The organism is Streptococcus gallinaceus, assembly GCF_040545695.1.
Classification (GTDB): Bacteria; Bacillota; Bacilli; order Lactobacillales; family Streptococcaceae; genus Streptococcus; species Streptococcus gallinaceus.
Genome location: NZ_JBEPMK010000003.1, coordinates 1 through 57,671, shown reverse-complemented (window position 1 = coordinate 57,671; position 57,671 = coordinate 1). Strand labels below are relative to the sequence as shown.

Annotated in this window: 56 protein-coding genes, 8 pseudogenes, 1 riboswitch and 1 other annotated feature (1 of these 66 running past the window's edge); of the genes and pseudogenes, 5 read left to right on the top strand and 59 right to left on the bottom strand. The window is 40.8% G+C overall.

The genetic code is table 11. The annotated features are described in order from the left end of the window. The 3 genes and pseudogenes from ABID27_RS04505 to ABID27_RS04495 all read right to left on the bottom strand — a co-directional run. On the bottom strand, positions 1–678 hold the 5' portion of the coding sequence (locus tag ABID27_RS04505; protein ID WP_354280550.1) for an aldose 1-epimerase family protein. 222 nt of this gene lie to the left of the window's left edge; the window shows 678 of its 900 coding nt (coding positions 1–678); its start codon is at positions 676–678; its stop codon lies off the left edge, out of view. Positions 679–742: 64 nt separating this feature from the next. Further along, positions 743–2,143, bottom strand: a pseudogene (gene lacG, locus ABID27_RS04500) (6-phospho-beta-galactosidase); the annotation flags it as partial. Between the two features lie 73 nt (positions 2,144–2,216). Next, positions 2,217–2,621: pseudogene (locus tag ABID27_RS04495) on the bottom strand (lactose/cellobiose PTS transporter subunit IIB); the annotation flags it as partial. A gap of 313 nt (positions 2,622–2,934) precedes the next feature. On the opposite strand from ABID27_RS04495, the gene ABID27_RS04490 reads away from it, so the two are divergent. After that, positions 2,935–3,525 carry a type IV toxin-antitoxin system AbiEi family antitoxin domain-containing protein gene (locus ABID27_RS04490; protein WP_354280548.1) on the top strand — a complete coding sequence of 197 codons (591 nt, stop codon included), beginning with the start codon at positions 2,935–2,937 and terminating at the stop codon, positions 3,523–3,525. After that, entirely contained in the window at positions 3,522–4,367 is an 846-nt protein-coding gene (locus tag ABID27_RS04485; protein ID WP_354280546.1) for a nucleotidyl transferase AbiEii/AbiGii toxin family protein, read from the top strand. The genes ABID27_RS04490 and ABID27_RS04485 overlap by 4 nt, the downstream gene beginning before the upstream one ends. A gap of 59 nt (positions 4,368–4,426) precedes the next feature. Here ABID27_RS04485 and ABID27_RS04480 read toward each other — a convergent pair whose 3' ends face one another. From ABID27_RS04480 to hisC, 8 genes and pseudogenes are all read right to left on the bottom strand, one after another. Continuing rightward, positions 4,427–7,228, bottom strand: a complete 2,802-nt coding sequence (locus ABID27_RS04480; protein ID WP_354280544.1) for a phage tail tip lysozyme — start codon at positions 7,226–7,228, stop codon at positions 4,427–4,429. Further along, a pseudogene (locus ABID27_RS04475) lies at positions 7,225–8,115 on the bottom strand (VirB4-like conjugal transfer ATPase, CD1110 family); the annotation flags it as partial. The pseudogene ABID27_RS04475 and the gene ABID27_RS04480, both read right to left, overlap by 4 nt. Positions 8,116–8,197: 82 nt before the next feature. Next, the gene (gene ltrA, locus ABID27_RS04470; protein WP_354280542.1) at positions 8,198–9,871 is read right to left on the bottom strand and encodes a group II intron reverse transcriptase/maturase; all 1,674 of its coding nucleotides are present in this window, start codon (positions 9,869–9,871) and stop codon (positions 8,198–8,200) included. A 556-nt stretch (positions 9,872–10,427) separates the two neighbouring features. After that, a pseudogene (locus ABID27_RS04465) lies at positions 10,428–10,838 on the bottom strand (VirB4-like conjugal transfer ATPase, CD1110 family); the annotation flags it as partial. Next, positions 10,815–11,150: pseudogene (locus tag ABID27_RS04460) on the bottom strand (histidinol dehydrogenase); the annotation flags it as partial. The pseudogenes ABID27_RS04465 and ABID27_RS04460, both read right to left, overlap by 24 nt. Beyond that, positions 11,147–11,656: pseudogene (hisG, locus tag ABID27_RS04455) on the bottom strand (ATP phosphoribosyltransferase). The pseudogenes ABID27_RS04460 and hisG, both read right to left, overlap by 4 nt. Positions 11,657–11,695: 39 nt before the next feature. Beyond that, positions 11,696–12,325, bottom strand: a pseudogene (locus ABID27_RS04450) (ATP phosphoribosyltransferase regulatory subunit); the annotation flags it as partial. Between the two features lie 23 nt (positions 12,326–12,348). After that, positions 12,349–13,398, bottom strand: coding sequence for a histidinol-phosphate transaminase (hisC, locus tag ABID27_RS04445; RefSeq protein ID WP_354280540.1), 1,050 nt, complete (start codon positions 13,396–13,398; stop codon positions 12,349–12,351). Positions 13,399–13,884: 486 nt separating this feature from the next. Here hisC and ABID27_RS04440 point away from each other — a divergent pair, with 486 nt between their 5' ends. After that, positions 13,885–14,613: a DUF554 domain-containing protein gene (locus tag ABID27_RS04440; protein ID WP_354280538.1), complete on the top strand. Its 729-nt coding sequence runs from the start codon at positions 13,885–13,887 to the stop codon at positions 14,611–14,613. A gap of 40 nt (positions 14,614–14,653) precedes the next feature. Here the strand turns inward: ABID27_RS04440 and ABID27_RS04435 are convergent, their stop codons facing one another. The 30 genes from ABID27_RS04435 to ABID27_RS04290 form a co-directional block, all read right to left on the bottom strand. After that, complete coding sequence (locus tag ABID27_RS04435) at positions 14,654–15,349, bottom strand: LrgB family protein (protein ID WP_253366145.1); 696 nt, start codon at positions 15,347–15,349, stop codon at positions 14,654–14,656. Next, positions 15,350–15,718: a CidA/LrgA family protein gene (locus ABID27_RS04430; protein WP_253366147.1), complete on the bottom strand. Its 369-nt coding sequence runs from the start codon at positions 15,716–15,718 to the stop codon at positions 15,350–15,352. It lies immediately after the preceding gene. A gap of 120 nt (positions 15,719–15,838) precedes the next feature. Next, positions 15,839–16,501, bottom strand: a complete 663-nt coding sequence (gene phoU / locus ABID27_RS04425; protein ID WP_354280535.1) for a phosphate signaling complex protein PhoU — start codon at positions 16,499–16,501, stop codon at positions 15,839–15,841. Positions 16,502–16,530: 29 nt separating this feature from the next. Continuing rightward, positions 16,531–17,289: a phosphate ABC transporter ATP-binding protein PstB gene (pstB, locus tag ABID27_RS04420; RefSeq protein WP_253366151.1), complete on the bottom strand. Its 759-nt coding sequence runs from the start codon at positions 17,287–17,289 to the stop codon at positions 16,531–16,533. An 11-nt stretch (positions 17,290–17,300) separates the two neighbouring features. Then, a complete protein-coding gene (pstB, locus tag ABID27_RS04415; protein WP_354280533.1) occupies positions 17,301–18,104 on the bottom strand; it encodes a phosphate ABC transporter ATP-binding protein PstB in 804 nt (267 codons plus the stop codon). A gap of 11 nt (positions 18,105–18,115) precedes the next feature. Further along, the gene (gene pstA / locus ABID27_RS04410; protein WP_354280531.1) at positions 18,116–19,003 is read right to left on the bottom strand and encodes a phosphate ABC transporter permease PstA; all 888 of its coding nucleotides are present in this window, start codon (positions 19,001–19,003) and stop codon (positions 18,116–18,118) included. Then, positions 18,993–19,910: a phosphate ABC transporter permease subunit PstC gene (pstC, locus tag ABID27_RS04405; protein WP_354280529.1), complete on the bottom strand. Its 918-nt coding sequence runs from the start codon at positions 19,908–19,910 to the stop codon at positions 18,993–18,995. Before pstC ends, pstA begins: the two co-directional genes overlap by 11 nt. A 2-nt stretch (positions 19,911–19,912) precedes the next feature. Next, positions 19,913–20,785: a phosphate ABC transporter substrate-binding protein PstS family protein gene (locus ABID27_RS04400; RefSeq protein WP_253366173.1), complete on the bottom strand. Its 873-nt coding sequence runs from the start codon at positions 20,783–20,785 to the stop codon at positions 19,913–19,915. A 136-nt stretch (positions 20,786–20,921) separates the two neighbouring features. Continuing rightward, positions 20,922–22,226 carry an RsmF rRNA methyltransferase first C-terminal domain-containing protein gene (locus ABID27_RS04395; RefSeq protein ID WP_354280526.1) on the bottom strand — a complete coding sequence of 435 codons (1,305 nt, stop codon included), beginning with the start codon at positions 22,224–22,226 and terminating at the stop codon, positions 20,922–20,924. Continuing rightward, positions 22,226–22,993: an inositol monophosphatase family protein gene (locus tag ABID27_RS04390; protein ID WP_253366179.1), complete on the bottom strand. Its 768-nt coding sequence runs from the start codon at positions 22,991–22,993 to the stop codon at positions 22,226–22,228. Before ABID27_RS04390 ends, ABID27_RS04395 begins: the two co-directional genes overlap by 1 nt. Next, positions 22,974–23,261 (bottom strand): UPF0223 family protein, encoded by a 288-nt coding sequence (locus ABID27_RS04385; RefSeq protein WP_354280524.1) that lies wholly within the window; start codon positions 23,259–23,261, stop codon positions 22,974–22,976. Before ABID27_RS04385 ends, ABID27_RS04390 begins: the two co-directional genes overlap by 20 nt. A 2-nt stretch (positions 23,262–23,263) precedes the next feature. Next, on the bottom strand, positions 23,264–23,665 hold the full coding sequence (locus ABID27_RS04380; protein WP_354280522.1) for a Spx/MgsR family RNA polymerase-binding regulatory protein: 402 nt from the start codon (positions 23,663–23,665) through the stop codon (positions 23,264–23,266). Between the two features lie 55 nt (positions 23,666–23,720). Beyond that, entirely contained in the window at positions 23,721–24,650 is a 930-nt protein-coding gene (locus ABID27_RS04375; protein ID WP_354280520.1) for a bifunctional riboflavin kinase/FAD synthetase, read from the bottom strand. A 26-nt stretch (positions 24,651–24,676) separates the two neighbouring features. Then, the gene (gene truB / locus ABID27_RS04370) at positions 24,677–25,567 is read right to left on the bottom strand and encodes a tRNA pseudouridine(55) synthase TruB (RefSeq protein ID WP_354280518.1); all 891 of its coding nucleotides are present in this window, start codon (positions 25,565–25,567) and stop codon (positions 24,677–24,679) included. Positions 25,568–25,632: 65 nt separating this feature from the next. Next, on the bottom strand, positions 25,633–26,016 hold the full coding sequence (locus tag ABID27_RS04365) for a PaaI family thioesterase (RefSeq protein ID WP_253366188.1): 384 nt from the start codon (positions 26,014–26,016) through the stop codon (positions 25,633–25,635). Positions 26,017–26,174: 158 nt separating this feature from the next. After that, positions 26,175–26,540, bottom strand: a complete 366-nt coding sequence (rplL, locus tag ABID27_RS04360) for a 50S ribosomal protein L7/L12 (RefSeq protein WP_354280516.1) — start codon at positions 26,538–26,540, stop codon at positions 26,175–26,177. Between the two features lie 65 nt (positions 26,541–26,605). Continuing rightward, positions 26,606–27,100: a 50S ribosomal protein L10 gene (gene rplJ / locus ABID27_RS04355; RefSeq protein ID WP_253363249.1), complete on the bottom strand. Its 495-nt coding sequence runs from the start codon at positions 27,098–27,100 to the stop codon at positions 26,606–26,608. A gap of 27 nt (positions 27,101–27,127) precedes the next feature. Then, positions 27,128–27,265, bottom strand: a sequence feature (ribosomal protein L10 leader region). A gap of 76 nt (positions 27,266–27,341) precedes the next feature. Then, complete coding sequence (locus tag ABID27_RS04350) at positions 27,342–28,139, bottom strand: formate/nitrite transporter family protein (RefSeq protein WP_354280908.1); 798 nt, start codon at positions 28,137–28,139, stop codon at positions 27,342–27,344. A 99-nt stretch (positions 28,140–28,238) separates the two neighbouring features. Then, positions 28,239–29,510 carry a nucleobase:cation symporter-2 family protein gene (locus ABID27_RS04345; protein ID WP_253363247.1) on the bottom strand — a complete coding sequence of 424 codons (1,272 nt, stop codon included), beginning with the start codon at positions 29,508–29,510 and terminating at the stop codon, positions 28,239–28,241. 1 nt (position 29,511) lies between these two features. Further along, on the bottom strand, positions 29,512–30,093 hold the full coding sequence (locus ABID27_RS04340; protein WP_354280513.1) for a xanthine phosphoribosyltransferase: 582 nt from the start codon (positions 30,091–30,093) through the stop codon (positions 29,512–29,514). A gap of 92 nt (positions 30,094–30,185) precedes the next feature. Next, positions 30,186–30,281, bottom strand: a riboswitch (purine riboswitch). A gap of 206 nt (positions 30,282–30,487) precedes the next feature. Next, positions 30,488–31,075: a ribosome biogenesis GTP-binding protein YihA/YsxC gene (yihA, locus tag ABID27_RS04335; RefSeq protein WP_253363243.1), complete on the bottom strand. Its 588-nt coding sequence runs from the start codon at positions 31,073–31,075 to the stop codon at positions 30,488–30,490. An 8-nt stretch (positions 31,076–31,083) separates the two neighbouring features. Further along, positions 31,084–32,310 carry an ATP-dependent Clp protease ATP-binding subunit ClpX gene (gene clpX, locus ABID27_RS04330; RefSeq protein ID WP_253363239.1) on the bottom strand — a complete coding sequence of 409 codons (1,227 nt, stop codon included), beginning with the start codon at positions 32,308–32,310 and terminating at the stop codon, positions 31,084–31,086. A 19-nt stretch (positions 32,311–32,329) separates the two neighbouring features. Then, on the bottom strand, positions 32,330–32,500 hold the full coding sequence (locus tag ABID27_RS04325; protein WP_253363236.1) for a hypothetical protein: 171 nt from the start codon (positions 32,498–32,500) through the stop codon (positions 32,330–32,332). Between the two features lie 2 nt (positions 32,501–32,502). Then, entirely contained in the window at positions 32,503–33,015 is a 513-nt protein-coding gene (locus ABID27_RS04320) for a dihydrofolate reductase (RefSeq protein ID WP_253363233.1), read from the bottom strand. A gap of 79 nt (positions 33,016–33,094) precedes the next feature. Continuing rightward, complete coding sequence (locus ABID27_RS04315; RefSeq protein ID WP_354280510.1) at positions 33,095–33,934, bottom strand: thymidylate synthase; 840 nt, start codon at positions 33,932–33,934, stop codon at positions 33,095–33,097. A 102-nt stretch (positions 33,935–34,036) separates the two neighbouring features. Further along, complete coding sequence (locus ABID27_RS04310) at positions 34,037–34,348, bottom strand: PTS sugar transporter subunit IIA (RefSeq protein ID WP_354280508.1); 312 nt, start codon at positions 34,346–34,348, stop codon at positions 34,037–34,039. 9 nt (positions 34,349–34,357) lie between these two features. Beyond that, entirely contained in the window at positions 34,358–34,675 is a 318-nt protein-coding gene (locus ABID27_RS04305; RefSeq protein WP_253363227.1) for a PTS sugar transporter subunit IIB, read from the bottom strand. Positions 34,676–34,685: 10 nt separating this feature from the next. Continuing rightward, a complete protein-coding gene (locus ABID27_RS04300) occupies positions 34,686–36,380 on the bottom strand; it encodes a family 16 glycosylhydrolase (RefSeq protein WP_354280505.1) in 1,695 nt (564 codons plus the stop codon). Between the two features lie 10 nt (positions 36,381–36,390). Beyond that, positions 36,391–37,287: a uroporphyrinogen-III synthase gene (locus ABID27_RS04295; protein ID WP_253363301.1), complete on the bottom strand. Its 897-nt coding sequence runs from the start codon at positions 37,285–37,287 to the stop codon at positions 36,391–36,393. 14 nt (positions 37,288–37,301) lie between these two features. Beyond that, the gene (locus tag ABID27_RS04290; RefSeq protein ID WP_354280503.1) at positions 37,302–38,567 is read right to left on the bottom strand and encodes a PTS sugar transporter subunit IIC; all 1,266 of its coding nucleotides are present in this window, start codon (positions 38,565–38,567) and stop codon (positions 37,302–37,304) included. Between the two features lie 186 nt (positions 38,568–38,753). On the opposite strand from ABID27_RS04290, the gene ABID27_RS04285 reads away from it, so the two are divergent. Next, positions 38,754–39,941: an ROK family transcriptional regulator gene (locus tag ABID27_RS04285; protein ID WP_253363221.1), complete on the top strand. Its 1,188-nt coding sequence runs from the start codon at positions 38,754–38,756 to the stop codon at positions 39,939–39,941. Positions 39,942–39,982: 41 nt separating this feature from the next. Here the strand turns inward: ABID27_RS04285 and ABID27_RS04280 are convergent, their stop codons facing one another. From ABID27_RS04280 to ABID27_RS04250, 7 genes are all read right to left on the bottom strand, one after another. Then, positions 39,983–40,942: an ROK family glucokinase gene (locus ABID27_RS04280; protein ID WP_253363219.1), complete on the bottom strand. Its 960-nt coding sequence runs from the start codon at positions 40,940–40,942 to the stop codon at positions 39,983–39,985. A 96-nt stretch (positions 40,943–41,038) separates the two neighbouring features. Then, entirely contained in the window at positions 41,039–41,380 is a 342-nt protein-coding gene (locus tag ABID27_RS04275) for a hypothetical protein (protein WP_354280500.1), read from the bottom strand. A 3-nt stretch (positions 41,381–41,383) separates the two neighbouring features. Further along, positions 41,384–43,249 (bottom strand): ABC-F family ATP-binding cassette domain-containing protein, encoded by a 1,866-nt coding sequence (locus ABID27_RS04270; protein ID WP_354280498.1) that lies wholly within the window; start codon positions 43,247–43,249, stop codon positions 41,384–41,386. Next, positions 43,246–44,454 (bottom strand): CCA tRNA nucleotidyltransferase, encoded by a 1,209-nt coding sequence (locus ABID27_RS04265; protein ID WP_354280496.1) that lies wholly within the window; start codon positions 44,452–44,454, stop codon positions 43,246–43,248. Before ABID27_RS04265 ends, ABID27_RS04270 begins: the two co-directional genes overlap by 4 nt. Further along, on the bottom strand, positions 44,451–45,215 hold the full coding sequence (dapB, locus tag ABID27_RS04260; RefSeq protein ID WP_253363211.1) for a 4-hydroxy-tetrahydrodipicolinate reductase: 765 nt from the start codon (positions 45,213–45,215) through the stop codon (positions 44,451–44,453). Before dapB ends, ABID27_RS04265 begins: the two co-directional genes overlap by 4 nt. Positions 45,216–45,224: 9 nt before the next feature. Then, complete coding sequence (locus ABID27_RS04255) at positions 45,225–46,076, bottom strand: DegV family protein (RefSeq protein WP_354280493.1); 852 nt, start codon at positions 46,074–46,076, stop codon at positions 45,225–45,227. A gap of 4 nt (positions 46,077–46,080) precedes the next feature. Next, positions 46,081–46,455, bottom strand: coding sequence for a DUF1149 family protein (locus ABID27_RS04250; protein WP_253363207.1), 375 nt, complete (start codon positions 46,453–46,455; stop codon positions 46,081–46,083). 246 nt (positions 46,456–46,701) lie between these two features. Here ABID27_RS04250 and ABID27_RS04245 point away from each other — a divergent pair. Next, positions 46,702–47,832: pseudogene (locus tag ABID27_RS04245) on the top strand (cation:proton antiporter). A gap of 153 nt (positions 47,833–47,985) precedes the next feature. Here ABID27_RS04245 and ABID27_RS04240 read toward each other — a convergent pair. The 11 genes from ABID27_RS04240 to ABID27_RS04190 form a co-directional block, all read right to left on the bottom strand. Next, positions 47,986–48,996 carry a hypothetical protein gene (locus tag ABID27_RS04240; protein WP_354280491.1) on the bottom strand — a complete coding sequence of 337 codons (1,011 nt, stop codon included), beginning with the start codon at positions 48,994–48,996 and terminating at the stop codon, positions 47,986–47,988. 312 nt (positions 48,997–49,308) lie between these two features. Next, positions 49,309–51,249, bottom strand: a complete 1,941-nt coding sequence (locus ABID27_RS04235) for a PTS fructose transporter subunit IIABC (protein ID WP_253363203.1) — start codon at positions 51,247–51,249, stop codon at positions 49,309–49,311. Continuing rightward, positions 51,246–52,157: a 1-phosphofructokinase gene (gene pfkB / locus ABID27_RS04230; RefSeq protein WP_253363201.1), complete on the bottom strand. Its 912-nt coding sequence runs from the start codon at positions 52,155–52,157 to the stop codon at positions 51,246–51,248. The genes ABID27_RS04235 and pfkB overlap by 4 nt, the downstream gene beginning before the upstream one ends. Continuing rightward, a complete protein-coding gene (locus ABID27_RS04225; RefSeq protein WP_253363199.1) occupies positions 52,154–52,948 on the bottom strand; it encodes a DeoR/GlpR family DNA-binding transcription regulator in 795 nt (264 codons plus the stop codon). Before ABID27_RS04225 ends, pfkB begins: the two co-directional genes overlap by 4 nt. A gap of 105 nt (positions 52,949–53,053) precedes the next feature. After that, positions 53,054–54,115 (bottom strand): pyridoxal phosphate-dependent aminotransferase, encoded by a 1,062-nt coding sequence (locus ABID27_RS04220; RefSeq protein WP_253363197.1) that lies wholly within the window; start codon positions 54,113–54,115, stop codon positions 53,054–53,056. Positions 54,116–54,182: 67 nt separating this feature from the next. Continuing rightward, complete coding sequence (gene trmD, locus ABID27_RS04215; protein WP_354280487.1) at positions 54,183–54,905, bottom strand: tRNA (guanosine(37)-N1)-methyltransferase TrmD; 723 nt, start codon at positions 54,903–54,905, stop codon at positions 54,183–54,185. Further along, a complete protein-coding gene (rimM, locus tag ABID27_RS04210; RefSeq protein ID WP_253363193.1) occupies positions 54,895–55,413 on the bottom strand; it encodes a ribosome maturation factor RimM in 519 nt (172 codons plus the stop codon). The genes trmD and rimM overlap by 11 nt, the downstream gene beginning before the upstream one ends. Before the next feature lie 90 nt (positions 55,414–55,503). After that, positions 55,504–55,746 (bottom strand): KH domain-containing protein, encoded by a 243-nt coding sequence (locus ABID27_RS04205; RefSeq protein ID WP_253363191.1) that lies wholly within the window; start codon positions 55,744–55,746, stop codon positions 55,504–55,506. Between the two features lie 24 nt (positions 55,747–55,770). Continuing rightward, positions 55,771–56,043 (bottom strand): 30S ribosomal protein S16, encoded by a 273-nt coding sequence (gene rpsP, locus ABID27_RS04200; RefSeq protein WP_253363189.1) that lies wholly within the window; start codon positions 56,041–56,043, stop codon positions 55,771–55,773. A gap of 218 nt (positions 56,044–56,261) precedes the next feature. After that, positions 56,262–57,026 carry a class I SAM-dependent methyltransferase gene (locus ABID27_RS04195; protein WP_354280484.1) on the bottom strand — a complete coding sequence of 255 codons (765 nt, stop codon included), beginning with the start codon at positions 57,024–57,026 and terminating at the stop codon, positions 56,262–56,264. Positions 57,027–57,103: 77 nt separating this feature from the next. After that, a partial coding sequence (locus ABID27_RS04190; protein WP_354280482.1) for an LPXTG cell wall anchor domain-containing protein occupies positions 57,104–57,671 on the bottom strand: 568 nt, incomplete at its 5' end.

The window sequence follows — 57,671 nt, the reverse complement described above, 5'->3', positions numbered from 1 at the left end:
GGATTTCAAGGTTACCTTTCGAGATGCTAATTGATCCAATGTTATGGCATCATGCTCAAAGAGTTGATAGGACAAGTTCAAGGTCTTTTGATTTTCCAAGAATGGCCGGCGATCTCGCAGATCAAGTAAGCCAGTTTCTGGAAAACTTCTAGGTACTGTACAAGATTCTACTTTTTCAAATTCTAAATAATAGTCTTCATAACTCTCACCATCCAACAAGGGACAATTAAAACCTGGATGACCCCCAATAAAGTAAGGTAGCTTTCTATGTCCATCAAGATTTTTCACACGATATTCAGTCCGAATTGTATTGCCATGTAGTGAGTAGTTAATGGAAAGTTCAAATTCAAATGGGTAATTTTTTACGGTTTCCTCATTTGATGAAATAGAAAATTCCAAAGAATTTTCAGTTCTTCTTACATTTTTGAACATCATTTTTCGTACAAGTCCATGCCTTGGAATTGTGCCTGTAAATGTCGGTCTTTCTGTAGGTTCAAAGATAGCCCAATCATTTCGTAAACTTCCACAAATCGGAAATAGAACTGGTGCTTGACCGCTCCAATAGGTCGGATCTCCTTGCCAAAGATACTCGATACCATCATTATCTTTTATCGAAGTAATTTGCCCACCTAATTCAGAAAATTGTACTGTAAAGTTCTCATTTTTTAATTCGAGCATAAAAACTGCCTCCCTTATATGAAAACAAGGATGCTGACTTGAGCTAGGCATCCTTGTATTATTTTTATTCAATAACCTGTGTTTCTGCTACTTTTTTATACCAATAAGCACTTTTCTTTGGATAGCGTTCTTGGGTCTCAAAGTCAACATAGAACAATCCATATCGTTTCTCGTATCCATTTGACCAAGAAAATACATCCATCAAGGACCAGATGAAATAACCTTTAACATTGGCACCATCTGATATAGCATCCGAAATCACTTCTAAATGCTTTTTCACATAATCAATTCGACTATCGTCACAAACTGTGCCATCTACAAATTCATCTTTATAGCCTAGACCATTTTCAGTGATGTAGATTTTCTTATAGTTTGGATAGTCATTTTTCACACGCATAATTTGGTCATAAAGACCTTGTGGATAGATAATCCAATCCCAGTCCGTTTTTGGAATATCAACTGGGGACTCTCTACGACTAACTCCTTTGATTTGATACTTAGAACTTCCCTTTTCACCTTTACCATTATGGATAATTTCAGTTTCTCCATCATGAGCTCTCATCCAATCACTCATATAGTAATTGATGCCCAAGAAGTCGTTCAAATCTTTTGCAGCATCTAAGGCAGCAAAGTCTTCATCACGAAGGTCTAATTCCCCACCATTTACTTTCAGAATATGGCGAACACCTTCAAGTGTTTTTTCAGAATAATAACCCAAGTATGTAGCATCTAGGATAAATTTATTGTGAATAATATCTTCGAGTTCCGCTGCACGGACATCGTCAGGATTGGTTGGATCATAAGGATATTTCGTCGGCAGTGCATGTACAACCCCAATTTCTCCGCTATAACCAGCATCCTTGTAGAGCTTAACTGCCTTAGCATGTGAAACCATCATATTGTGATGAGATTGGAATACTTTAGAAAGATCATATTGAATCCCTGGTGGGAACTTCCCAACAAGATACTGATCGTCACCAATTGGACCGATTTCATTAAAGGTTGTCCAGTAATTAACTTCAGGGAATTCTTTGAAGCAAAATGCTGCGTAATTGACAAAGTGTTCAATGTTATCTCGATTTAGAAAATCACCATTAGAATGGAGTGTTTCTGGAGTATCAAAATGGTGAAGCGTTACAAATGGTTCTACGTGACGTTTATGACATTCCGCAAATAATTTATGGTAAAACTCTACTCCCTTTGGATTCACTTCTCCAAAGCCTGTTGGGAAGATACGAGACCACGCAATTGACATACGAATGCCGTTTACCCCAAATTGTTCACTTAGTTCTAAATCAACTGGGTAACGATTATAAAAATCAGAAGCTGGTTCCGCAGTGTACCAGTAATTATCTTCCAGATACTTATCCCATGCAACACGACCTTTTCCATCTGACTTTGTGGCACCCTCTGCTTGATATGCAGCAGTTGCTCCACCAAATATAAAATCTTTCGGTAATGTTTTATATGCCTACCTTCTTCTATCAAAAATAAATAAAGGGGTAGGAGTTGGAGATTATAACTCCCTCCCCCTTTGATTAAAACTGTTGTTTGACAAAGTCAAGTGCACCTTGGCCATCACGTGTGAGCTTAATGTATTGAGCCCCTTCAGTTTTGGCAAGTTTAATGCCCAATGCATCAGTTTCTTGTTTAATGTCATCGTAGTTCGATGCTACTTGAGGTGCAAGGATGACTAATTGATACTCAGGCAAAATTTCACGGTGAGCACCATAGCTTCCTGCTGTCGCTGTGACTGGAACACCGTATTCTTTTGCAGCTTTAGTTAAAGCGTTGGCAAGCAATCCACTTGTACCGCCTCCTGCACAAAGTACCAGAACGTTGGTTTGTTCAGAAATTTCGGTATCAACTGCAGCTTTTTCAAGAATAGCATCTGCTTTGGCAGTATTGAAGTTAGCTGCCACTTTCTCTTTCAAGCTATTTTCTACTTTACCTGATTGACAAGAAAGTGATGATTACATGTTTTGGTCATAAAGTGTCCTTCTTTTCTTTTATTCTCTAGCAACATACTGTCACTCTTTATTAGATACGAGGGCATTAAGCGAGCACGACAAAAATAGGAGTTTTGACGAAGAACTTTCCGTTCTAGGAGAAACTCTCTTTTTTGTACATTCAATACCATCATAAAAAGAAGGTTTGATTTTGTTATCACATTAAGTTCAGGGAAAAGAAAATGTTGCTTTTACACTACAAATGTTGTAAAATTGTAGTGTAAAAGCAACATAGAAAGGAGTAAGCATGTCAAAAAAAGAGATTCTACTTGAATTTATAGAAAACCACAATGGCATTATCACCTATAAAGATTGTAAAGCTCTAAATATTCCAACAATATATTTGACAAGACTAGAAAAAGAAGGAATCCTATACCGCATCGAAAAAGGAATTTTTCTAACCCAGAATGGAGACTACGACGAATACTTCTTCTTTCAGTACCGATATCCCAAGGCTGTTTTCTCTTATATCTCAGCGCTTTACCTGCAACAATTTACAGATGAAATTCCTCAATATTTTGACGTAACCATTCCTAGAGGCTACCGTTTTAATACTCCTCCAGCTAATCTGAACATTCATTCTGTTTCTAAGGAATATAGCGAACTAGGAACTACTCTTGTAAAAACCCCTATGGGAAACGAGGTAAGAGTCTATGATTTCGAACGTATTATCTGTGATTTTGTGATTCATCGAGAAAAAATAGATACTGAGCTTTTTGTCAAAACACTTCAACATTATGGAAACTATCCTAAAAAAAATCTTACAAAACTCTATGAATATGCGACAAAAATGAACACCTTGGACAAGGTCAAACAAACTCTGGAGGTCCTAGTATGAATAAAGCTAAGCTAACAGCACTCTGTCATAAAATATCAAAGAATACTGGATTAACCTTTAATTCCGTGATGACCTATTACTTTCTAGAAGTGATTTTGAAAAAATTAAGTCAGAGTAGCTATTCAAATCACTATATCTTCAAAGGAGGATTCCTACTGTCAAATGTTATTGGAGTTGAATCTCGTAGCACAGTTGATATTGATTTTTTGTTCCATCACATGACACTTTCAGAAGATACTGTGAAGCAACAACTCAAAGAAATTTTAGCAGATTCAGAAGAAGGTATATCTTTTGTGATTCAATCCATCACAGCTATTAAAGAAAGTGATGACTATGGTGGCTATCGAGCAACAATTTTGTGCCAACTTGAGAATATTAAACAAGTTATCCATTTGGATATTGCGACAGGCGATGTTGTAACTCCTCAGCCGATTACATACGACTATAAAGCAATTTTTGATGAAGATAATTTTCCAATCATTGCTTATACAATTGAAACAATTCTAGCTGAAAAACTTCAAACCATCTATTCACGTAACTTCTTGAACAGCAGAAGCAAAGATTTTTACGATGTTTATATTCTTTCAAAACTGAAGAAAGAAGACATTGACTTCATTCAGTTGAAAAATGCCTGTCAGAGAACATTTTCATATCGCGAAACAGAACTCGATTTTACAAAGATTATTGAACTACTCGAGAGGTTCAAATCTGACCCTATTCAGAATAAACAATGGCAAAATTATTCGAAAAAATATAGTTATACAAAGGGGATTTCACTTGCAGATGTTCTTGATGAGATGATTCATCTCATAACAGTTCTCTTTTCTATAAACTCTGATTAATCGTGACAAAAAATAAAAAGATATGCTAACATTTATTCATTTTGTTAGCATATACTTTTTTATTTCGTCGTATAAGCAAAACTCAAACTACTATCCACTCCAGATAATTTTCGGAAGGTGTAGTTTGGATTGCCATTATAGTTGGTTTCGGAGATAAGGAATGAGCCATCTGGGTAGACTTTTTCGACAAAAGCCACGTGTCCGTATTCTGCTGGTGTGCCATGTCCTCCTCCCGCAAATGAGAGTATGGCTCCTGCTTGTGGACTTGTTCCAGTTTCACCACCAAGACTTGCGGCTGTATGCACCCAATCTTGGCCATTGCCCATGGTACTGATAATTGAAATCTTCTCACCATTTTTACCTTTGAGTTTTAGACCCAGTTGGTTGATACGGGCTGCGACTCCCCAAGTACATTGGCCGTAAGCATAGCTCATACCGTCACCACCTTCTGGAACAGAGTTTTCAAAAAGGTCTCCTCGTACAGCTTCAAGTGCTTTGGGATCACTTTGTGCTGTCCCACCGTTGGGTTGACTAAAGCCTTTTTCAATTTGGTAATACCACTCACTTGCTCGTGTCTGTCGTTCAAGCAGCTTATCACCACTATTTCCTTCCCAGTAAATGAGAAAGAGTTGGGCAAGACTAGCTGGACTTCCTGAATTTTTGAAGAAGTTCTTTAACCAGTTGGTGTAATAAGGACTATCCCCATGCAACATGAAATCCAGTTGTAAGCCTAAGTCATACCACTTTTGATGTTTTCCTTTGGCATATTCGAGCAATAAGGTATGCCTGCGTGACCCATCCGCAGTATCTGTCCATTGGCCTAAGCCTAAACCACGTTTGAGAATATTTGGGTAACGTCCATTGTATATAGTTGGACCATTGAGTGAGAGCCAGCCCTCATCATCCCACGAACTGTCTGTCGCACCAACAGGTGGAGATAAATAGTCGCCTTCAGCACGTTTGGGATTAATGGAAGATTCTACCGACCAATTTCCTAAAATGGCTGCGATAGCTTGATTGGTCACACCTTTACTTTTGAGATAGTCATAAATAGCCTTTGCTCTCTCGAACTCATCGCCACCAAACTGACCAATAGTTGGAAGAATGGTGGTCTGAACCTGGATCACTTTTGGAAAGTAGAAAGCTGGATTGACATAGACCAACTTATCCGTGTCATCATCAACCTTTTGACAGGTGACTTTTAGACCCGTTCCGTCTTTGGTCTGACCAATAATGTCTCCTGCAAAGACTTGTTGATGTTCACTCACTCGACCTGAATGAATGCCAAACAAGGTTAGTTTAGTCTTATTCACTCCCTTACCAGATGTCAAAACAATGTTCTCCCCATCAAGAGATACCTTGCCATCCATCGGAGCCACAATGACTTGGCCTTCTTTTGCTTCTAAGATGATATGGTGATGAAGCGTTGGTTTCTCATCAATGACTTCATAACCATATCGGTATAACATACTTAAACTATCTTCATCCGTCTGTCCCTGAAAGGGATTGTCCAATTCTTGAAGGGCTAGATAGTTGCCTTCTTCGGTCAACTCCTTTAGCTCTTCTTGGTCCTCATCTGACAGCTTGTAAGGAGGTATATGGTATAAGTCAGACATGAATCTAATAGAATCACCACCATTTAAATTCGTCCAGACTTGACTGAGAAATGCTTTGTAAGTCGCACCACCTGTTTCCATGAAATCGTCAAGCTTGTAGTCTTGGTATTGATGATTCATGTAAACCATGACCTCATCAATCTTGGCGTAATAGGTAATCCCTTTATCGTTGGTTCTTGTATGTTCCGCATCTTCCCACGTCATATGAGTATAGGCCTTGGTCAATTCAATCTCATCTTGTTGAATGACACTGCTACCTGAGACACTCATGAAAAAGCTCATCATCAAAAGGAGTATCAAGAGAAGACCTGAGACAATCCAAGTCAAAGGATTTCCCGCAATTGCAGAAAAGAAGGTCAGGCTTCCCTTAATGGCTTGGACAAACCCCTTTACTCCTGCTAGACTGTGCTTTCTGGCATGCTTTAAAAAGGTTTGGTAGCGTCTTTGTGGTTTAAGAGGTTTCTGGCGTATGAAACCTTTTCCTTTTTTGAAGTTCTGGAATCGTTCCTTTCCATGAGCCACTTTCGTTTTTGTAAAACGCACACCAGTCTGACCACTTTTGACAAGGAGTTTTCCTGACTGATAAGTAAATCTCCCATAGCGTCTTCCTTTAATCACAGACTCTTTTAGGGTTCTGATTCCCTCTAAGTCATCATCTTGAGCGACTACATCCAGTGATTCTGAAGCGACATAGCGTAACCCTCGTTTGACCATAGTCGAGGGGTTCTTAAACTGATGTGCTTTTTTCAGTTGTTTCACATCACGCTTAGCTGATTTCACCTCTTTTTCTGCCTGAAGGCGTTCAAGAGTTTTTTTTTGAAACTGAAACCGTGACGTTTTTGATTCTGTTGGCTTTTTCTGATCGGTAACCTTAGAGGTAACAGCCTCCTCTTTTTCTGCCATCTTGACCTCTGCCAAGTGTTTTCTCGCTACTGCTAGGCGCTGTCTGGCTTGAGGAAGCCGATACTTCTTAATTTCCTTACTTTTTAGCCATCTGGGAGACACATAGGCAATCGCTTCCTTAAAGGTATCTGTCGCTAGGTCTTTTTCCTCCTGATAGGTTTGCTTCAGAGCCTGACGTTGTTCCCTTGTTTCAGCTTTCTCAGCTCGGCGCATGATAAAGCGACGTTTAGGAAGTGAGCGTTTTAACCCCTTCTTCTCCCTGCGATAATGGATACGACTAGCCTTTAAACTACTCTGAAAGGTTTTACGGGCAACCTTGACCTTCTGTTGCTCTCTTGTCATGATTCACCCCTCATCTTTTCTGGATCGGTACTCATGATGTCAAAGAGTTGGGTTTGAAGTGGGATTTTATTTCTAAAGGGAACAACCGTTGAGCCTGCCTTAATCAATCCCGCTCCCTTTTCTGGATTAACCAAGTATTTCTCAAGTTCTTTAGATAAGCCCAAAAGATGGACCAATTCTTCGCGATCGCTCTTAGCTTGTTTTAAAAGAAGCATGAACTCGCTATTAGCAATAATACGTCTACCATTCGCATCCAAAAGAAGTGTCTCCACATTTTGAGTAATGCCTGTCGGTATCGCCCCATACTTACGGACACGACTTCAGAGTTTAAAGAAGAAATCAGAGGCATACTTGTCCAATAAAAGAAGCTGCATTTCATCAAAGTAAATCCAGGTCTTCTTGCCAAGTTTTTGGTTTTTAACCACACGATTCCAAATCTGGTCAAAGATGACCATGAGGGCAATCTGCTTCAATTCATCCCCTAACTTTTTGACATTGTAAATGAGGAAATGGCTGTCAGTTTTGATGTTGGTGCGGTGTGAGAAAATATCAAGTGAGCCTTCCACATAGAGTTCCATATCGAGTGCCAAGTCCTTAGCTTCCTGTTCAGGTTGTTGGGATAAGATAAAGACCCATTCGATCAGGGACGGTGTGTCAAAATGCCTATAGGTGAGTCGTGTCACACGGTCAATCAAGGACTTCTCACGACCATCCATTTTGCGGTCTAAGAGCTTTCCAATCCAGGACAAGAGAAATTCTGACTTGACCTTGACCGGATCCTCATCCATATTCTCATCTGATAAATCTAAGACATTTAAGAAGGTAGTGGAATCTGGGGCAATATCAATACTCTCCCCACAAAAGGCTTGACCGATAATACTGTAGTCGAGTAGGTCAGTGGTATTACTACCACCTTCCTCTCTAAAAACCGTACGTGAGAGTTTCCCCTCATACGGCTCAAGCATTTCATCACTCTTTCGAGCGGCTCTCAATAAATAGTCGCTGACAATAACGATGCACATAAGCCATATTGTCAACGTCTTCCACACCTCCCTTGGATTTTGGAATTTTGAAGAATATTTCTCTATCTTCTCCAAGCTCCATCGGGAGTCCACAGTGATGACAGCGTCCGTCTTGTTGCTTCCAAACAAGTTTAAACCGACCTGTCAATCGTTTCATACCATGATTAAAGGCTCGTTGAGCAAAGTATTCTGTATCCAAGTAAGGATTAGCGTGTTCTCTAACCTTTGTATGTCTGACAATAGCAGTGTGGTCAACTCGAATGAGTTCTTTATCGCCTGAAGCAAATACCCAACTGCGATTGCCTCTTCTATGCCAATACTTGGTCGAAATCCACCATTGACCTTTCTTCGGATGGCGACGTTTTGCCCACCGCCACAATAATTCATATAAATGGTAATCCAGATAGGAGAAGGCTTCACTAGCACAAACGGATTGGTGGTAGTTGGTCCATCCTCGTATCTGTTGATTTAGTTTCATGATTAAGACTTCTTGTTCCCATGCTTTTCCTCGCTTGAGGATGGTTTCTGAGAATTTACCAATGACGGTTTGAATAGAATTCTTAGAAGGTTTGACAATCAATTTACCTTTGTACTTCCGAAAGTTCCAACCAAGTAGGTCGAAACCATCGTTGATATGAGTCACCAGTGTCTTTTCTTCTGATAGCTCTAAGCCTCGCCCAAGCAGAAATTCCTTAATCACTTCTTTAGCTTCCAAAGCAATTTCTTGTGTCGCAGCTGTGACGATAAAATCATCCGCATAACGGACAAGATTGACCTTATGGCTATTCTTGAATCGAAGGTCGATTTTTCCTAAACGATTGGTATGGAATCTATCCGATAAGACTTGTTGTAACCCATCGAGTGCCATACTGGCAAGAATAGGTGAGATGATACCACCTTGTGGTGTGCCATCTTCCGTTGGGAATAACTCGCCCTTGAATACAAAACCTGATTTAAGAAATTGCTTCAAGATGGATTTATCCATCGGAATATTCTCCAATAGCCAATCATGATTGATATTGTCAAAACAACCTTTAATATCCCCTTCTAAAATCCATTGAGGAGAAGCTTTTCGTGATAGTGCTGTGAAGATATATTCACAAGCGTCTTGGCAACTTCTTCCTTTGCGGAAACCGAATGATTTGGTATCTGCGGTTGTCTCTGCGACGGGTTCTAGTGCTAAAGCATAGAGTGCCTGCATGGCTCTATCGTACATGGTAGGAATCCCTAATGGACGCTTTTTCTTCTTACCCTTTTTGTCGATGTAAACCCGTCTCAGTGGACTGGCTTTATAGCCTTTGTCCGTTAGAGATAAGAGAGCTTCCATCTTTTGAGCAGGTGTCGTCCAAAGTTCACCATCTACACCCGCCGTTTTCTTACCTTTGTTAGTCGTCACTCGACGAACGGCAAGTGCCTTGGCGTAAAAAGAATGTGTTAGTAAATACTGAAGTCTTTTCACTGTGTTTGTATTTTTGGCTTGAGTAGCCTTGACAATCCTGATTTGTAGCCTATTCACTTCTTGTTCTGCTCTTTTCCAATCAATGTTTTTCCATTGATTAGCGAGCTCTTGCTTGTGTGATAGCTTCTCAGCTTGTGCTGTCGTTGAATGCTTATCATTCATAGGTTTACCTCCATTTCTTGCCATGAAATACCATAGGATAAGTCTGCACCCTTTCAGGTCAGGGCAAAGTTTGAACCCCTATCTCCTGCCATTACAGCTGGAGCCTTCGCTTTTTATCCTTTCCTCTACCCTCTGTATCGTCTATCCCTCTTGCGAGTTCAATACCTTCTAACAAATTAGAAGGAATACATAGGGCTTACCAAGTTCCGTATGATAAATAATTGTGAATACCTTAGGTGCCATCTTTGAGCCGGGAAGAATATGTCCATTTGTCATCAGGTTATGAAAGCCCCAATGACCTCCTCCGTACCTTTTGGTATAAGTGTTTCAGCCTTATTTCACTTAGTCCCTGTAACGACTCTTGCAATGATTCACTATCTGTTCACCATAGTATTCTTATCCTAACAGTCCATCTGATTTAGGCTATCAGACTTTCCATATTGTTCCACAGGCTTCCCAACATGACCGTTAACCAGTCAAGCAGGCTGTGGTAGGATTACTCCAAATGGATAGAGTAGCTATCTCTAGCAATTTATCATACGACTTCTTGTCGCACCTCATTTTCTGGGTCAACAATAATAATTTCGGTATCACTATCTGCTTCTTTGAGCTTTGTAGAGATGATTTCATGCTTTGTCGCCATCCCTTTACCAACTCCAGAAGTCCCTAAAATCAAACCTGACGGAGTATTTAACTTGCCACGGTCAATACTAATAATATTGCTTGAGATTTGATTGATGCCATAAAATTTCCCACCCTTGTCCTGAATATCAACAGAAGTCCAAGGTACGTTAACGGCAATGTTGGAAGTCAGTAGAGATCGAGAAACACCTTCAAGATAGTTCTTCCCAAATGGCAAGAGACTATTAAAGGCCGCTTCTTGCATGTAGGTCAAGTTGTCAATAATCATATCATTAGACCCTGCCACTTGCTTGATAATATCAAGAGATTGTTTGAGTTGGTCTTCAAAGCCAGTCTCCAATTGTTGGCGGTGGTAAGATTCGATGTTAGCCTTGGCATTTTCAAGCGCTGACAAGACCGCTTGGTCCACATCCTCAAAAGCTTGGTCAATCAAATCTTGAACCACTTCGAAATCAGCTAGGTCAATGCCATCAAACTGTTTACTATAATCACGCAAAACGTCATCACCACGCGTCTTAACCGCCTCAATAATATCACGAACAGTTGCTTCGACATCTTCATTTTGACGGCTGAGTTCCAACTGTTCCTGTGCTAAAATAGCGGAAATTTCTTGATTCGTTCCACTTAATCGCTTCATTTGAAAGCCACCTCTCTATCTCCTACCAAGCCTTCCAAGGTCTGAATGAAAGGCAAAACCGCTGCATGATTTTTCAGCGCAGCCTTATTGACAATGAGCCGAGCTGAAATCCGACAAATATCTTCATAAACTTCAAGACCATTAGCCACCAAAGTTGAACCAGTCTCCACGATATCGACAATAACATCTGCTAAGCCAATGACAGGCGCAATCTCAACTGACCCTTGGGTGGAAATGATTTCACATCTTCACCCTTTTTGGGCAAAGTGATTTTTCGCCACGGTCGGATATTTGGTCGCAATACGCTTGCGCTTATGATCAGACGGGCCGTAGTCTGCCGTTGATGCCACCGCAAATTTACAAAGTCCAAAATTCAGATCCAACATTTCAAGATAGCCCGTCGGATGTTCGATGAGCACATCCTTTCCAACCACACCCAAGTCAGCCACCCCATGACGCACATAAGTGGTCACATCAGGCGCCTTATCGCCAAAGACTTTGAACATGAGTCCTGTATAATAATAAGGCACGGGCTTACGCGCCTGCTCCAGCGCCTCTTTCCAATCCTCAAACAAGAACGGAAGCTGACTGATAAAGCCATCAAATTCACTCGGATGCGCCAGGGTAAATTCCTTCAGCCCGGTCACATTCTTATCTTGGATTGCCTGCTTAAAATTCTGTAATTCATTATCAGCAAGCGTCATACTTTCAAAGACCGTTTCTAAAATGGCCGCATGGGATAATTCAAACGTTACTTGGTCCAATTTTGCCACATCCAAGGCTTCCTTGGCAGACAAGAGAACTTCTTCGACAGCTAGTTGCACTGGATAGCCAATCATTTCCACACCTGCCTGTGTGTGTTCATTTGTCAGTCCTCTCAGATCTTCGTGACGTTGAAATACCTTACCCGAATAGGAAAATTTCACCGGAGTTTGAACCTTGGTCTAAGCAATAACACGGTCAATTTGACTAGTCACATCTGGTCTCAAACTCAAGAGCTGTCCTTCCGTATCAAACAGATTGTGGTGTTGACTGGATACCTGATTCGAAAAAACCTCGAAATGCTCCATGGTCGGCGTCTCAATCCGATTAAGCCCCTTTTCCATCAGCGAATCGCTGATAGCGTGTTCAATCTTGTAGGTCACCCGCGATCGCTTAAACAACTTATCATGCATGCCCTGCGGCAAGGTCATCTTCTTCATCCGCAAATCCTCCTGATTTCCGACATCACTTCTTCCATTTCCGCCTGCGTTCCGATGGAAATGCGAAGGTAGTCCTTGAGCCTCGCTACCTTTGGAAAATAGCGGACATAGATTTCTTTTTCTTGTAGTTTTTGGAACAAATGGCTGGCACTAACGGTCTGCGGCCTAGTCAAGACAAAATTGGTCTGACTTGGTAGCACCTCAAAGCCCAAATCAACTAATTCTTGTGCAAACCAATCACGAGTCGTCATGATTTTCTGACAAGTCCCCTCATAGTAAAGCCAGTCTTCTACCGCAACTGTCGCTAATTTCTCAGCAAGAGCATCAAGGTTATAGGGATTGACAGAATTCTTGATAGCATTGATAACTGCTATGAGCCTGGGGTTTCCGACACCGTATCCAACCCGCAAACCAGCAAAAGCAGCATCTTTTGAGAACGTTCGCGTGATGAAAAGATTATCGTATTTTTCAAGCAAGGAAAGAGCTGTCTGACCACCAAAATTGATATAGGCTTCATCTACAATAACCACCACATCCTGATTAGCCTGAATAATTTTCTCAATCTCGTCCAAAGGTTTGAAAATACCCGTTGGCGCATTTGGATCTGTGATGATGATACCTCCATTTGGCACGTGATAGTCTGCCCCATCAATCTTAAAGTCCGCTGTCAAAGGAATCTCCTTAAATGGAATATGATAAAGGTCAGCCCATACCTTGTAAAATCCGTAAGTTAAGTCTGGAAAAAGCACTGGTAAATCGTCATTAAAGAAAGCTAGAAAGGCCATAGATAAGATATCATCTGAGCCATTTCCGACGATAATTTGGTCAGCCGGAACTTGAAGTTGCTTAGATAAAGCCTCTCGAAACACAGCCTGGTCCAAACTTGAATATTTACGCAAACAATTCCCATCAAAATGAGCAAACGCCTCTAGCACCTTTGGGCTAGGCTCATAAGCATTCTCGTTGGTGTTCAGTTTAATCATCTTGTCACCACTTGGCTGAGCGCCGGCAACATAAGCATCGATTTGTCTTAGTCCTCTTATCATCGTTCTTCCTTTCTTGTCATGAGAGTTAAAAAAATCCTCACAAAAATACATTTGTAAGGACGCTGAAAACGTGGTTCCACCTTTATTCGGCCATCAATCGCTTGATAACCCTCATGAAGTTCGAGACTCCTAGTCGCTAACGAAACCACCCGACTTATACTACACACTGTACCAACCAGCTTCGCCTAAGCACTCGAGAATGTGGGGTTCAAGGATTGCACACCGTCTCACCCTTAGGCGCTCTCTGTCTCTTGTCTTAAACCATAGACTTCGTCTATCTTCTCTCATAGATTTGAATATTTATGTTATTTTACACTAATTCTTTAGCTAAGGTAAACATAATTTTCATATTTTTCAGAATTTTTTGATAAAAAAATCAACTCAATTTCAATATTTGTATTTTTTTACATAAATTGTTGAAATACCCTTGAAATTCTGTTTTTCAGTGATAAAATAGAACAAGATAAAAAATTGAGGAGATACCATATGCCAACTGGCGTGATTATAAACTCTCTCTCCATCGTTTTTGGAGGGATTTTGAGCGGCTTGGTCGGACACAAACTGACGGAAGAATTTAAAACACAAATCAATCTAATTTTTGGAATTTGCTCGATGGGCATGGGAATCGCCTCCATCGCTGGAATGAAATTTATGCCCGCTGTCATTTTTTCCCTCGTTATCGGAACAGGCTTAGGATTGGTTTTAAACTTGGGCGATAAAATCAACCAAGTAGGACTTTTGATGGAAAAGGCTATGACTAAAATCCTGCCTGAACAGCCACGGGACATACCTCATGAAGAATTTTTAGCTAGCTTATTGACTGTTATCGTCCTCTTTTATGCTAGCGGCACTGGAATTTATGGTAGTTTGGATGCCGGTATGTCAGGAGAGGCGACTATTCTCATCTCAAAGTCAATTTTAGACTTTTTCACAGCCGCGATATTTGCCTGCAATCTGGGCTATATCGTATCTTTAATCGCTATTCCCCAATTCCTCTTTTTCACCCTTCTCTTTTATCTGGCTCGCTTTATTGTCCCTATGACAACACCTGACATGATAGCTGATTTCAAAGCTTGCAGTGGATTTCTCATGCTGGCAACTGGTTTTAGGATGATTCAAGTCAAACTCTTTCCAGTGGCAGATATGATACCTGCCATGATCTTGGTCATGCCTCTAAGTTGGTTTTGGGCACAGATTATTTTACAAATTTTATAGACAAAAATGGGCTAGGAACTTTGTCCTAGCCTCTATTTATTTACTTTAAAATCAACTGCGCCACTATTGGACTGACAAGGACGTACATGATACCTGTAATACCAATTGACAAGCCAGCCATGGCTCCTGCTACTCGTCCATATTGTAGCGCAGCTCCTGTTCCCACAGCATGTCCTGTCCCTCCCAAGGCCAAGCCAATCACCACAGGATCTTCTACTTTCAGCACTTTCAAGATAACTGGCCCGAGGGCACTGGTCAGTATTCCAGTGATAACGACTACGACCAAGGTAATGGTCATCATTCCACCCATCTTATCCGTAATTCCAATCGCCATAGCTGTCGTCACGGATTTTGGAAAAAGAGAAATAGCTAGAAAATAATTCATCCCAAAAACTTTCGCAATAGCAGCCGTAGAGCAAGTATTGGCCAGACAAGCTAGAAAACTTGACAATAAAATACTACGTACATGATGCTTCATCAGATGAAAAGTCCGATAGAGAGGAATAGCTAGCGCTACCGTTGAAGGGGCGATAAGAGTGGTTAGGTACGACCCGCCAACGTAATAATCCTTGTAAGAAATACCTAAAAATTTCAAGAAAGCAATCAAAATCACCGTAGCAAGCAATAAAGGCGTAGTCAACGGATGCGGAAACCGTCTAAAAATCATCATTCCTATAAAATAAGCCACGATACTGGCCATAAGCCCAAACATTGGGCTCGAAAATAGCTCTGCCATTTACTTGCCCTCCTCAAAGTCGCCTTCGTACCGATTTTTGATGAAGCCAACAACAAATGCAATAACCACCATATTTAAGACCAAAGCTCCACCAATAATCAAACTAATCGGAAGTAAATAAGGTTTGATAGCTGTGAAATTCTCCATAATCCCAACAGTAGGTGGTAAAAAGAGAATGGTCATATTCGCCAAAAGGAAACTCCCCACCTTATCAATATGCCGCAAACGAATCCATTTCATTTCTAGGGCAATAAAAAGCAAGAGCAAACCGATAATACTACCAGGAACTGGCAAGTGAAACAAAGTCGAAATCGCCTCACCAGCAAATGAAAAACACAAAATAATCATTAATTGCACGTATAATTTCATGAAAACACCTCACCTACTAGTCTACTACTCTGAAAACAGAATGCAAGAGACTGAAACGTTTACATGAGAAGAAAAATAAAGGCAGCAAAAAAAACCGGTCTCCCGGTTTTTTCATTTTTATTATAATTCTGTAATTTTACCTGTATTGATGTAGCAAACCCACTCACAGATATTTTTAGCATAATCACCAATTCGTTCCAAGTAAGAAATGACTTGGTAATAATCGCGACCTGCAATAATGGCATCTGGATTTTTACGAATTTCGGCAGTTGCCAATTCACGGATGCTATCAAAGTAATGGTTGACGATTTCATCATGAGCAGCAATTTCGTAAGCTTGCTCTTCGTTTCCATTTCCACTGTTGAGATACAAATCCAAGACAGATTCAACAAATTTACGCACTTCTTTACCCATTTTATTGATTTCTTGCTCAACTTCTGGGATACGCAATTCACCTTTCATACGGATAGTTGCTTCAGCAATCGCAGCAGCATGGTCACCCATACGCTCGATATCGCTGGTTGCTTTCAAAACAGTGATAACCGTACGGAGGTCTGTTGAAACTGGTTGTTGGAGAGCAATAATTTCAAGTGATTTTTGCTCCAATTTCACCTCAAAATCATTGATTTTCGCATCTGCTTCAATCACTTCTTTTGCCATCTCACGGTCGTGAGTAATGAAAGCGCGAACCGTTTTGTTGATTTGTCCTAGGACTTCATTTCCCATTGCATAGAATTGATTGTGCAATTTCGCTAATTCTTCTTCAAATTGTGAACGTAACATTGTGGCCTCTTTCTTCTCTTGACTAATTTCTAGCCAAATTTACCTGTAATATAGTCTTCAGTTTCTTTATTTGCTGGGTTCAAGAACATGTCCTTAGTTGTGTTGTATTCAACCAAATCACCGTCCAAGAAGAAACCAGTGTAGTCCGAAATACGTGATGCCTGCTGCATAGAACGTGTGACTACTACCATGGTATATTTTTCTTTCAATCCATAAAGGGTATCTTCAATTTTACCTGCAGAAATAGGGTCAAGGGCTGATGTTGGTTCGTCTAAAAGAATCACTTTTGGACTGGTTGCCAATACCCGAGCCACACAGACACGTTGCTGCTGACCACCTGACAAACCAAGTGCAGAATCATGAAGACGATCTTTCACCTCATCCCAGATAGATGCCCCAATCAAAGAGGTTTCAACAGCTTCATCCAAGATTTGCTTGTCCTTAATCCCGTTGATTCGCAAGCCGTAGACCACATTTTCATAGATAGACATTGGGAAAGGATTGGGTTGTTGGAAAACCATCCCAATTTCCTTACGTAAGTCTACTGTATCTGTCCGTGGACTGTAGATGTTGCGACCATTGTAATTAATAGCTCCTGTCAAGGTCACTTCTGGGTTCAAGTCACCCATGCGGTTGATAGAACGTAAAAGTGTTGATTTCCCTGAACCTGAAGGTCCAATGAGAGTTGTAATCTTATTCGGATAAAAATCAATTGACACGCTGTTGAGGGCTTTTTTCTGGTTGTAATAAACAGATAAATCTTTTACTTGAATAATCGGTTCTGTCATTTTATCCCTTTCTAACCAAAGTGACCTGATACATAGTCACTTGTAGACTTCAACTTGGCATTTTGGAAAATATTGGCAGTCTTGTCATACTCGATCAAGTCTCCCAAATAGAAGAATGCCGTATAGTCACTCGCACGAGCGGCCTGTTGCATGTTGTGTGTCACGATGATAATGGTATAATCCTTTTTCAGTTCAAACATGGTTTCTTCCAGTTGCATAGTGGCAATTGGGTCAAGGGCTGAAGCCGGCTCATCCATAAGAAGGATATCTGGTTTTACAGAAATCGCACGAGCGATACACAAACGTTGTTGCTGACCACCTGATAAGGTCAAAGCAGACTTGTGCAAGTCATCCTTGACTTGGTCCCAAAGAGCAGCTTGTTTCAGAGATGTTTCTACGATTTCATCCAATACTTGCTTGTCTTTCACCCCCATACGTTCATGTGCAAAGGTGATATTGTTGTAAATAGATTTGGCAAATGGATTCGGACGTTGGAACACCATACCGATATGCTTACGAATTTCATAGACATTCATATCAGGACGATTGACATCGATGCCGTGATAAAGAATTTCACCCGTTACTTTGGCAATATCGATGGCGTCATTCATGCGGTTCAAACTACGGAGGTAAGTTGATTTCCCACATCCAGATGGTCCAATCAAGGCCGTAATTTTATTTTTTTCAAACTGCATATCGATTCCCTTGTTGGCTTCTTTTCCACCATAGTAGACATGAAGGTCTTTGGTTTCAAGAGCAATTTTTTCCTGAGGAAAGGTAATGATATGGCGTTCATTCCAGTTATATTCAGTCATTTCTTCTCCTTTTAAGAAGCGGAAGTCAATTTGGCGTGAAGAATGCTACCCAAGCGGCGCGCAGCTAAGTTGAAAATCAAAATGAAAATCAAGAGCACTGCTGCACTTCCTGCCGACACTTGCGTCGCATCAGGAATAGTACCTTCACTATTTACCTTCCAAATGTGTACAGCCAAGGTTTCTGACTGACGGAAAATAGAGATTGGGCTGGTTACAGAAAGTGGATTCCAGTTAGACCAATCAAGCGCTGGTGCTGACTGACCAGCTGTATAAATGAGGGCGGCTGCTTCACCAAAGATACGACCAGAAGCAAGGACGATACCAGTTACGATACCAGGAAGAGCTTCGGGAATAACAACATGAAGGACAGATTCCCAACGTGACAATCCAAGTGCCAGACCTGCTTCACGTTGCGTGTGGTGAACCGTACGCAAACTATCTTCTACAGTACGAGTCATTTGTGGCAAGTTAAAGACAGTTAGCGCCAAGGCACCTGAAAGGATAGAAAATCCATATTCAAACTGAACAACGAAAATTAAATAACCAAAGAGACCAACGACCACTGATGGAAGTGAAGACAAAATCTCAATACACGTACGAATGAAGTTTGTCACTGGTCCTTTTTTAGCATATTCAGCCAAGTAGATACCTGCTCCTGTTGACAATGGAACAGAGATGAGCAAGGTTACGACTAACAGGAAGAAGGAATTATAGAGTTGAATTCCAATCCCTCCACCAGCTTGGTAAGAAGATGATTTCCCTGTCAAGAAATGCCAGCTGATATGCGGAATCCCTCTGAGCAAGATATAGAGAATCAGAGAGGTCAAAATCAAGACGATAACGGAGGCAATAGCATAAAGAATGCCCGTTGCCAGCTTATCCATTTTTTTAGCGTGCATAGTTTTTCTTACCCTCTCTTGTAATCAATTTCATAATCATATTGAAGACCAAACTCATGAGCAACAATACCAAGGCGAGTGACCACAAAACATTATTTTGGACAGTTCCCATTACAGTATTACCAATTCCCATGGTTAGGACAGAAGTCAAGGTTGCCGCTGGCGTTGTCAATGAAGTTGGAACAACTGCTGAGTTACCCACCACCATCTGAATGGCCAAAGCCTCACCAAATGCACGAGCCATACCGAAGATGACTGCAGTGAAAATACCAGGTTTTGCAGCGTTTAAGACAACGCGCCAAATGGTTTGCCAACGGGTTGCTCCCATAGCCAAGCTAGCCTCACGGTAATGGCGAGGTACAGCCTTCAAGCTATCTACAGTCATAAAGGTTACTGTTGGCAGAATCATAACAAAGAGGACAAAGACCCCTGACAAAATTCCAAAACCAGTACCACCAAAAATACTACGAACAAAAGGTACTACGACTTGAAGACCGATAAATCCATAAACCACGGATGGAATACCGACCAACAACTCGATAACAGGTTGCAGAATTTTAGCACCACGCTTCGGAGAAATTTCAGTCATAAAGACAGCTGCTCCAATGGCAATCGGTGTTGCGACTACTGCTGATAAAATCGTTACAATAAAGGAACCTGAAATCATTGGAAGTGCACCAAAAATTTTGGCACTTGGTTCCCATTTTGAACCGAACAAGAAATCAGCTAGATTAACGCCGTCTACAAAGAAGGTAGACAAACCACGTTGGGCAACGAAAATCAAAATCATAAAGACAATAAAAACAATCAAGGCTAAGCAAAGAAAAGTGATTGTTTTTCCTAAGCGCTCCAAGCGAGAATTTTTCGATGGAGAAGCCAATTTTTTCGCGAGTTCTTCGTTTTTCATATTTACTCTCCAATCTTGCTAACTTTTCCGTTAGCATCCTTCGTCACTTTCATATCATGGATTGAAATGTAACCCATGCTTGATACAATACCACCTTGCACTTCTTCAGACATCATGTATTCGATAAATTCTTTGGTTAATTTGTCCTCAGAGCCTCGTGTGTACATATGCTCATATGACCAAATTGGCCAATTATTTGTTGTGACATTCTCAGCGGTTGGTTTGTAACCGTTCAGCTTAATCGTTTTAACTGAGTCGTCTAGATAAGCAAAGGCTAGGTAAGAAATCGCACCTGGTGTTTGAGCTACGATAGACTTAACCATCCCGTTTGAATCTTGCTCTTGACTCTGAACGGCAGATTGACCATCCATGACAACTGCATCGAAGGTCGCACGAGAACCAGAACTAGATGCACGGTTGATGATAGAAATATCCAAGTCTTTTCCGCCTAGTTCTTTCCAGTTGGTAATTTCTCCTGTGAAGATTTTGCGGAGTTCTTCCGTAGTAATATCTTTCACATCAACTTTTTTATTGACGATAACAGCCAAACCAGCTACAGCTACTTGATAATCCTTCAACTTGCTTTCGTCAATCCCATCTTTTTCTTCAGCAAAGAGGTCACTGTTTCCGATTTCAACGGCACCAGACTGAACCTGTGATAACCCTGTACCAGAACCACCACCTTGCACATTGATTGATTTACCAATATTGGTACTACCAAACTCATCTGCAGCGGCTTCTACCAGAGGTTGAAGTGCTGTTGATCCGACTGCAGTGATAGACTCACCACGATCAATCCAACTAGAACAAGCAGTTAGGGCAACACCCGCACTCAACAATAGCGCAAGGGCACCAAGCTTATGCTTTTTTTTCATCTTTTGTATCCTTTTTTTTTTATGACCGTTCTTGAAAATCAGACGATTTACAAAAATTTTACAAGTCACGGTACAGTTCTACTATAACACATAAAATGAGGCTATGCAAAGAATTTTTCCTTAAAGCAAGCCCCTTTTAAACCTGAAATCGAAGGCCTTTTGGGAAGGTATTTTTCAAGGTTCCTGAGACCACTTTCGCAAAGCCGAGACCATTGCCATTTATCGCCACTTGATACCAACCATTTGGTAAATCTGACGCGACCTTGACAACATTTCCAGCCACATATTGCTGAAAATCCACTTCTGAAATGTCTACTCGACGGACAACTTCTTGGCTATGCAAGGCAAGTCCCAGAGCAAAACTAGGTTCAAATCGCTTCTTCTTGAAAGTCCCTAGATGCAGCCCATTTCGAGCAATTTTCAGCTTACTCAAATCTGGCAAACCATCCGGCAATAGATAAAGCTGATCACCAAATACCTGTAAAGTACCATTGATCTGAACCTTGAGATTTTCCTTGGCAAATTCTTGCCAGAGTTGACTCTGTTCACGACTGAGATTACTCTTAGCTGGCTTGAATTCTGACGACACTTCACTAGATAATAAGCGAAGACGGGCTACAAATTGCCCTTCTCCCTTAAAATGATGAGGGTACATCCGCAAGGTTCCCGGAATTAGACCAGAAACAGTCCCGTTCACATTTTCCAGTTCCTCTAACTCCATATCGTAGCTATCCAACAGCCACTGAATCACTTCCTCATTCTCCTCTGTAGACCAAGTACAGGTCGAGTAAATCAGACTACCTCCAGGACGGAGCATTTTCAGGGCTGATTGTAAGATTTCTCGCTGAAGCTCCGCACATTGAGCTGGATAATTCTCATCCCAATATCGCATGGCATCAGGATCTTTTCGAAACATCCCTTCACCTGAGCAAGGAGCGTCTAGCACGATCAAATCAAAATAACCTGAAAATACTTTTTCCAATCGATCCGCAGATTCATTAGTTACCACCACATTCCTGGCTCCGAAGCGTTCAATGTTTTCTACTAAGATCTTAGAACGTTTGGTTGAAATTTCATTGCTGACTAATAAACCTGTATTTTCTAGATAAGAGAGCAGGTGCGTGGACTTGCCACCTGGTGCTGCTGCCAAATCTAGAATCTTCATCTCAGCTTGCGGGTGAGCAACTTGGCCGACCACCTGCGCTGCGGGTTCTTGCGAATAAACCAAGCCTGTCACATGCTCAGGGGATTTGCCTGATACCTTCCCGTAATAAGACCACTCCATATGGGGAATCTTATCCGCATACTCTTGCTGCGTCTCCTTGAGCGGGTTGGTCCGAAAACCAGAAATCGGTTCTTGCTCAAAACTGTCAAAAAATGCCTGTGCTTCTTGACCGAGTAGTTGCTCATATTTTTCAATAAATTTTGCAGGTAATTGCATTACTGTAGATACCTTTTCATTTCATTTACTTTTGATTTAGCGATGAGTACCACATGCTCTCTTCCCGTAAAACTTGGCTTTTCTCCGTTTACATTTAAAAGGACATAGCCCAGCTTTTGGCCTAAAATACTCGCTGCCGCATAATCCCAAGGGTAGACGTAGGAAGTATGAACCAAAAGCCGCTGTGTAAGAACATGCGCAAAACTCAGACCTGCACTACCAATCGAGCGTGTCCCCAAAAATTGACGAGAAAAATTGGCTAGACCTGCATAATTTTGCTCAACCAGCCCTGCATTTATCCCAATCAAACCCTGTGAAAACGCCTTGTCGGTACTAAAAGGTAGCTGTTCGTCATTGACCAAGACCGGAAACTCGCCCCCGCCATGGTAAAGCAAATCATTGGTCACATCATATATAAGACCAAATAGGCCAACACCGTCTTCAAAATAAGCCAACAGCACCGCAAAATCCGTTTTTTGCACGATAAAATTTACCGTCCCGTCAATGGGATCAATAACCCATACATTCCCTTTCTCAATCGGTGCACGATTTTCATCCTCTTCGCCAAAAATCAAATCATCTGGAAATGCGGAGAGAATTTGCTGGGTCATACTTGTCTGTACTTCCTTATCCAAATGCGTTACCAAATCTGCAAAATTGGATTTGACTTCAACTGTCAATTCATCGTAGAGATGTTGACGCAAAAATCCACCAGCATCTCTGACGATTTTCTGAGCAAATGTGTATTTATCTGCGACTGTTGCCAAGGCGGAGAACTCCTTTCTGCTTTTCTCTAGCCGCCTGAACGGCTTGATAGGTGGAGTAACCAGAAACTTCTTGGAATTCACGATCAATCTGCTTTTCTTGGCCTTTGCTTTTTACAACTTCTTTAAATGCACGATAGCGCTCTAGCAAGATGCTTGCCTCAACGCCACCCTCATATGCTTTTTCCACTTGATTCAAAAAAGAAAGCACGGAGGAAAGCTCCTCTGTGCTCCAAGAAAAATCAAGTGGATATGAATAATTCTTGTCCATATCTATCCTATTTCTGCTCGTAATGTTGCGTTTTTCAGTTCTTGCTTTCGGTAACCCCTTGGCAAAAATGCGCGAATCTCATCCTCGTTGAAGCCAATCTGCATCCGTTTTTCATCCAAAATAATGGGACGACGAAGCAAGCTTGGGTAGGTTTCAATCAAACTAATCAACTGCGAAATGGATAACTCATCCACATCGACATTTAACTTTTGAAAGATTTTTGAGCGAGTTGAAATCAAGTCATCTGTGCCGTTTTCTGTTAAAGCCAGAATATTACGCAATTCATCCGCTGTTAACGGACTAGTCATGATATTATGCTCAGTAAAAGGTACTTGATGCCCGGTCAACCAAGCGCGTGCTTTACGACAACTTGTACAACTCGGTGATAAGAATAGTGTAATCATATGCATCCCTTCTACGTATTTCTTCTTATATAATTATACAATAGTTCAACAGTGATTACAAGCTTTTTCTTGGTCTCCAATTAAGAGAAATTGTCTCGTCTTTTTTCATTTGTTCCATCAATTCCTCGATGCCTGAAAATTTGACCATATCTCGAATCTTGTCTAGCCAGTAGATGGTGATTTTTTCACCGTAGATTTCTTTCTCAAAATCAAAAATATGAGCTTCTAGACGCAACTCAGTTCCATCAAAGGTTACATTCTTTCCAACACTTGCCATGGCCCGATAAATAGTACCTTCAATTTCCACATCTGCTACATAAACACCATCAGATGGCAAATATACGCGGTCAAAAGGGGCAAGATTGGCAGTTGGATACCCAATTGTCCGACCACGTGCATCACCATGAACCACAATTCCTTCAGTCGAAAATGGATAACCCAGTAATTCATTTGCCAAGGCCATATTTCCTTCAAGGATTGCCTGACGAATGCGGGTTGAAGAAATTTTTTCCCCTTCGAACTGGACCTCATCGACAACCTCGACCTGTCCAGCAAATAAACGGTCCAACTCTTCTACTGTCGCTCTGCTATTTCCAAAATGATAATCGAACCCTGTCACGACAACTTGAGCATTGAGAGAAGTAATGTACTTGTCCACGAACTCCTCTGCCGTGTGCTTAGAAAATTCACTAGTAAACTCTTTGAGTATCAATCGGTCAACACCGGCCTGCTCCATGAGTTGATAGCGCTTCTCGCTACTAGTCAAATGCAGCAACAAGTCCTGAGAAAACCGCAAAAAAGCTAGCTTCGGAGACTCCGGAAAAGTCAGTACAGTCACTGTCAGTCCCCTTTCATCCGCAATAGCCCGAGCACGCGAAAAGAGGGCTTGATGCCCACGGTGAATCCCGTCAAAGTAACCTAGAACTAGGACTGTTGGCTCCATCCCTCTCAAATTTTCTTCATTTTTAATTGTAATAATTTCCATAACGCCTTATTTTATCACAAATTAGTCTAAAAAACTTCTATAAAAACCTTGTTTGGCTTATATAGTTGCTCTCTTTTTTCTAAAATTGCCACTAATTTTCCTTGATGAAAAGCTGCTAAGCGTTTCGCAGTGTGATTCAGCTCTAAAAAGCGACCGAATCCGACTTCGCGCAATTCTTCTGCAGTTAATTCAACAATCGGCAAATCTCCAATCCCATTTTCAATCGGTTGCAAAAATGACCAGTCATCCTTGTCGACAAGGTCTGCAATTTCTGAAAGAGTCACGGCTGTATCAAGTGACATTCCAGCTGAACCCGTACGAACCAAGCGTGACATATGACTCTCTAGGCCTAATTTTTTCCCTAAATCCACAGATAGGGTCCGTACATAAGTCCCTTTTCCGCATTTTACTCGAAAATCAAACCGTGCGCAGCCATTTTCAAAAGTCACCGAGCTAGTTCGCTCGAAAGCGTAAATAGAAATCTCACGCTGCGGACGCTCAACCGTCTCCCCGGCACGAGCGTATTCGTACAATTTTCGCCCGTTGACCTTAACCGCTGAGTACATGGGAGGAACTTGGATAATGGTTCCCACAAACGACTGCATGGCACGATCAATGTCTTCTTCTGTCAGTTTTTCATCAACCGGAGCCACTGCAACTACTTCTCCACTAGCATCTTCTGTCGTAGTAGAAAATCCAAGCGTGACCTCTCCTTCGTAGACCTTCCCTTCTTCTTGCATGTACTCAATCAAGCGTGTAGCTTTCCCAAGCGCAATCGGCAAGACTCCCGTTACATCCGGATCAAGTGTACCTCCATGACCGATCTTCTTTTCCTGTACAATTTTTCTGAGTTTAAAAACAGCATCGTGGCTGGTCATGCCAGCCTCTTTTTTTAAGTTAACAATTCCTGAAATCATAAGGGTATTATATCATAGAAATCTTCCCAAAACAAAACCCTCAGCACTAGTCTGAGAGTTCCATTTTATTTTTCACGTTTACCTGTTACAAACATGGTAAAAATAGCCGTTGTCACCATTTCACCATTTTCATTTTTGATATGAACGTCCACAACCTTTGTCGTACGACCATTGTGAACACAAGAACCAATAACAGTCAGCTTATCTCCCAGACGACCTGCCCGAAGATAGTTGATGTTGGACTGGAGCGTGACCGCCTCAAATCCTGTCGAAATAGATACCAGACCGCTGACCTGATCGCAGAGAGTAAAAAGGTAGCCACCATGAGCATTTCCGTAGTAATTTAAAGAAGAATCAACAACCCGCGTCTCTAAGGTCACTTCCCCCTCTTCCCACTTGCTAATCTCATAGTTCTCAAAAACCTTGACTTCTTCTAAATTAAACTCCATTAGTCTACCTCACTTTTCGAACACTATTATAACAAAAAACTGAAAAAAAAGAGGGGTGGGGAGGTTCTAACTACTAATTTAGTATCAAATCAACTAACAAAAAACACCATTCCGAGGAATAGTGTTTTATTTGTTAAGCTACTTGAGTAGTTACTCTATTATTTAAGAGTAACTGAAGCTCCAGCTTCTTCCAATTTAGCTTTGATTTCTTCAGCTTCAGCTGCAGAAACACCTTCTTTAAGAACAGATGGTGCACCGTCAACAAGAGCTTTAGCTTCTTTAAGACCTTCGCCTGTGATTTCACGTACAACTTTGATAACGCCAACTTTTTTGTCGCCAGCTGCAGTCAATTCAACGTCAAATGAGTCTTTAGCTTCTTCAGCAGCACCACCAGCTGCAGCAACAGCTACAGGAGCAGCTGCAGTTACACCAAATTCTTCTTCGATAGCTTTAACGAGGTCGTTAAGTTCAAGGATTGTAGCTTCTTTAATTTCAGCAATAATGTTTTCAATGTTCAATGCCATTGTGAATTCCTCCAAATTGTTTTTAATAAATAATTGTTTGCAACCTTAGGCTGCTAATGTACGCATTAAGCTGCGTCTTCTTTTTCTGCAACCGCTTTGACAGCGTATGCAACGTTGCGAACTGGCGCTTGAAGTACAGAAAGGAGCATAGAAAGCATACCTTCGCGGTTTGGCAATGTTGCAAGTGCTTCGATTTCTTCTTTTGAAGAAACTTTACCTTCAACAGCACCACCCTTGATTTCAAGAGCATCAGCAGTTTTTGCAAAATCGTAGATGATTTTAGCTGGAGCAACTGCGTCTTGTGAGAATGCAACTGCAGATGGTCCTACGAACATTTCTGCAAGTCCTTCAAGACCAGCTTTTTCAGCAGCACGACGCAAGATTGAGTTTTTGATAACTTTGTACTCAACTTCTTCACCACGCAAGTTACGACGAAGAACTGTATCTTGTTCAACAGTCAAACCACGCGCGTCAACTACAACGATAGATGTAGCTGCTTTCATTTGCTCAGCAACAGCGTCTACTAATTCGGCTTTTTTAGCAATAATAGCTTCTGACATTTAGTTTACCTCCGTTTTTATTTTGGGATAGGCACAAAAAAATCGCACCTAAACCTAGACACGAAAGTACAATACGTTACAAATTTTTAAGTTACGTTTTGTGCCTCGGTAGGATATTTATGAGTCCAGCTCCCCTACTGTCTTAGGTCGGTTATTCAAAACCTTTATTAGGATATCACATTTATCTAGTCGAGGCAAGTATTTTCTTTCAAAAAATAGAAAAAATCGAGAATTTCTCGATTTAATCTACATATTTGTTTTCATTATGGTTAAACCATGCGTAGGAAAGACCGACAATCAGACCACCACCGATGTAATTTCCGATAAAGGCAGCTGTCCACTCACGGAAAATATTTAACCAGCCAAAGTTTTCGACTTGATTTGCAATCACGCTAAATTTCACGATAGAGAATGATGCGAAGTTGGCGATAACGTGTTCTTGTGCCAGATAGACAAAGAGGAATACTGCTGAGATGGCAATCCACATTTTAGCACTTGCGTTATCAATTAACAAGAAGGACAAGATGGCAACATTCACAAAGATATTTGTCAACACACCTTCCAGAATAATAAGTCCACTTGGTCGAGCAAGACGTGCTTTTACTCCACCTGCGATAAAGGACTGAATGTCCAGACTTGCAAATGAACTTGTTCTGGCAAATAGAAATCCGATAATCAAGGCTCCAATTAAGTTAAACAAAGTACAGTAGAGTAAAATAACCAAGGCCTTGTGCCAGGAAATTTTCTTCCAAAAGGTTCCGGCTGTTAAGTACATCATATTTGAGGTTGCTAGCTCTGCATTCAAAAACAGGATATAAATCAATCCCCAAGCAAATAGGAAGGCAAAGGTGAATCGTCCTAAAACCGGATGAACTTGATTAATCTGATCAGCTGCAATGGCTCCGCCAGCAGTTGACATGGTCAAGAAAGCACCAGCAAACATACTACGCAAGGCATATTTGCCTTTATGACGGTCAAATAATGACTCTTTTTTCTCTACTGCCGCTGTCACCTTTTTGTAAAATGTTGATTCCATAATTATCTCCAACTCCTTTTATTGCTTCATTGTATCACACTTTGAAAACGGAAACAATGTCTTTTCAAAAAAACATATACCAAAAGGCATATGTCCTTGTTATTATGCTTGTTGTTTACCATTTAAGACAAGGTTAAGTAGGATTGCACAAACTGTAGCAATGACGATACCATTGGTCAAGAACATCTGAACAGTTGATGGGAAACTTGCAAAAAGATTCGTACCGTTGAATCCAACACCTGCTGAAATAGAGACCGCCGCGATAATGAAATTATGCTCATTACCTGCAAAGTCTACATTATTAAGCATTTGCATCCCTTGAAGAGCTACCATACCAAAAAGAACGAGCATAGCTCCACCAAGAACCGGACTTGGAATCATTTGAGCAAGAGCGCCGAATTTAGGCAAGAGGCCAATGATTACTAAGAAAGCGGCTGTGTAATAGATTGGACGACGTGTTTTAATCCCTGATAATTGTACAAGCCCTACATTTTGCGAGAATCCTGTATAAGGGAAGGTATTGAAAATACCACCGAGAAGAACTGCTAGACCTTCTGAACGGTAACCGTTACGCAGACGAGTGCTATCCAACTGGTCATCTGTCAAATCAGAAAGCGCCAAGTAAACACCTGTTGACTCTACCATTGATACTGTCGCAATGATACACATCATCACAATAGAAGTAATTTCAAATTTTGGTGCACCAAAGTAAAATGGCGTTGGGATATGAACCCAGGGAGCATCTGCTACTACTGCCGTATCTACCAAGCCCATGAAACCAGCTAAGATTGTTCCGCCAACCAAGCCGATTAAGATTGAGATGGATTTGATAAATCCTGTTGCAAATTTTTGTACCAAGAGGATGATGAGAACGGTAGTCAGAGCCAAAATGACACTTTGTGCTGTTGGTGACTCAGCATTGTTTCCCATATTTCCCATAGCTACTGGAATCAAGGTTAATCCAATTGTTGTAATAACCGAACCTGTTACAATCGGTGGGAACAATTCAGCAATTTTTGAGAAAACTCCCGCAACCACAATCACGTAGATACCAGAAGCAATCAAGGCACCAAACATAGCACCTGAGCCTTGATTAGCACCGATGATTGAAAGTGGAGCAACTGACTGGAAGGCACAGCCAAGCACGACTGGAAGACCAATACCGAATTGTTTGCGCAATTGCAATTGTAAGAAGGTCGCAATCCCACACATGAAAATATCCGTGGAGATCAAATAAGTTAATTCTTTGGCTGAATAACCCAGTGCTCCGGCAATCATGATTGGTACCAAGATGGAGCCAGCATACATGGACAAGAGGTGTTGTAGGCCTAAGATAGCCGATTGAGAATGTGAATGTTCTTGTTGTTGTGACATATTAAGCATCCGCCTCCGTAAATACTACTGTGTTGTCTTTGAACTCTTGGATACGTGCAAGCGATGTAACGGGAACACCTGCTTCTTCAAGCAAAGCGCGACCTGTTTGGAATGACTTTTCAATGACAATTCCAACACCGGCGACCGTAGCACCTGCTTGTTGGATAATCTCAAGTAACCCTTTAGCAGCTTGCCCATTTGCCAAAAAGTCATCCACGATTAGAACGACATCATCTTCTTGCAAGAACTTACCGGCAATAGAAACGGTACTTGTCACTTGTTTGGTGAAAGAATAAACTTCCGCTGTCAGAATGCCTTCTGTCATAGTGATGTTTTTATGCTTTTTAGCAAAAATCATGGGAACATTAAGGGCTTGAGCAGCATAAATCGCTGGGGCAATACCTGATGCTTCAATGGTAACAACCTTTGTTATGCCTACATCCTTGTATTTTTCAGCGAATACTTTACCAATTTCTTGCATCAGCTCAAAATCCACCTGATGGGTCAGAAAACTGTCTACCTTTAGAATTCCTTCGCCTAAGACATTTCCATCTTTCAGGATACGTTCTTCTAATAATTTCATCCTAACTCCTTTGATATGACTGTTATTTTAAAATTTGAAAATCAAAAAAGGCTTGCTGTAAAATGCAAAAAACATTTTACTAGGGAAACCCAAGCAAGCCTTCGCTTACTTATTGTTAGACATTACGGTGTCTTGTAGAAACGACGAGCCAATCCTCGACATAAATAAGTATTTCTTTATCAAATCTAATGCTTATTCATTGTACCACTTTTCAATGATTTTTCAAGTATTTTGCTCCTATTTCTTTACATTTTATCAAAAAAACTTAATTTTATAATTATCAGACATCTTATTCATTCGTTATTTAGACTATTCTCAATCAAGTAAATGAACAAAAAATCCACATTTGAGCAAGAAAAAAGTCGAGAACTTGTCTCAACTCTTTCTAAGTTAATTAGATTTCATCCAAAATCGCTTCCCAAGCTTGGTCAAATCCGTGGCGTGTTTCCGATGAAAAGACAACGAATTTGTCAGACGAATCAAAATCTAGCTTTTTCTTAATAGCCGACTCATGCTTATTCCACTTACCGCGCGGAATCTTATCCGCCTTTGTCGCGACGATGATAACCGGAATTTCATAGTATTTTAGAAATTCGTACATCTGGATATCGTCTGCTGATGGGTCATGGCGCATATCTACTAAGCTGACTACTGCGCGCAAATTGTCTCGACTTGTCAAGTATTCCTCAATCATCTTGCCCCACTTGGCGCGTTCAGACTTGGATACCTTGGCATAGCCGTAACCAGGGACATCCACGAAGCGTAACTTGTCATCAATATTGTAAAAGTTGAGCTGCTGCGTTTTTCCTGGCTTACTTGACGTACGGGCCAAATTTTTACGTCCTAGCAAGGTATTGATAAAAGAGGATTTTCCGACATTCGAGCGCCCAGCTAGAGCAATTTCTGGCATGTCGTCTTGCGGATACTGAGCCTTAGAAACGGCACTTAGCATGATTTCTGCATTATTTGTATTGATTTCCATGCTTCCTCCTAGGCTGTTTCTAACAATGGATGTTCCAATCCATCAACGGCTGCTTTTGTGATGGTCACGCGCGTAACCTCTTCTTGACTTGGTATGTCAAACATGACATCCAGCATGGTTTCTTCAATGATCGAACGCAAGCCACGCGCACCTGTTTTGCGTTCAATAGCTTTGTTGGCAATTTCTTGCAAAGCATCTTCTTCAAAAATCAATTCCACATCATCATAAGACATAAGTGTCTGGTACTGTTTGACCAAAGCATTTTTCGGTTCAGTCAAAATACGTACCAAATCATCTGCCGTCAACTGCTCCAAAGCAGCAACAACTGGCAAACGACCGATAAACTCTGGAATCAGACCAAATTTTTGAATATCTTCTGAAATGATTTCCTGCATGTAAGAAGCGTCATCATCAATCTTGCGACTGTTTTGTCCGAAACCGATAACTTTTTCGCCCAAACGTTGCTTAACAATGTCTTCGATACCGTCAAAAGCGCCACCAACGATAAAGAGGATATTCTTGGTGTCAATCTGAATCATCTCTTGGTTTGGATGCTTACGACCGCCTTGTGGTGGAACGCTGGCAACGGTTCCTTCAATGATTTTCAAGAGTGCTTGTTGAACACCTTCACCAGATACGTCACGTGTTACGGATACATTTTCACTTTTCTTAGCAATTTTATCAATCTCATCGACGTAAATAATACCACGTTCTGCTCGTTCAATGTTGTAATCTGCCGCCTGAATCAATTTAAGAAGAATGTTTTCAACATCTTCTCCCACATAACCCGCCTCTGTCAAGGAAGTTGCATCCGCAATGGCAAATGGTACATTGAGCGACTTAGCCAAGGTTTGAGCCAAGAAAGTCTTTCCTGAACCCGTTGGGCCAATCATGAGAATGTTGGATTTCTGCAAATCCACATCGTTTTCATCACGACTATCTTGGAAATTGATACGCTTGTAATGATTGTAAACCGCTACTGCCAAAGCACGTTTTGCACGGTCTTGTCCGATAACATAGTGGTTAAGAATGTTGAGTAATTCTTGTGGTTTTGGTGTGTCAGCAAGGTCTGTCAAGACTTCTTCTGCTAACTCTTCGCGAATGATTTCTTGCGCTAATTCGACACATTCATTACAGATAAAGACATTGTTTCCTGCAATGATTTTCTTCACTTCTTCTTGATTTTTTCCACAAAATGAACAATAAATAAATTCTGGTTGGTTATGTCCCGCCATTATAATCCCCTAAATATTTTTAAAACAATACGCCGTAAAAGGCATGGATGCTATTGACCAAATTGGTCGCAGCGTTGAGCAAAAAAATGATTGCTAAGCCATAGCGTTTTTTCTGAAAAGCTTGAAGTGAGCAAAGTACACAGATACCGCACAACAAAGCTGTAAATAATCCAAATAAACTTTTTTCCATGGCTAGATCACTTTCCTGGCAAAATATTTCACCGTAAAATCACTAGCATTCTTTTCATCTTTTGGCCGGAAAACACTTCCCACTTCTTCGAAGTGTGACCAATCAAAATCACTAGGAAAATAGGTATCTCCCTCATACTCATCATGAATATCTGTCAAGATAATTTCATCAAGATAGGGTTCAAAGGCTCTGAAAACCTGTGCTCCGCCAATCACATACAAATTCTGTTCCTGCTTCTCATACCAGTCTAAAATTTCTTGAACAGAATGCATCACCTTGACATCTTGGTGGTCAACCGAAAAATTCTTATCTCGTGTCAGAATAATTGATATACGGTTTGGAAGAACACGTCCTCCCATCCCATCAAAAGTGACACGACCCATGACCATGACATGACCCATCGTCGTTTCTTTAAAATGCTGTAAGTCAGCCGGCATGCGCCATGGCAAGGTTTGATTTTTTCCAATCACGCCATTGACATCCTGTGCCCAGACTGCTGAAATCTTTTTAGTCATTCTCTCTCTCTTTCTGTCCTTTTCATTCTATCAAAAAATGGCTAAAAAAGCACTTGCCAACCTCGCAAGTGCTCCTATTTCAGATAGCTAAATCAAACTTAAGTTGTGGCTTGACTGGATCATAGTCTACCAACTCAAAATCTTCAGCTTTGATATCAAAGAAATTGGTTCCATCTGGGACATGCAATTCTAAACGTGGCTGACAAGCTGTCGGTTGTCTCCGCAAGAGTTCCTCTGCCTGTTCAAATTGATTATCATAAATGTGCAGATTATTGATGAAGTAGAAAAATTTTCCAACTTTCCATCCAAAATGCTTAGCAATCATCATCTGCAAAGCTACGTATTGCATAGCGTTAATGTGATGAGCCACCAGCATATCGTTGGAACGCTGTGTTAGTGTCGCATCCAGATAGATATCTTCATCTACTCGTCGCACATCAAACATGGTCTGAAAGGCACAAGGTAAGAGACCTTCTGTCGCTTCAAAGGCTTCGTAATCCCACAAGGAAATTACATTCCGGCGATTCCAGGGATTTTCTTCTAGCTGCTTAAGAATTTTAGTCATGATATCATGTTTTTTCACCACAGCTCCATAGCGCTCACCAATAGTGCGCGTGTCTCCCACTTCCCATTCATTCCAATAATAGACATTGTACTTTTCTTCCAGTAAATCAAGGCTATTAGACTGGTCTTGGTAAATCCACAAAACTTCCTTGATTGCTGATTTAATCGGAATTGGACGAAGAGTGGTAATCGGAAATTCACCTTTGGACAAGTCATACTCGGCAAAGACACCTGTCACATACTTCGAATTGGCCACATTTCCATCTTTATAACGCGGACGAGCATTTTCTGAAAAAACACCTTCCGCCAAGATACGCTCAATATTTTCTTTTAAAATCTTATCTGCTTTTGTCATGATTTTAGTATACCATTCAGAAGAAATTTTGTCCGAAAAAAACATCCTTCCTTGCCAACAAAGAGGGATTGTGAGTTATTTCAAGACAAGGGGTACTGGACGCTATGGCACTCTACTTCTATAGAGCTCAATAATCTCAGTCGCCAAGTCAACAAATGTAATACTCGTCATTAGATGATCTTGGGCATGTACCATCAGCAAAGATAAAGTAGTTGTTTCCCCACGGGCTTCATTGGTCAATAACTCTGTTTGTGAATGATGGGCTTGAATGAGGCTATCTTTTGCTTCTTTGAGTTTTCGATCAGCCTCCTCCCATTCTCCTTTTTTAGCAAATTGGATTGCTTCCATAGCAGAACTTTTAGCATCACCACCATATATGATTAAAGGCATAATCACTTCCAATTGTTGATCCATGATTCCTCCTTATTTCATTAGACTTTCAGCTAGCTCTAGCACTTTTTCTCCATTCATCATCCCGTAGTCAACCATCGGAATCACTTCTACTGGTACTTCTTGAGCGCTGAGCTTTTCCTGAAATTCATTAAGCATAAATCGGACTTGTGGTCCTAATAATAATACATCTATTTTCTTTTGAGCAAATATTGCATCCGCCTCCATTGCTGAAACAGCAAATATATCTGCTTCTATTCCTTTTTCCCATGCAGCTTTTTCCATTTTAGTCACTAATAAGCTAGTGCTCATTCCTGCAGCACAAATTAACATGATAGTTTTCATGACCATCGTCCACTCCTCACTCTACAACTGTTAAAGTTACAGTCTTTCTTGCAATCCTACTTCCAAAATCAATTACATTTGGAAAAGCACTATAGTGAATATTGTACTTACCTGGCGGTAATGTAGCAATTTTTTCCTTTTCCTGCTTTCCTGATACCATCAATCGAACATTTGTATTCCCACCTGTATTTTTAAATTGAAATTCATCATCAATTGAATAATCTACCATATATGAATTATCATTCGTTGATATCTTAGCTAATAAATCTGGAGTGTCTCCCTTGTTAATTGTTATATCTGTAGCACCATTTATCTGTGGTGCCTTATCATAATATTCTTTTGCTTGAATTTCTTGCTCTTCATTCCTAGAATATGAAATATAATCAATAACAAACTCTGTACCTGACAAATTATTTGCAACAGATCCAGGCCAAGCACCTCCCATAGCCAAGTTCAATTGAGCGTACTGAGGTTTATTAAATATTGCCGAAGCCAAAGGATCATTTGAGTAATCTACCGTACGTACCACTTTACCATCTACTAACCATACCATTCGGTCTTTATACCAATCTAATGCAAAAATATGGTAGTCATCATTGAAACTTCCAGAAGATAATGTATATGCCTTACCATTACCCGCAAATTTACCATTATCATTTTGATCTGCACCGTAATGCAGCGTCTGATATACAGTGCGATTGGCATATGAACCTGATTGTGCATCCCCCACCAACTCCATGATATCTATCTCTCCTGTTGAGGGCCAACCGTGTCCCTGATTATCATTAATTTTGCCATCTAGTACAAAATCTGCTCCAAGCATCCAAAATGCTGGAAATACTCCTTTGCCTTGCGGCAGTTTTGCTTTAATTTCTAGCTTTCCGTATAGAAATTCTTGTTTTCCATGTGTCCTTACACTGCCGGAATTATAGATCACTTTCGATTGAATATTTCTGGGATTAGGGTATATGTCTTCTTGTGGTCTATCGGTAACCCTAAGCACTAACTCTCCATTACGAAGAAAAATATTTTGTAAATCAGAAACATAATGTTGCTGTTCTATCCCCCTAATTGACCCCAGTTCATAACCCCAACTATCTCTATTTAATACTTCACCTTCAAAATCATCTCGCCATTTTTCATAGTAAGTAGTTTCTTCTTTCGTCATAACAACCTGGTCTATAAAAATACTAGATACTTTAGTAGTTGCCTCATCTGACCATTTCACTAATTGAATCAATACCTTGTGATGGTTTCCTGAATTAAAAGTATAGCTATACTTAGTCCATTGAGTGGATTGAATGGGTTGGTCTACTGTGTCCCCGTCTTTACCTAAAACAATATCCCCCTGCTTACCATTATCAAACCAACGTGCAGTAAAATAACCAACTGCTCCATTTTTATCCGTTTTGCCATATGCAGTTACCGTATACGTTGTATTCGGCTCCACCGAAACAACTTGCCCAATATACCCATTGGCTTTTCCATTCGAAATAGCATTAGGAGTTAAAACCCCAGAATGACTTCCTCCTAAATAACTTTCTATTGAACTTATCTCCCCTTTATTCCGAGAGTTCCATCCTACTTCACCTTGTTCAAAATCCCCATTGACAATAAGATTTGTAGAAGCACTAACATCTAGTCCCGTTACTAAAGCCAATGCAGTAACTACTATACTCAATATTAACACCTTCTTTTTATTGCTCACCATAAGCTCCCCCTCATCTATTTACAGAACGAGCCATTCTAGAAATAGTATGGCGGAGTCCGCGAATAGCTTGACTCAAGGCAAAAATATTTTCTACTGGCGCCAAACCTCCAAATCCAGCATCTCCAATATGTTGAATATCAACACCACATATCTTGTTCCGTAAAGCAATCTGTTTCACAACTTCTTGATCGGAACTTTCTTGACTTGTCCCAATGGCGCTCATAACAAGCCCATCTTCTTGGTGGACAGCTTTTACGACCTCAATCAGTTCTTGATCGGTGAAACCAGGTACAGTCCCAACAGCAGGTACTAAAATGACATCTGCTCCTGCCTGTAAGAATTCCTTAGCTGTTTCCAAGTCCGCTACAGGCTCATTAACACCTGCTCCATGCATTTTACCTGCAATAATTAGACCTGAAAAATGTGTCTTAGCTAAGTGAATAGCTTCTTTAATTTGTCGGTTACTAACACCGGTACCAGGATTACCAGTCAAGCACACAAAGTCAAAGCCGAGTTCCTCAATTTTCTGAAAAGTTTCGATTCTCGCTTGCCGTCCAATCGGTAATTCTTCAACACTTTCTAATAATTGCGCTTCCGAATCAACCGGCTCCAAATTCACACCAATAGGAGCTCCTACTAAATTCTTCAGTTCTGTTATGATGTGGTCTGCCGGACACTCTAGTCCACTGATTACTGGATTTAAAACATCAACTCCATTTAACAAAATAAGATCTGCTCCAAATGATTTTGCCAGCTCTGAACTGGTAATATCACCGATAAAGCATTCTCTTCCTGCAACATTTTCAGACAGGACTGTACGTCCTTCACTAGCTTTAATACTCTGTTTTAACTCTGTTGCTGTAAAATTGGTAATTTCTGAACTATTTGTACTAATTAATCTTTTCATCTGATTGCACCACACTATCCTTCCTCGTTCTTTTTAAATCCTTTTTCGATACTCATGATAAATGGCAGATACAGCAAAACATCAATAATAATGAGCAATACCTGTAAGATAGCCCCTTTAATACTTCCTGTTGCCAATAGACCACTAATCACTGGTGGCATAGTCCAACCTGGATCTGTATATGTCAATGGAACTAATCCACTTGCCATAGCTCCCCATGCAATATAAAGATTGATAATTGGTGCTAGAACAAACGGAATAAGCAATAATACATTCAAAACAATTGGTACACCAAACATTGTAGGTTCATTAATATTAAACAGACCTGGCAAAAATGTAACTGGAGAAAGTGTCTTCATCTGTTTACTTGCATTTTTCTTTCTTGCAAGGTAGAACATAGCAATTACTAAACCAATTGTAGCTCCTCCACCGCCGATAAATACAAAATTATCAACAAATACACTTGTAAAGATATTTGGCAATGCTTCTCCTGCCTGATAAGCTGTACGGTTAGCATCTAGGTTGGCTAATAAAACTGGTTTTATGACGCTATTTACAATATTTCCTCCATGTAAACCGGCAAACCAGAAGAGACTATTCAGCACCACAATAACAGACAAACCTAAAACATTGCTACCGAGTAAACCGAGTGGTCCTCCCAATACAACTTGCGCAATGTCATGAACATTTGGTAAACCACATTTGTCAAGGAATCCAAATAGAATCAACCAACTAGTAATAATGACCGCACCTGGAATAAGAGCACTAAAACTCTTAGAAACAGCAGGTGGCACACCGTCTGGCATTCTGATTCGGATATCTTTATTTAAAAACCATTGATAAATATACCCATTTAATAATCCTAAAATAATTGCTATAAAAAGTCCCTTCGAAGCCATGTAAGATGTTGGAATCCCACTGCCTGCTTCACCAGTGATAAAAGGAGTCACTGTGATAAATGCTGATAAGGAAACAATACCTGCGGGAATTCCATCTTGCTTATACTGTTTCACTAATGTATAGGTAGTTGCAAAACTAGAGACAAGCCCTACTAGACCAAAGCTACTATCTACTCCTTTCCACAAATAGCCAGCAACTCCAATATCTCCAAGCCATTTTTCCCATCCAGAGATAGGGAAACTCGCAATAATCATAAAGAGAGAGCCAATAATGATAAGCGGCATCGAGTAAGTAATTCCATCTCGAATCGCAATCATAAACTTATTATTCCCTAAACGCATAGCGACAGGCAACAACTTCTTTTGTAATAGATCGTTCATGTCCATTCTCCCAGCTTCCAAAAGGAAGCGTTTTCTTTTTATTTAATTACATTTTATAACTAAATAAAAGTCATGTCAAGTTTTTTTATTTTTTTGTTATCAATTACCACGGTAAACAGATATTAGATAATTAATTGATTATTTTTTAAAAATATCTTATACTGTTTAAAAGGAGCTAAACAGAATATGAAAACTTCTAAAATCCAACATAGACTCCGCTCTAGCGTATTAGAGCAGATCTATATTTCCGGAGAAATCTCACGCACTGATATTGCTACTGCTACAGGCATAACCCCTGCTACCACTACTAGTATTACTGCTGATCTTATTCAACAAGGAATCGTCGAAGAAATTGGAGAAAGCACACAAGTAAAGCCCAAGGTTGGACGAAAGAAAAAACTACTCAGTATACGAGAAGCCCATTCTTATTATATCGGGAGCGAAATTTCAGAACGAGAATTTACCTATACACTTGCAGATAATTTAGGAAATATTATGTATCAAAAAGAATATACTTTATTAATCTCTGAAATTTCTGAGAACGGTCATCAATTATATATTCAATACCTTTCAGATTTTATGTCTTTTTGTGACCGACCCATTACAGCAATTGGGATATGCCTACCTGGCCGCTACTTTAATGAAGGAAAAGTACATACAAATAATCCTCTTTGGAAAAACTTTAATCTTGATATTATTAAAAACAGTCTATCAATCCCAGTATTCTTCTCAAATAATGTAAATGCGATGTCTTTGGCTAAACGTCTCTTTTCTAAAGGAGAGAATAAGGATAACTTTATTTATTTTCACTTTAGAAGGGGAATGCATTTATCTTATATGTATGAAGGTCGAATTTATGGCCGAACCAATCCCAATGTAGGTGAAGTTGGACATACAATTGTCCAGGCAGATGGGGAAATTTGCGAATGTGGCAAGCGGGGCTGTTTGCAAACCTATGCAAGCGAAAGCTGGCTTATCAAAAAAGCAACTTTACTAGCTGAAAGCAATGTTAGTACCTTTTTAAAAAATATCTTAGATGGCCAAACAGAGCTCACCTTAAATCACCTCTTTTTAGCTTATGATTATGGAGATGGGGAAATTATCAATTTATTTCACCAAGCTATCAAATATATCGTCCAGGTCTTACTCAATCTTGGAAATCTAATTGATGCAAATAAAATTTTTATTCATAGTCCATTATTTAATCATAAAACTTTAGAAATAGAGTTACATCGACTGTTAAACGAATTCAGTAGCAATTTAATCGGCAGTCCACAGATAATTCTAGTTGAGCCGTATGATGATTTTCGTGGTTCTTTAGGCGGCGTCGCCTTAGCCCTTTATAAAACAACACTTGAATTTGAACGACAATAAAAAATACTTCTGATTATTTATCAGAAGTATTTTTTATTTTATTATTTCAAGACAAGGGATGCTGCGCCGATCACTCCTGCATCATTACCAAGGTTTGCTAATGATAATTTGGTTGATGTGCGGATTTGTGGGAAAGTATTCGCATCGTATGTTTCTTGTAGACCTTTGAGGAGGAAGTCGCCTGCAGCAGATACACCGCCACCGATAACGATATAGGCTGGGTTCAAGACGCTGGCAATATTTGCACAAGCAATTCCCAAATAACGAGAGAAATTCTTATAGACGATAAGAGCCAAATCGTCTCCTTCTTTGGCCAAGTCAAAGACGTCTTTTGCAGTTACTTCTTGACCGTCGTCAATCATTTTCTTGAGTTGTGCTTGACCTGCATATTCTTCTGCGTAGCGACGAGTCAAATTAACGATACCCGTAGCTGATGCGACAGTTTCCAAACAACCTTTTTTACCACAAGTACAAGCAATCGGCGCATCAAAATCAACCGTGATGTGGCCAAGCTCACCTGCCGCACCTGCAACACCATGTAAGAGGCGTCCATCTGCAACAACGCCGCCACCGACACCTGTTCCAAGAGTCATGAAGACAACGTTTGGATTATTCTCACCAGCACCAACCCACTGTTCCCCAAGGGCTGCAACATTGGCATCATTATCAATGAAGAATGGAATTTCAAGCGCTGACTCAATTTGTTCTTTAACAGGTTGCAGTTCTTTCCAATCAAGATTATAGGCACCAATAACGGTTCCTGCTTGGCTGTCCACTACACCGGGTGAACCCATTCCAATTCCGACAAAGTCATCTTTTGTTAAACCGTGTGTAGACAATTTGTGCTGAATACTTTCAATAATATCCGGCACAATGTGACTACCTTCATCCAAGACATTCGTCTTAATAGACCATTTTTCCTGAATTTCACCTTCTTGCGTTAAAATTGCAAATTTAATCGATGTACCACCTAAGTCGATACCGATAATTTTTTTAGACATACTTATCTCCTACTTTCATGATTAATTCTATTATATCATAATGAAAAGGTTTGCAAAACCCTTTTCATTAATTGTAACTCTTTCGCTTTAATTTGTTTACCGGAAAATATACAAACAAGCAAGCAGCTGCAAATGAATGATTAAGCGTAAAAAACTCAAGCCAAACGTGACACTAAATTTATTACCCTCACTAACTAAACTGTTGTAGAGAAACAGGCTGGAAATACTGGTAAATCCAATAGCAAAGCCCAGCATCTGAATAGGCTGATAGGCCTGCACATAGGAAAAGAGACTTCCTGCAACTAATACGGTTGCCACAAGCGTCAGACCCAAACGTAGACCGTTCATTTTTTTACTTTTAAAATAACTATAAAAAGCCGAACCTAAAACGACCAAAATATAGAGCAGGACATAAGCAATCATCATCTTATGCATCATGTCTTAGCTCTCCAATTCACTCAAATACTCGTAGCGCTCATACTTTTCAAGCAAGAGGTCATTTTTCTCATCTAATTCCTTTTGCAAATCAGACAACTTTGTAAAATCACTGCCACATGTTAGCATTTCTTCTTCAATTTCAGCGATGCGGTCTTCTAAAGTGCTGATTTCCCCCTCTATACTGCCCCACTCTTGCTTTTCAAAATAGGTCATCCGTTTTTTCTCTTCACGGACGCGCTTGACTTTTTCTTTTTTCTCTTGGGAAATGGCTGCACTAGAAGCTAAAAAGGCTTTTTCATCCAAATAATCCGTATAGTTTCCGAAGAATTCACAGACCTGGCCTTCTTCAAAAGCCAAAATTTTGTTGGCAACCTTATCTAGGAAGTATCGGTCGTGACTGACTGTAATCACAGGCCCTGCAAAGTTTTGCAAGAAATTTTCCAAGACGGTCAGCGTCGCGATGTCCAAATCATTTGTCGGCTCATCTAAGAGCAAGACATTTGGGCGTTCCAACAAGATTTTCAAGAGATAGAGGCGTTTCTTTTCTCCACCAGATAACTTTTCAATCAAGGTTCCATGCATGTTGCGCGGAAAGAGAAATTGCTCCAGCAAGTCTGCAATAGAAACCATGCCAGACGTCGTGTGCGCTTCTTCGGCCACTTCCTGTAAATAATTGATGACGCGCTTGCTTTCATCCAAACCTTTGATTTGCTGAGAAAAATAGCCAATCCGAATCGTTTCTCCGATACTGAGCTTACCAGCACTTGGTTGCAAGTCGCCTGCAATCAAGTTCAGCAAGGTAGATTTGCCCATACCGTTGTCGCCGACAATCCCAATACGGTCCTTATTTTGCACCAAGAGGTTAAAGTGATGCAGGATAGTTTTGTTTGGAAATGAAAAGTCAACATCTTCAAACTCAATCACTTTTTTCCCGATACGACTGGTTTCAAAATTGATTTCCAACTCACTATCGTCTACCGTGTGCGCCAAATCCCCCTTCAAATCATGAAAACGATTGATACGCGCCTGTTGCTTGGTAGCGCGTGCTTGTGGCTGATGGCGCATCCAGCTTAATTCTTGCTTATAAAGTTGTTCTTTTTTATGACGCAAGGCCGCATCGCGCTCATCTTGCTCGGCCTTTAATCGAACATAATCCTGATAATTCCCTTGGTATTCAACCAAACCAGCTCGGTCTAATTCAAAAATGCGTGTCGCTAGATTGTCCAAAAAATAACGATCGTGGGTAATGAAAAGAACAGTTTTTTTAGAGGATTTGAGATAGGTTTGCAACCATTCGATGGTATCAATGTCCAGGTGGTTGGTCGGCTCATCAAGAAGTAGCAAGTCATCATTTCCTAACAAGGTCTGCGCTAATTGTACCCGACGACGAAGCCCACCCGATAAGTCGGCCACCTTCTGAGTCACATCATTCAAGCCTAATTTAGACAAGACTGTTTTGACTTGACTTTCAACTTCCCAAGCATTGAGAGCATCCATTTCCGCCATGACTTTTTCCAATCGAGCCTGATTGGCTTCATCGTAATCAGAAAGTAGGCTTTCGTATTCCCGAATAACTTGAATTTCTCGTAAATCCGATGAAAGAACGGTGTCCAAAATCGTTTTTGAGTCATCAAAATCTGGTTCCTGTGTCAAATAGGCAATCTTGTAATCATTTTTAGACTTGAATGGTAAAGTATCCCCGTCAAAGCCTAATTTCCCAGAAATGACATCCAACAAGGTCGTCTTTCCTGTCCCATTGACCCCAACAATCCCAATCCGATCCAAGTCATGAATAATAAATGAAATATCCGAAAAAACGGTCTTATCGCCAACTGATTTACTCAATTTTTCAACAATAAAATCGCTCATACTCTTCCTTTCTCTTTAACAAAATCAAGAATCGCTTCTTGTTCATTTTCCAAGTGCCCATCTACAATGGCAAACTCAATTTCCTGCAAGATCCGTCCCAAATCTGGTCCTGGTTTCAAGCCAAATTCTTGGATCAAATTACCACCATTGACCACAATTTCGTGCTTATCGTGAATGGTCAGACTCTGGTCTAACTGCTCTATCAAGGCAAAATCAACTGCCAACCCTTGTAATTGGCGCAGTTCTTCTACCAAAGTAAGCTGATATTTTCCATATTTGTAACAAGCTTGCTTATCGTATGCCCCTTCTAATCGCAACTGCCATAGCTCCACTAGCTGACAGACTGATTTCATAAAATCATTGGATGTCTTCCACTTGCGACAAAACTTCTTAGGATCCTTGACTTCCAGTGCAATCAATAACATCGCCCAAGCCTGCTCTGAGCTAGTAAACTGAGCATCTTCTGACAAACCTTCAATCATATTTTGCAAATGAGGAGCCTGATTGGCGAGGCAAGGCAAATACTGATAAGCCTCTGTATCAATCAAATCCTGCAAACCTTTGCGCCAAAAATGTGCCAGCAACAGCTTATCAAATTCAATGAAAATCCGCTCGACAGAAATTTTTTCCAACAGGGGAGCTGTTTCCCGCATGGCCTGAAAAGTCGCAGGTTCAATTTCAAAATCAAGTACCGCTGCAAAACGGAACCCCCGCATGATGCGTAAGGCGTCCTCACCAAATCGCTCGCTTGGCACTCCAACGGCCCGCAGGATTTTCCCATCCAAGTCCGCTAAACCTTCAAAGAGGTCAATAACTTGAGCTTTCTCGTCCAGTGCAAAAGCGTTGACCGTGAAATCACGGCGCTTGAGGTCTTCTTCAAGAGAGCGCACAAAAGAAACCTGACTGGGACGACGAAAATCCACATAGATATCCTCCGTCCGGAAAGTGGTCACTTCGTATTCATGCGCACCTTCAAGGACCAAAACTGTCCCGTGCTCAATTCCCACATCCACTGTACGACGAAAAATCTGCTTGGTTTCCTGCGGATAAGAACTCGTTGCAATGTCCACATCATGAATGGGACGGCCCAAAATAGCATCTCGCACTGAACCGCCTACAAAATAGGCATCGTAGCCAGCAGCTTTAATTTTCTCTAAAATCGGCAAAGCCTCCTGAAATTCAGAAGGCAAATTGTTTAATTTCATAATAAATGTTCCAAACCATACACGAGTTGCTCGCGTTTCACTACTTCTTTGATTCCTAAATTGACACCGCTCATGAAAGAAACACGGTCATAGGAGTCATGACGAATGGTCACTCCCTCTCCCTGCGCTCCAAAAATGACTTCCTGGTGGGCAACTAGGCCCGGCAAACGAACAGAATGAATACGGAAGCCATCAAATTCTGCCCCACGTGCTCCTGCAATCAATTCTTCCTCATCTGCAGCTCCTTGTATTTGTGAAGCACGCACTTTCGAAATCAATTCAGCGGTCTTGATGGCTGTACCGCTTGGTGCATCTTTCTTCTTATCATGGTGCAATTCGATAATTTCCAAATTCGGGAAATATTTAGCTGCTTTTGCAGCGAATTCCATGAGCAAAATGGCACCGATTGCGAAGTTGGGAGCAATCAATCCTCCCAATTTTTTCTGAGCAGACAAGGCAACTAATTCATCGATTTCTTCTGGTGTAAAGCCTGTTGTTCCGACAACAGGTGCCCAACCATTTTCCAAAGCAAATCGGGTATTTTCATAGGCAAACTTTGGTGTGGTAAAATCCACCCAGACATCTGCTTCAAACCCTACCATGTCTTCTTTGGCTGTAAAAACAGGTACACCATCTATTTCTTTTTCTGTAGCAAAAGGGTCAACCAGAGCTGATAAGATCAAATCTGCATCTTCTTGTACCATTTGCATGGCTGTTGAGCCCATTTTACCTTTAAAACCTGCAATAATGACCTTAATCATGTCTGTCTCCTACTCTATAACGGGTGTGATACCAAATCCAACTGCGCCAGCCCCGAGATGGGTTCCAATAACAGAGCCAAAGGTTACAATTCGAATACTTGATTGTACACCTTGCTCCAGCAGCATACGCTTGAAATCCTCTGCTTTTTCCAAGGCGTTAGCATGGATAATGGCAATTTCGTATTCTCCATCAGAAGTTTTTTCTGCAAGAATTTCTAACAAGCGCTTCACAGCTTTCTTCTCTGTACGCACTTTTTCGTATACGGCAATTTTTCCCTCATCATCAAAATAAAGAATTGGCTTGATGCTGAGAAGATTTCCCAAAAGCGCAGCGCCATTTGATAGACGACCACCTTTGACCAAATGATTCAAGTCGTCCACCATGATAAATCCTGAAGTGCGGTTGATTTGCTGCTCCAATTTTTCCAAAATCTCTTCAAAACTAGAACCAGCTTCTGCCCATTTTTCTACACTTTCAGCCATGTAACCTTGCGGTGCTGAGGTAATTTTGGTATCTGGAAATGCGATGGTTAATCCTTCAAATTCATCCATCAAGAATTGAATATTTTGATGGAAACCAGAAATTCCCGCCGCTAAAAAGAGACCGACCACATGTGTGTAGCCATCTTTTTTCAATTGGCTGAGAATCTCTGCCAAGCTAGCTAAACTAGGCTGACTTGTTTTGGGCAATTCAGCCGTCGCAGCCATTTTTTCGTAAAATTCTTGAGCTGTTAAATTGACTCCCTCAACATAATCCACTCCATCAATGGATACAGGGATGTCTAGTACAAATACATTTTCTCTCTCGGCAAATCTAGGATTCAAGACCGCTGAGGAATCTGTAATGATTGCAATTTTCATTTTATTAAAACTCCAAATTGATGCCCGGTTGGTCCAAAGCAATCTCTGTTACTTCATAGGTCATTCGTTTCAAGATATCTAACAAAGGCAGGGCCAAACTACGACGCTCTTCTTCTGAAAATTCGCTTGGTTCATTAACAATTCGGTCCAAAATAGTCACACCTTGTGTCATGGTACCTGAAATAACAAAATCTTCCAAAACAATCATGAATTGCAAAATAGTGATGATACGTGTGACATTTTCTTCTGTACCTTTTTCAATCAGTTTAAAATCAACTTTTAATTGAGTTTTAGGTTCACCATTTTCAGCTTCCCAAGCTTGATTGCGAAGATCAAAATGATACTGGTTTACTAATGGTTTTTGACGTGTAACTTCCACAAGATTTCTCCTTCAAAACAATATTACCTAATTATAACATAAAAAACACAAAAGCCTCGCTATTTGACAGCTTTTTCCTCCAACTTCTACTTTCTGAAAAAAGTGTCCAATTTGCACTTTCTTCTTTTCGATTCCATTTCCAATCCTCACTTCTTTCCAGAACCCGAAGAATGAGCACCATTTTCGCATTCATTTTTGAAAAAAGGTATCATATCGGTTGATTATGACTCATTTTTAGGAGAAACTATGCATATTTTACTTGAAATTTCATTTATTTTATTAGCCAGTGTCATCGCTACTGTCTTATCAAAAAAAGCCGGAATTCCAGCTATTGTCTGCCAATTATTCGTAGGAATCATCCTCGGACCCGCCTTGCTCAATGTGGTGCATGAGGGGGAAGTCATTCACTTCTTATCGGAAGTCGGTGTGATTCTACTCATGTTCATAGCAGGACTCGAAGCTCATTTCGACCTACTAAAAAATACCTCAAGCCTAGCCTACTCGTAGCCGTGACAGGTGTACTAGTTCCCCTTAGCAGCATTTTGGGGATTGACACGCGCCTGGGGCTATGAAGTCAATACAGCCGTCTTTTACGGACTTGTCTTTGCAGCCACTAGTATCTCCATCACTGTGGAAGTTCTGTCAGAATACAATCGTATGAAAACAAAAACAGGAGCTATTATCATTGGTGCAGCAGTTGTCGATGATATATTGGCTGTCATTTTACTCAGTGTATTTGTCGGCAGTACGGGAGCCTCTGTCAACCTACTTAGCCAATCACTCATACAAATCGCATTTTTCATTTTCCTAGTTATTTGTATGAAATTTTTGATTCCTCTTCTCTTTCGTTGGTCTAAACAACTGGACTTTCTGGAAAAAGAAACTCTGCTTGCGCTACTAATCTGCTTCTCCCTCTCCTTACTTGCTGACGCTGTAGGAATAAGTACCATTATTGGAGCATTTTTCGCCGGTTTAGCAATCGGTCTGACCAGCTATCTCAAAAAAGTCGAGACACATATTGCAACCTTGAGCTACACATTCTTTATCCCAATCTTTTTCACTTCTATCGCCCTACCGTTTCACCTAGATGGCATGCTGAGTCACACTGCAACCATCCTCCTCTTGACTGCAATGGCTGTTCTCACAAAATTATTGCCGGGTTACTTGGTCGGACGTGGCTATCAATTTGGAAAATTAGACTCCTTGACTATCGGAGGCGGTATGGTCAGCCGAGGAGAAATGACCTTGATTATCGTTCAAATCGGTCTGACGGAAAAAATCATCAGCGCCACTACTTATTCTGAACTAGTCATCGTTGTCATCCTATCTACCTTCATTGCTCCCTTTATCCTTAAATACTCTTTCCGAGAAAGCTAGATTTAGACATACTCCTGTTCTTTACAGGAGTATTTTTTTGTTAAAATGAAAAACCTCCCATTTTAGGAGGGCCTGTTTCAATTCGTAGACTGTTCTTTATCTGTTGGGAACTATTTTTTTGCGCATAGTTCTCACAGGACCTACCTTTGAGGCTTATTTTTCAGAAGTGAGTCCTTTATCATTTCCTTTAGGACCATATGGTGTTGTACTATAGCTCTCATCGATTGGATTTGTCTGAGAGTAATATTCGTAGGAAATGGCATCTCCACTGTAGCGGTCAACATAAACATTATAGTGGTCTTCGTCCATCATATCCACTTTGGTCACACGAAGGTGTTCGCCTGTCTTATCTTGAAGTTTCCCTTGCATATACAAGGCTTTGGCAATCGACTCCATTGATACCAACTTATCTGATGTGATTGGGAAAGACTTGATTTTAGTGCTATTTTTGCCGTTACCATACATGGTCACATTGATTGTACGCTCTTGACGTTTTTCAGGTCTTTCTGCTTCTACAGTGTAAGTGAATGGATTTTCATTAATGCCATATTCGAATAATTTATTCTCGCTTTCAATACCGTTTTTCACAACTGTTGTCTGCAATTTGTGTTCTACAGAAACTACGTCAGAAGCCTTCAATTTCACAGACTTAACTTGATCACGTGGTGTTTTTGTATAGTAAACTTCTTCATTAAGAGCAAATTTCAATGAGCCAATTTCGGTGTACTCAGGTAATTGAACCCCAGCATCTGTAATTGGAATCTCATAACGAATCAATTTCCCAACTTTATTTCTACCTTCTAGGCTGATTTTTGGCTCAGGATTTTTGAATTTCGAAAAGTGGTATTCGTACTGGCAATCTGGCATCCCACTGACTGAGTTATTAAGGTTGAGATTGATGTACTCGGTAATCTTCTGCATACTGACCGTATCACCAGCTTTTAATTTCAATTGCATGTGGTAGCCAATACGCTTTTCAGCACGGTTAAGAGCGTTTGTACCCTTGACACTAAAGATAATCTGCAGGCCTTCGTATTCATAGTAGTCAACACGACTACCTGAACCAATGGCATGAACTGTTTCTTGTGACATAGTTGTAGCAGCAAGTAAGCTACCTGCCAAAGTAAGAGTTACCAGTGAGTTGCGTAATAGAGTGCGCTTCATAAAATTTCCTTTCATAGGTATAATCGCTTCGCTGGACGATTATGTTTTTTTCATTCTTATCTGATTTAAAATGTGCCGATACATCAACTGAGATGACGCATGTTGAGAAAGTGTACCAAGTCCCGATTTGCAGTTTCATCTGCCTGTACTTGCACCGCTGCTAACGAAGAAAGTAAAATTGTGCTCATTAATAAATTTCTCAGAATATGCTTCTTTTTCATATATTCCTCCATTTTATAAACGTATGTGATAGATAATTATAATTGTTTTCTTAAAAAATAAAAAACCAAGGCCAAAACCTTGGTTTTTAGATTATTTTGCTTTACGAAGGGCGCCAAAGAGAATTCCTGACACAAGTGCTCCAATGAGTACGAAGACAAGATAGAGAACTGGGTTGCTTGTAAGAGCGATAACGAAGATACCACCGTGCGGTGCCATCAGTTTGATACCTGCAAGACCAACAAGGGCACCTGCAAGGGCAGAACCTGCAACGAAACTTGGAATAGCACGCGCTGGGTCAGCAGCTGCAAATGGGATGGCTCCTTCTGTGATAAATGAAAGTCCCATAACAATATTTGTCAAGCCTGAATCACGTTCTTCTTGAGAGAATTTATTTTTGTATAGAAGAGTTGCGATGAAAACTGCAAGCGGTGGAACCATACCACCAGCCATAACGGCTGCCATGACAACCGATCCACCATTTGCGACAGATGCTGCAAGTGTACCTGTACCAAATACATAGGCTGCTTTATTGACTGGACCACCCATGTCAATAGCCATCATACCACCAACAAGGAGACCAAGGAGAACAGCTGAGCTACCTGACAAGCCTGTCAAGAAGTTATTGAGGGCTGTATTGATAGCCGCCATTGGAATATTAACCGCAAACATCAAGAAGCCTGTAACAAGCACTCCGAGAAGTGGCAAGATAAGGATTGACTTAGCTCCTTCCAGTGAACGAGGTACTTTAACATATTTCTTAGTGGCAAGGACAACATAACCAGCCAAGAAACCACCAACTAGAGCACCCAGGAAACCAGATGAAACTCCTGCAAGTCCAAGTGTTTTTTCACCACCTGCTGCGAAGGCAATTTTACCATAGGCCAAACCATTTGACGCAATAGCACCTGCCACAAAACCCGAAACCAAACCTGGTTTTTCAGCGATTGAATAAGCTACATAACCAGCAAATACTGGAAGCATGAAGCCAAAGGCCGCTTGACCTACTTTCATAAACATAGAAGCCAGTTCATGGTAAGAACCCAGATTTCCAAGAGAATTTTGTGGTACACCCATGGCATTATCAATCAAGAAAGCAAGGGCAATAGCAATACCGCCACCAATAACGAACGGCAACATTTGTGACACACCACTCATCAAGTGCTTGTAGAAGGCTTGACCAGCAGTTAGTTTTTCTTCTGAAGCAGCTGCCTGCGCGCCTTCTTTTGCTACATAAATGTCTGCTTGGTCGTTCAAGATAATGTTAATCAATTCTTCAGTTTTCTTGATACCGTCTGCAACTGGACGGTTGACCAATGGTTTACCGTTGAAACGAGGCATATCTACAGCCTTATCTGCTGCGATGATAACACCTTTGGCTTTTGCGATATCGTCTGCTGTCAATTTATTTCCAACACCTGAGGCACCGTTTGTTTCAACCTTGATACCAATACCCATTTCTGCAGCTGTTTTTTTCAAGGCTTCTTCGGCCATGTAAGTGTGGGCAATACCTGTTGTACATGCTGTAACAGCAACGATGAAGTCTTGTCCTGCAACTGGTGCTGCAACCTCTTCTTTTTTATTCGCTTCTGCATCAAAGACAGCGATGACATCTTCTGGTGAAGTTACTCCACGCAATTTAGCTGCAAAGCCATCTTTCAATAAATACTGTGACAATTCAGCAAGAGCTGCCAAGTGAGTATCGTTTGCTCCTTCTGGTGCTGCAATCATAAAGAAGAGGTCTGTTGGCTGACCATCGAGTGACTCATAGTCCACACCAGTAGCTGATCTGGCAAATAAAACAGTCGCTTCTTTCACTGCAGTATTTTTGCTGTGTGGCATGGCAATCCCATCACCAAGACCAGTTGTCATTTGCGCTTCACGGTTCATGATACCTGTTTTGAACACTTCAAAGTCCATTACCACACCTTTGTCAACTAAGTTGCCAATCATTTCGTTGATAGCTGCTTCCTTCGAAGTTGCTTTCAAATCCAACATCATGACTTCTTTTTTCAATAAATCCTGAATTTTCATAGTTTTTCTACCTCTACTTTTTGATATGTTTCGTTAATAAACTCGGCTGTCGCCAAATCATCTGAGAATGTTGTAGCAGTTCCACATGCGACACCCCATTTTAGAGCTTCGACTGGATCACCTGATTTAACATATTCACCTGTGAAGCCTGCGACCATTGAATCACCGGCACCAACTGAGTTTTTAACTGTTCCTTTGATTGGTTTTGCGAAATAAGCCGCCTCTGGTGTGACAAGCAAGGCCCCGTCGCCAGCCATTGAAATGATGACATTTTTGGCACCTTTGGCAAGGATTTCACGGGCATATTTTTCGATATCAGCAAGTCCATTCAATTCAACACCAAAGATGTCGGCCAACTCATGATTATTTGGCTTAACCAAGAGTGGTTGGTGTGCTAGGCTGTCTAGAAGCGTTTGACCTTCAAAATCGCACACCACTTCAGCGCCCGCTTTTTTAGCTAGGGGAATCAAGATATTGTAGACTGTATTTCCAAGATTGGCCGGAGCTGAACCTGCAAAAACAACTGTGTCTTCCGGAGTCAATCCAGCAAGAATCGCTTCTAACTCAGCAAGCTGCCCTTCTGTGATGGTCGGACCGGCACCGTTGATTTCCGTTTCTTCACCCGCTTTGATTTTAACATTGATGCGCGTTTCTTCATTTACTGAAACAAAATTCGTCGCAATGCCTTCAGAAACAAGACCTTCTTCAACGAACCGTCCTGTAAATCCACCGATAAATCCAGTCGCTGTATTGTCAATGTCTAGACGTTTCAAGACACGACTCACATTTATTCCCTTACCACCAGCAAACTTATCATCGCTCTCCATACGATTGACGCTTCCCAGCGCCAAACTTTCCAAGCGAACGATAAAGTCAATAGATGGATTTAACGTCACCGTATAAATCATACTTCAATTACCTTCGTTTTCTTCTTAATTTTTTGCAATAATAAACTATCACTTTTGTTTGTAATCAAGGCTGCTTGCTGAACAGGTGCCACTTTGACGAATGATTTTTGGCCAATTTTTGAAGCGTCTAAGAGAATAAAAGCTTCCTTGGCATTGTCCAAAACCGTTCGTTTAATCATAGCTTCCTCGATATCAGGAGTCGTGTACTCACATTCATCCACTGCGTTCATTCCTAAAAATGCCTTATCAAAATTTAATCTTCGAATCTGCTCCACAGCCACCGCTCCGATGGAAGCGTCTGTAGATGCCTTGACCATTCCACCAACAATCATAGTCGGAATCTGCAAATCCACCAACTTGGTTGCGTGATGAATCGAATTGGTTACAACTGTGATATCCTTTGCAGTCAACAAAGGAATGAGCAACTCCGTTGTCGTACCCGCATCCAGGAAAATCACATCCGACTCCTCTATCAAGTCCGCTGCTCGTATTGAAAGGTCTTTCTTGAATTGAACGTTTTTGACAGATTTTTGTTGGATAGATTCTTCCAATCGTAGACCTGCCAAACTTTCTGCACCACCGTGAACTCGCCGAAGCTTCCCTGCCAACTCCAACTCATCTAAATCCCTGCGAATCGTAGATTCTGAGGAGTCCAACAAGAGCATCAACTCTTCCAAACGGATAAAGTTATCTTGACGCAATTTCTCAAGAATGAGCTGTTTACGTTCTGACTTTAGAATGATACCGCCTCCTTGCAATCGTTTACAAATATTATTATACCGATTCTTCACCCAATGTCAATCATTTTCTATCAAAAACTATCACTTTCATCCATTTTCATATATTTACACATTTTTCAAAGAAAAAGAGCGGAATACCGTCCCACTCTCTTATTTTTATTCCTCTACTACTTTTACAATCAACTGCTTCATCTGCTCCATCACTTCCCAATCATCCATACTCATACGAATGTAGTTTGCAAGTACACCTTGGCTATAGTACTTAAAGTTAAAGTCATTTTCCAGGGCATTCTTGTAAATTTTCTCAGCATAGGGTGCTGTAAAAGTGACAAAATTAGTTTGACTAGGGAGCACCTTCATCTGTGGTTGACCCTCCAAAAATTCTACAAAATCCTTACGAATGGCCAGATTGCGCGCTACACTTTCCTTCACTTTTTGCCCATAGGATAGGGCAATTTCTCCAGTTTTGGCTACAATGTTTGGCATGCTGTAAGGTGGCAACACTTTATCCAATTCCTTAGCTAGGACAGGATTCGTAATCGCAAATCCCAAACGCAAACCTGCTAAACCAAAGGCTTTCGACATGGTACGTAAGATGATGAGATTTTCATAATCATTGACCTTCTGCACAAATGACGGCTGGTCTGAAAAATCGATATAAGCCTCATCAATCACGACCAAACCAGCAAATCCAGCCACAATCTTTTCCAATTCTCCATTGTCAAAAGCAACCGATGTAGGATTGTTGGGATTGGACAGAATCAGAACCTTGGCACCAGCTTCTTCTGCAAAAGCCAAGAGCTGGTCAGCTGCTAAATCAGGATAGCTTTGACTCCAATCCAAGGGAAAGGAAGCAATTTTTGAACCATGCAACTCGTTAAAGACCTGATACATGAAGAAGTCGGGTTCCACTGTCAGCAGGACATCCTCTTTTTGTAAAAATGTCGTCACAATCATATGGATCAACTGATCAGACCCGACACCTTGCACCAATTGATTGGTTTCTACTTGTAAGTATTCTGCATATTTTTTCAATAAAGATGCGTACTGATTATCCCCATAACAAGTGATATCCGACACACTCAACTCTTGCCCTACTTTCTCTGGTAAAAAAGACCAGTCAATCAGGTGATTTTCATTGTCTCCCAGGTTGTATTTGGCGATTTTCGCAATCTTATAATTTTCTAGATGGGCTAAATCTTTTCTAAACTGAACCATACTCTACTCCTCTCATTTGTATTATTATACATTTATATTAAAAAAAATACAAGAAGAAAACGCAATCCTAAGACTGCGTTTCATTTTTAATCTTCTCAAAGATCTTTTCTTCTTCTTTTGAAAACTGGTAGGACTCAAGCAAATCTGGGCGTCGTTCCAAGGTTTTGCGCAAGCTTTGTTCCAAACGCCAGATGCGAATATTTTCATGGTGACCGCTCATGAGGACATCTGGTACGGTCATGCCACGGTATTCATAAGGACGTGTGTACTGAGGATACTCCAGCAGCCCAGATGAAAAGCTATCATCTTGATGACTGGCTTCTTTGCCAATCACATCGGGAATTAGACGTACCGTTGCATCTACCATGGTCATGGCTGCCAACTCTCCGCCTGTTAGGACAAAATCACCAAGAGAAATTTCATCCGTCACCAGGGTCTTAATCCGCTCATCATAACCTTCATAATGCCCACAGATGAAAATCAACTCCTCTTCCTGCGCCAACTCTTCTGCATAAGCTTGGTCAAACGTGCGACCAGCAGGATCTAATAGGATAACACGGGGTTGTTTGGCATTGATTTTTTCAATCGTATCAAAAATAGGCTGAGCCCGCAGCAACATTCCTTGGCCACCGCCGTAAGGCTCATCGTCTACATGACGTGCTTTTTCTGCATTTTCCCGGAAATTGTGATACTGGATATCCAATAATCCTTTTTCCTTGGCCTTGCCAACGATGGAGTGTTCTAGCGGGGCAAACATTTCTGGGAAGAGGGTCAGAATATCAATCTTCATCGTCCAATCCTTCCAAAAGCTCCACATCAACACGATTGTTGACCACATCAACATTTAACACAACTGGCGGAATGTAAGGCAGAAGCAAATCGCGTTTTCCTTTACGTGCGACTACCCAAACATCATTGGCACCTGGTTGCAAAATTTCTTTGATCTGACCAATTAACTGATCATTTTCATAGACATCCAAGCCAATAATCTCATGGTAGTAAAACTCGTCCTCTTCCAAGTCAGACAGGTCTTCTTCTGCTACCTTGAGCGAGCACCCCTTGTATTTCTCCACATCATTGATGTGGTATAGCCCCTTGAATTTTACAATGTCAAAGTTTTTTTGCTTGCGGTGACTGACAACTTCCACTGCTAGGACAAAGGCGTCCTTGTCGTTAAAGATGGACAGCTTGCTTCCTTTTTTAAAGCGTTCATCCGCAAAATCTGTCACAGACATGACCCGCAACTCTCCTTGCAAACCTTGCGTATTGACAATTTTTCCAACGTTAAAGTAATTCATAGTGTCTCCAATTTCAAAACATTACACTTATTTTATCATGACAGAGATGATTTCACAAGCAAGAGAAAAAGCCACCCTTGGGTGACCTTTTTACTCTTTTTCGTCAATCACAAGACGGACTTTTTTACCACTTGTAGGGACAGAGTAGACAATAGTTCGAATTGCAGAAATTGTGCGACCTTTGCGTCCGATCACACGACCGATATCAGACTTGTTCAAGTCTAAATGATATTCCAAAAATTCCGGAGTGTCTTCGATTTTAATCGTGAGACTGTCAGGTTGTGAAATCAAGGGTTTCACAATTGCAATAATAAGATTTTCAATCATGTCCATAAGTGTACTCGATTCGTCTATTGATTATTTTGAAAATTTAGCTTCGTGGAATTTCTTCAACACGCCTTCGTTTGAAAGGATGCTACGAACTGTATCAGATGGTTGTGCACCTTTGGCCAACCAGTCAAGAACGCGGTCTTCTTTCAAAGTCACTTTGTTTTCAGCCAAAAGTGGGTTGTAAGTACCAACTGTTTCGATGAAACGACCATCACGTGGTGCACGTGAATCTGCTACGTTAATACGGTAGAAAGGTTTTTTCTTAGAACCCATACGAGTCAAACGGATTTTTACTGCCATTTTTATATCTCTTTTCTGTTTTTAATATTTGGGGTAATAGCAACGCTATTTATACTCAATGAAAATCAAAGGCTTCCAAGGCAACGAACTGTAGACAGTACTTTAGTACGGCAAGGTGAGTTAACGATGGAAAATTTTGCTTTTAGAAGAGTATTACCTTAACTATTATAACACATAGACCGCTCCTGTCAAGAAAAAAACTTGACAGTATTTGATTTTTATTTGCTTGGTGCCAATTCTATCACTCCGTAGTGAAATTTTTGATTTGGTCGAACCATTCTCTCAAAACCCAATTCCTCAAACACTGTATCCCTAAAATACGCTTTGATAATGATTTTTTCGCGCGCCACTCGTTTGGCTTCTTCCAAGACGGCTGCCGTCAATCGGGTCGGATTGGCCACACTTTCTAGTCCAGCTAAATTATCGGATGCTGCTATCCTTTCTGAAAACATGGGATCAAAATAAAGAACATCAAAGGAATCGCTTGCTTGCAATGAAAGAAAATGCTGATAATCTGCCCGAATTGCTTGAATAGATCGCATGGCCGCATCCAATTTGGCATGACCACTTATATGTGTCTGAAGCCCTTGTGATACCACTAGATAGGGAATCAATTGAGACTCGATCGCAGTCACTTTGTGCCCTGCTACTGCCATCACCAAACTATCGGATGCCAGGCCCATTGTACAGTCCAGTACTTCCTTAGGATTTTCCCCCATTACATCAACTAGAGGGTCGTGAAGAGCCTTGATGCGCAGCATGGCAGTATCTGGGTGAAAGATTAACTCTCGGCCATTGTACGCTACAAAAATCAGCTTTTCCCTATAAACGATAAGTGCTCCTTCTCCATCTGCCATCAGTTTTTTGACTGATTCTTTGCGCCGTTCTTTATAAGTAAAGCCATACTGATCGGCTAAATGCTGTGCAAATGTGACCTGCTTTTGGTCAGGATTGAAGGAAGTGGTGATAATGTATGCTTTCATGCCACTATTATAACATATAACAAACAGACACTAGAAACCCAGTGTCTGTTTGTTATATCGAGAAAGAATAAATCTAATTATTTTTCTTCTTTACGACGGCTTACAGCAAGTCCAAACATTGAAAGAATCGCTAGAATCACGCCATAAACTGTTGCCATTGAAGAGTTCTCACCTGTCTTAGGCAATACTTTCTTATCAGCTGTTTTTGGAGTCGTCATTCCTGCATCTGGAGTTACTTTGTCAGTATTGGACTTCATTGGGACTTTAGTTGTCACAGTTACTGGAACCTTAACAACTTCTGTATCACCATTAGGGTACTCAATCGTCACTTCAACGGATGGTTTTTCGCCGGCTGTATCTGTGCTTGGAATCTCACCAACAGATTTAATCGTACCACCTGTACCATCTGGAATAGTAACCTTATCCGTCACGTCTTTCTCAGTAATTGGAGTGCCCTGTGGAACGGTAATACCTTCTGTTGTTGGAGCTACTGGAGTTACAGTGATTGGAACCTTAACAACTTCTGTGTCACCATTTGGATAAGTCACTGTGACTTCAGCTTCTGGTTTCTTACCTGCTTCAGTAGTAGTTGGAATGTTAGTCACTTTCGTGATAACTCCGCCACTTCCGTCTGGAATGGTCACC

Coding starts and splice junctions, on each gene's coding strand:
- ABID27_RS04380 (WP_354280522.1), bottom strand. CDS start 23,665: ATGATTACACTATTCTTATCACCGAGTTGTACAAGTTGTCGTAAAGCA.
- ABID27_RS04265 (WP_354280496.1), bottom strand. CDS start 44,454: ATGAAATTAAACAATTTGCCTTCTGAATTTCAGGAGGCTTTGCCGATT.
- rplL (WP_354280516.1), bottom strand. CDS start 26,540: ATGGCATTGAACATTGAAAACATTATTGCTGAAATTAAAGAAGCTACA.
- ABID27_RS04270 (WP_354280498.1), bottom strand. CDS start 43,249: ATGAGCGATTTTATTGTTGAAAAATTGAGTAAATCAGTTGGCGATAAG.
- ABID27_RS04305 (WP_253363227.1), bottom strand. CDS start 34,675: ATGGTCATGAAAACTATCATGTTAATTTGTGCTGCAGGAATGAGCACT.
- ABID27_RS04480 (WP_354280544.1), bottom strand. CDS start 7,228: ATGACAAGAGAGCAACAGAAGGTCAAGGTTGCCCGTAAAACCTTTCAG.
- ABID27_RS04375 (WP_354280520.1), bottom strand. CDS start 24,650: ATGGAAATTATTACAATTAAAAATGAAGAAAATTTGAGAGGGATGGAG.
- pstC (WP_354280529.1), bottom strand. CDS start 19,910: ATGAAAAACGAAGAACTCGCGAAAAAATTGGCTTCTCCATCGAAAAAT.
- clpX (WP_253363239.1), bottom strand. CDS start 32,310: ATGGCGGGACATAACCAACCAGAATTTATTTATTGTTCATTTTGTGGA.
- ltrA (WP_354280542.1), bottom strand. CDS start 9,871: ATGAATGATAAGCATTCAACGACAGCACAAGCTGAGAAGCTATCACAC.
- truB (WP_354280518.1), bottom strand. CDS start 25,567: ATGATTTCAGGAATTGTTAACTTAAAAAAAGAGGCTGGCATGACCAGC.
- ABID27_RS04280 (WP_253363219.1), bottom strand. CDS start 40,942: ATGTCTAAAAAAATTATCGGTATCGACTTAGGTGGTACATCGATTAAA.
- dapB (WP_253363211.1), bottom strand. CDS start 45,215: ATGATTAAGGTCATTATTGCAGGTTTTAAAGGTAAAATGGGCTCAACA.
- ABID27_RS04400 (WP_253366173.1), bottom strand. CDS start 20,785: ATGAAAAAAAAGCATAAGCTTGGTGCCCTTGCGCTATTGTTGAGTGCG.
- ABID27_RS04320 (WP_253363233.1), bottom strand. CDS start 33,015: ATGACTAAAAAGATTTCAGCAGTCTGGGCACAGGATGTCAATGGCGTG.
- pfkB (WP_253363201.1), bottom strand. CDS start 52,157: ATGATTTATACGGTGACGTTAAATCCATCTATTGACTTTATCGTTCGC.
- hisC (WP_354280540.1), bottom strand. CDS start 13,398: ATGATAAGAGGACTAAGACAAATCGATGCTTATGTTGCCGGCGCTCAG.
- ABID27_RS04485 (WP_354280546.1), top strand. CDS start 3,522: ATGAATAAAGCTAAGCTAACAGCACTCTGTCATAAAATATCAAAGAAT.
- ABID27_RS04435 (WP_253366145.1), bottom strand. CDS start 15,349: ATGGCAGAGCTATTTTCGAGCCCAATGTTTGGGCTTATGGCCAGTATC.
- ABID27_RS04300 (WP_354280505.1), bottom strand. CDS start 36,380: ATGGTGAGCAATAAAAAGAAGGTGTTAATATTGAGTATAGTAGTTACT.
- ABID27_RS04440 (WP_354280538.1), top strand. CDS start 13,885: ATGCCAACTGGCGTGATTATAAACTCTCTCTCCATCGTTTTTGGAGGG.
- ABID27_RS04255 (WP_354280493.1), bottom strand. CDS start 46,076: ATGAAAATTGCAATCATTACAGATTCCTCAGCGGTCTTGAATCCTAGA.
- yihA (WP_253363243.1), bottom strand. CDS start 31,075: ATGGAAATCAATACAAATAATGCAGAAATCATGCTAAGTGCCGTTTCT.
- ABID27_RS04310 (WP_354280508.1), bottom strand. CDS start 34,348: ATGGATCAACAATTGGAAGTGATTATGCCTTTAATCATATATGGTGGT.
- ABID27_RS04315 (WP_354280510.1), bottom strand. CDS start 33,934: ATGACAAAAGCAGATAAGATTTTAAAAGAAAATATTGAGCGTATCTTG.
- ABID27_RS04220 (WP_253363197.1), bottom strand. CDS start 54,115: ATGGTTCAGTTTAGAAAAGATTTAGCCCATCTAGAAAATTATAAGATT.
- rpsP (WP_253363189.1), bottom strand. CDS start 56,043: ATGGCAGTAAAAATCCGTTTGACTCGTATGGGTTCTAAGAAAAAACCT.
- ABID27_RS04430 (WP_253366147.1), bottom strand. CDS start 15,718: ATGAAATTATACGTGCAATTAATGATTATTTTGTGTTTTTCATTTGCT.
- ABID27_RS04385 (WP_354280524.1), bottom strand. CDS start 23,261: ATGGACAAGAATTATTCATATCCACTTGATTTTTCTTGGAGCACAGAG.
- trmD (WP_354280487.1), bottom strand. CDS start 54,905: ATGAAGATTGATATTCTGACCCTCTTCCCAGAAATGTTTGCCCCGCTA.
- ABID27_RS04325 (WP_253363236.1), bottom strand. CDS start 32,500: ATGGAAAAAAGTTTATTTGGATTATTTACAGCTTTGTTGTGCGGTATC.
- ABID27_RS04340 (WP_354280513.1), bottom strand. CDS start 30,093: ATGAAATTATTAGAAGAACGTATCCTGAAAGATGGAAATGTCTTAGGC.
- ABID27_RS04345 (WP_253363247.1), bottom strand. CDS start 29,510: ATGTCACAACAACAAGAACATTCACATTCTCAATCGGCTATCTTAGGC.
- pstB (WP_354280533.1), bottom strand. CDS start 18,104: ATGACTGAATATAACTGGAATGAACGCCATATCATTACCTTTCCTCAG.
- ABID27_RS04235 (WP_253363203.1), bottom strand. CDS start 51,249: ATGAAAATTCAGGATTTATTGAAAAAAGAAGTCATGATGTTGGATTTG.
- ABID27_RS04290 (WP_354280503.1), bottom strand. CDS start 38,567: ATGAACGATCTATTACAAAAGAAGTTGTTGCCTGTCGCTATGCGTTTA.
- pstA (WP_354280531.1), bottom strand. CDS start 19,003: ATGCACGCTAAAAAAATGGATAAGCTGGCAACGGGCATTCTTTATGCT.
- rplJ (WP_253363249.1), bottom strand. CDS start 27,100: ATGTCAGAAGCTATTATTGCTAAAAAAGCCGAATTAGTAGACGCTGTT.
- ABID27_RS04490 (WP_354280548.1), top strand. CDS start 2,935: ATGTCAAAAAAAGAGATTCTACTTGAATTTATAGAAAACCACAATGGC.
- ABID27_RS04205 (WP_253363191.1), bottom strand. CDS start 55,746: ATGGACATGATTGAAAATCTTATTATTGCAATTGTGAAACCCTTGATT.
- phoU (WP_354280535.1), bottom strand. CDS start 16,501: ATGTTACGTTCACAATTTGAAGAAGAATTAGCGAAATTGCACAATCAA.
- ABID27_RS04195 (WP_354280484.1), bottom strand. CDS start 57,026: ATGAAAGCATACATTATCACCACTTCCTTCAATCCTGACCAAAAGCAG.
- pstB (WP_253366151.1), bottom strand. CDS start 17,289: ATGACAGAACCGATTATTCAAGTAAAAGATTTATCTGTTTATTACAAC.
- ABID27_RS04275 (WP_354280500.1), bottom strand. CDS start 41,380: ATGATGCATAAGATGATGATTGCTTATGTCCTGCTCTATATTTTGGTC.
- ABID27_RS04395 (WP_354280526.1), bottom strand. CDS start 22,226: ATGCAATTACCTGCAAAATTTATTGAAAAATATGAGCAACTACTCGGT.
- ABID27_RS04240 (WP_354280491.1), bottom strand. CDS start 48,996: ATGAAGCGCACTCTATTACGCAACTCACTGGTAACTCTTACTTTGGCA.
- ABID27_RS04285 (WP_253363221.1), top strand. CDS start 38,754: ATGAAAACTTCTAAAATCCAACATAGACTCCGCTCTAGCGTATTAGAG.
- ABID27_RS04365 (WP_253366188.1), bottom strand. CDS start 26,016: ATGGAGTTTAATTTAGAAGAAGTCAAGGTTTTTGAGAACTATGAGATT.
- ABID27_RS04295 (WP_253363301.1), bottom strand. CDS start 37,287: ATGAAAAGATTAATTAGTACAAATAGTTCAGAAATTACCAATTTTACA.
- rimM (WP_253363193.1), bottom strand. CDS start 55,413: ATGAATTACTTTAACGTTGGAAAAATTGTCAATACGCAAGGTTTGCAA.